The 54047-nt window shown below is 59.7% G+C and carries 61 protein-coding genes (2 of these 61 cut by a window edge); 29 read left to right on the top strand and 32 right to left on the bottom strand.

Annotated elements, in window-relative coordinates:
• The 3 genes from FPT12_RS17320 to FPT12_RS17310 form a co-directional block, all read right to left on the bottom strand.
• Window positions 1-119: the start of a thiol:disulfide interchange protein DsbA/DsbL gene (locus FPT12_RS17320; protein WP_123581783.1), read on the bottom strand. The gene continues 511 nt to the left of window position 1, outside the view; the window shows 119 of its 630 coding nt (coding positions 1-119); the start codon lies at window positions 117-119; the stop codon falls past the left edge of the window.
• 200 nt (window positions 120-319) lie between these two features.
• Window positions 320-925, bottom strand: a complete 606-nt coding sequence (locus tag FPT12_RS17315) for a cytochrome c (protein WP_019694484.1) — start codon at window positions 923-925, stop codon at window positions 320-322.
• Between the two features lie 46 nt (window positions 926-971).
• Window positions 972-1262, bottom strand: coding sequence for a cytochrome c5 family protein (locus FPT12_RS17310; RefSeq protein ID WP_019694483.1), 291 nt, complete (start codon window positions 1260-1262; stop codon window positions 972-974).
• A 191-nt stretch (window positions 1263-1453) separates the two neighbouring features.
• On the opposite strand from FPT12_RS17310, the gene yihA reads away from it, so the two are divergent.
• The gene (gene yihA, locus FPT12_RS17305) at window positions 1454-2098 is read left to right on the top strand and encodes a ribosome biogenesis GTP-binding protein YihA/YsxC (protein WP_145017773.1); all 645 of its coding nucleotides are present in this window, start codon (window positions 1454-1456) and stop codon (window positions 2096-2098) included.
• A gap of 427 nt (window positions 2099-2525) precedes the next feature.
• Here the strand turns inward: yihA and polA are convergent, their stop codons facing one another.
• Complete coding sequence (gene polA / locus FPT12_RS17300) at window positions 2526-5297, bottom strand: DNA polymerase I (protein ID WP_145017771.1); 2772 nt, start codon at window positions 5295-5297, stop codon at window positions 2526-2528.
• 74 nt (window positions 5298-5371) lie between these two features.
• Here polA and FPT12_RS17295 point away from each other — a divergent pair, with 74 nt between their 5' ends.
• Window positions 5372-5662, top strand: coding sequence for a DUF2782 domain-containing protein (locus FPT12_RS17295; RefSeq protein ID WP_054594946.1), 291 nt, complete (start codon window positions 5372-5374; stop codon window positions 5660-5662).
• 60 nt (window positions 5663-5722) lie between these two features.
• Window positions 5723-6673 (top strand): homoserine kinase, encoded by a 951-nt coding sequence (locus FPT12_RS17290; protein ID WP_145017769.1) that lies wholly within the window; start codon window positions 5723-5725, stop codon window positions 6671-6673.
• An 89-nt stretch (window positions 6674-6762) separates the two neighbouring features.
• Here the strand turns inward: FPT12_RS17290 and FPT12_RS17285 are convergent, their stop codons facing one another.
• Window positions 6763-7692 carry a zinc ABC transporter substrate-binding protein gene (locus FPT12_RS17285; RefSeq protein WP_145017767.1) on the bottom strand — a complete coding sequence of 310 codons (930 nt, stop codon included), beginning with the start codon at window positions 7690-7692 and terminating at the stop codon, window positions 6763-6765.
• 57 nt (window positions 7693-7749) lie between these two features.
• Here FPT12_RS17285 and FPT12_RS17280 point away from each other — a divergent pair, with 57 nt between their 5' ends.
• The 7 genes from FPT12_RS17280 to FPT12_RS17250 all read left to right on the top strand — a co-directional run bounded on the left by FPT12_RS17280 (window position 7750) and on the right by FPT12_RS17250 (window position 13274).
• The gene (locus tag FPT12_RS17280) at window positions 7750-8232 is read left to right on the top strand and encodes a Fur family transcriptional regulator (protein ID WP_145017765.1); all 483 of its coding nucleotides are present in this window, start codon (window positions 7750-7752) and stop codon (window positions 8230-8232) included.
• The gene (znuC, locus tag FPT12_RS17275) at window positions 8232-9017 is read left to right on the top strand and encodes a zinc ABC transporter ATP-binding protein ZnuC (RefSeq protein WP_145017763.1); all 786 of its coding nucleotides are present in this window, start codon (window positions 8232-8234) and stop codon (window positions 9015-9017) included. The genes FPT12_RS17280 and znuC overlap by 1 nt, the downstream gene beginning before the upstream one ends.
• Window positions 9010-9798, top strand: a complete 789-nt coding sequence (znuB, locus tag FPT12_RS17270; RefSeq protein ID WP_123581791.1) for a zinc ABC transporter permease subunit ZnuB — start codon at window positions 9010-9012, stop codon at window positions 9796-9798. The genes znuC and znuB overlap by 8 nt, the downstream gene beginning before the upstream one ends.
• A 37-nt stretch (window positions 9799-9835) precedes the next feature.
• Complete coding sequence (locus FPT12_RS17265; protein WP_145017761.1) at window positions 9836-10549, top strand: PA5502 family lipoprotein; 714 nt, start codon at window positions 9836-9838, stop codon at window positions 10547-10549.
• 208 nt (window positions 10550-10757) lie between these two features.
• Window positions 10758-11765 (top strand): methionine ABC transporter ATP-binding protein, encoded by a 1008-nt coding sequence (locus FPT12_RS17260; RefSeq protein ID WP_145017759.1) that lies wholly within the window; start codon window positions 10758-10760, stop codon window positions 11763-11765.
• Complete coding sequence (locus FPT12_RS17255) at window positions 11765-12439, top strand: methionine ABC transporter permease (RefSeq protein ID WP_145017757.1); 675 nt, start codon at window positions 11765-11767, stop codon at window positions 12437-12439. The genes FPT12_RS17260 and FPT12_RS17255 overlap by 1 nt, the downstream gene beginning before the upstream one ends.
• A 61-nt stretch (window positions 12440-12500) precedes the next feature.
• The gene (locus FPT12_RS17250) at window positions 12501-13274 is read left to right on the top strand and encodes a MetQ/NlpA family ABC transporter substrate-binding protein (protein WP_145017755.1); all 774 of its coding nucleotides are present in this window, start codon (window positions 12501-12503) and stop codon (window positions 13272-13274) included.
• Between the two features lie 173 nt (window positions 13275-13447).
• Here the strand turns inward: FPT12_RS17250 and FPT12_RS17245 are convergent, their stop codons facing one another.
• From FPT12_RS17245 to FPT12_RS17225, 5 genes are read right to left on the bottom strand one after another with little or no spacing between them, the layout of a single operon-like run.
• Window positions 13448-14083 carry an SCO family protein gene (locus FPT12_RS17245; protein ID WP_145017753.1) on the bottom strand — a complete coding sequence of 212 codons (636 nt, stop codon included), beginning with the start codon at window positions 14081-14083 and terminating at the stop codon, window positions 13448-13450.
• On the bottom strand, window positions 14080-14979 hold the full coding sequence (gene cyoE, locus FPT12_RS17240) for a heme o synthase (protein WP_145017751.1): 900 nt from the start codon (window positions 14977-14979) through the stop codon (window positions 14080-14082). Before cyoE ends, FPT12_RS17245 begins: the two co-directional genes overlap by 4 nt.
• Window positions 14967-16046, bottom strand: a complete 1080-nt coding sequence (locus tag FPT12_RS17235) for a heme A synthase (protein ID WP_103314899.1) — start codon at window positions 16044-16046, stop codon at window positions 14967-14969. Before FPT12_RS17235 ends, cyoE begins: the two co-directional genes overlap by 13 nt.
• Before the next feature lie 10 nt (window positions 16047-16056).
• Window positions 16057-16647 carry a hypothetical protein gene (locus tag FPT12_RS17230; RefSeq protein ID WP_145017749.1) on the bottom strand — a complete coding sequence of 197 codons (591 nt, stop codon included), beginning with the start codon at window positions 16645-16647 and terminating at the stop codon, window positions 16057-16059.
• A complete protein-coding gene (locus FPT12_RS17225) occupies window positions 16613-17353 on the bottom strand; it encodes an SURF1 family protein (protein WP_145017747.1) in 741 nt (246 codons plus the stop codon). The genes FPT12_RS17230 and FPT12_RS17225 overlap by 35 nt, the downstream gene beginning before the upstream one ends.
• A 69-nt stretch (window positions 17354-17422) precedes the next feature.
• Between FPT12_RS17225 and FPT12_RS17220 the strand changes: the two genes are divergently transcribed.
• Window positions 17423-17626: a twin transmembrane helix small protein gene (locus FPT12_RS17220; RefSeq protein WP_145017745.1), complete on the top strand. Its 204-nt coding sequence runs from the start codon at window positions 17423-17425 to the stop codon at window positions 17624-17626.
• An 8-nt stretch (window positions 17627-17634) separates the two neighbouring features.
• Here the strand turns inward: FPT12_RS17220 and FPT12_RS17215 are convergent, their stop codons facing one another.
• The 4 genes from FPT12_RS17215 to coxB all read right to left on the bottom strand — a co-directional run bounded on the left by FPT12_RS17215 (window position 17635) and on the right by coxB (window position 21947).
• Window positions 17635-18522 carry a cytochrome c oxidase subunit 3 gene (locus FPT12_RS17215; protein WP_145017743.1) on the bottom strand — a complete coding sequence of 296 codons (888 nt, stop codon included), beginning with the start codon at window positions 18520-18522 and terminating at the stop codon, window positions 17635-17637.
• A 34-nt stretch (window positions 18523-18556) separates the two neighbouring features.
• The gene (locus FPT12_RS17210) at window positions 18557-19114 is read right to left on the bottom strand and encodes a cytochrome c oxidase assembly protein (RefSeq protein WP_145017741.1); all 558 of its coding nucleotides are present in this window, start codon (window positions 19112-19114) and stop codon (window positions 18557-18559) included.
• Window positions 19115-19141: 27 nt separating this feature from the next.
• Window positions 19142-20737: a cytochrome c oxidase subunit I gene (ctaD, locus tag FPT12_RS17205; RefSeq protein ID WP_019694463.1), complete on the bottom strand. Its 1596-nt coding sequence runs from the start codon at window positions 20735-20737 to the stop codon at window positions 19142-19144.
• A gap of 82 nt (window positions 20738-20819) precedes the next feature.
• The gene (coxB, locus tag FPT12_RS17200; protein ID WP_145017739.1) at window positions 20820-21947 is read right to left on the bottom strand and encodes a cytochrome c oxidase subunit II; all 1128 of its coding nucleotides are present in this window, start codon (window positions 21945-21947) and stop codon (window positions 20820-20822) included.
• A 373-nt stretch (window positions 21948-22320) separates the two neighbouring features.
• On the opposite strand from coxB, the gene FPT12_RS17195 reads away from it, so the two are divergent.
• Window positions 22321-22971, top strand: coding sequence for a hypothetical protein (locus FPT12_RS17195; RefSeq protein WP_054594928.1), 651 nt, complete (start codon window positions 22321-22323; stop codon window positions 22969-22971).
• A gap of 58 nt (window positions 22972-23029) precedes the next feature.
• Here FPT12_RS17195 and FPT12_RS17190 read toward each other — a convergent pair whose 3' ends face one another.
• The 3 genes from FPT12_RS17190 to FPT12_RS17180 form a co-directional block, all read right to left on the bottom strand.
• Window positions 23030-24568, bottom strand: coding sequence for a SulP family inorganic anion transporter (locus FPT12_RS17190; protein WP_145017737.1), 1539 nt, complete (start codon window positions 24566-24568; stop codon window positions 23030-23032).
• Window positions 24569-24657: 89 nt separating this feature from the next.
• Window positions 24658-25389 carry a carbonic anhydrase gene (locus FPT12_RS17185; RefSeq protein WP_145017735.1) on the bottom strand — a complete coding sequence of 244 codons (732 nt, stop codon included), beginning with the start codon at window positions 25387-25389 and terminating at the stop codon, window positions 24658-24660.
• 244 nt (window positions 25390-25633) lie between these two features.
• Window positions 25634-26692 carry a PA0069 family radical SAM protein gene (locus tag FPT12_RS17180; RefSeq protein ID WP_145017733.1) on the bottom strand — a complete coding sequence of 353 codons (1059 nt, stop codon included), beginning with the start codon at window positions 26690-26692 and terminating at the stop codon, window positions 25634-25636.
• Window positions 26693-26936: 244 nt separating this feature from the next.
• Here FPT12_RS17180 and FPT12_RS17175 point away from each other — a divergent pair, with 244 nt between their 5' ends.
• Both FPT12_RS17175 and FPT12_RS17170 read left to right on the top strand, forming a co-directional pair.
• Complete coding sequence (locus FPT12_RS17175; RefSeq protein WP_145017731.1) at window positions 26937-27239, top strand: hypothetical protein; 303 nt, start codon at window positions 26937-26939, stop codon at window positions 27237-27239.
• Window positions 27240-27566: 327 nt separating this feature from the next.
• A complete protein-coding gene (locus FPT12_RS17170) occupies window positions 27567-28223 on the top strand; it encodes a dual specificity protein phosphatase family protein (RefSeq protein WP_145017729.1) in 657 nt (218 codons plus the stop codon).
• A gap of 138 nt (window positions 28224-28361) precedes the next feature.
• On the opposite strand, the gene FPT12_RS17165 is transcribed toward FPT12_RS17170, so the two are convergent.
• Both FPT12_RS17165 and prlC read right to left on the bottom strand, forming a co-directional pair.
• The gene (locus FPT12_RS17165) at window positions 28362-28652 is read right to left on the bottom strand and encodes a YheV family putative zinc ribbon protein (protein ID WP_145017727.1); all 291 of its coding nucleotides are present in this window, start codon (window positions 28650-28652) and stop codon (window positions 28362-28364) included.
• Window positions 28649-30727, bottom strand: coding sequence for an oligopeptidase A (gene prlC / locus FPT12_RS17160; protein ID WP_178098786.1), 2079 nt, complete (start codon window positions 30725-30727; stop codon window positions 28649-28651). The genes FPT12_RS17165 and prlC overlap by 4 nt, the downstream gene beginning before the upstream one ends.
• Window positions 30728-30789: 62 nt before the next feature.
• Between prlC and FPT12_RS17155 the strand changes: the two genes are divergently transcribed.
• Complete coding sequence (locus tag FPT12_RS17155) at window positions 30790-31335, top strand: gamma carbonic anhydrase family protein (protein ID WP_145017722.1); 546 nt, start codon at window positions 30790-30792, stop codon at window positions 31333-31335.
• 27 nt (window positions 31336-31362) lie between these two features.
• Window positions 31363-32013 (top strand): HAD family hydrolase, encoded by a 651-nt coding sequence (locus tag FPT12_RS17150; RefSeq protein ID WP_145017720.1) that lies wholly within the window; start codon window positions 31363-31365, stop codon window positions 32011-32013.
• A 55-nt stretch (window positions 32014-32068) separates the two neighbouring features.
• Here FPT12_RS17150 and FPT12_RS17145 read toward each other — a convergent pair whose 3' ends face one another.
• Window positions 32069-33145, bottom strand: coding sequence for an aminopeptidase (locus FPT12_RS17145; RefSeq protein ID WP_145017718.1), 1077 nt, complete (start codon window positions 33143-33145; stop codon window positions 32069-32071).
• Window positions 33146-33203: 58 nt separating this feature from the next.
• On the opposite strand from FPT12_RS17145, the gene FPT12_RS17140 reads away from it, so the two are divergent.
• Both FPT12_RS17140 and FPT12_RS17135 read left to right on the top strand, forming a co-directional pair.
• Window positions 33204-33620, top strand: coding sequence for a hypothetical protein (locus tag FPT12_RS17140; protein ID WP_145017716.1), 417 nt, complete (start codon window positions 33204-33206; stop codon window positions 33618-33620).
• A 40-nt stretch (window positions 33621-33660) separates the two neighbouring features.
• On the top strand, window positions 33661-34080 hold the full coding sequence (locus FPT12_RS17135; RefSeq protein WP_145017714.1) for a hypothetical protein: 420 nt from the start codon (window positions 33661-33663) through the stop codon (window positions 34078-34080).
• A 6-nt stretch (window positions 34081-34086) separates the two neighbouring features.
• Here FPT12_RS17135 and FPT12_RS17130 read toward each other — a convergent pair whose 3' ends face one another.
• Together FPT12_RS17130 and FPT12_RS17125 are read right to left on the bottom strand one after the other, a co-directional pair.
• On the bottom strand, window positions 34087-34320 hold the full coding sequence (locus FPT12_RS17130; protein WP_054594914.1) for a DUF1161 domain-containing protein: 234 nt from the start codon (window positions 34318-34320) through the stop codon (window positions 34087-34089).
• A 127-nt stretch (window positions 34321-34447) separates the two neighbouring features.
• Window positions 34448-34879, bottom strand: a complete 432-nt coding sequence (locus FPT12_RS17125; RefSeq protein ID WP_019694448.1) for an OsmC family protein — start codon at window positions 34877-34879, stop codon at window positions 34448-34450.
• A 240-nt stretch (window positions 34880-35119) separates the two neighbouring features.
• Between FPT12_RS17125 and FPT12_RS17120 the strand changes: the two genes are divergently transcribed.
• Window positions 35120-36121, top strand: a complete 1002-nt coding sequence (locus FPT12_RS17120) for an LLM class flavin-dependent oxidoreductase (protein WP_123581816.1) — start codon at window positions 35120-35122, stop codon at window positions 36119-36121.
• Window positions 36122-36188: 67 nt separating this feature from the next.
• Here the strand turns inward: FPT12_RS17120 and FPT12_RS17115 are convergent, their stop codons facing one another.
• Together FPT12_RS17115 and FPT12_RS17110 are read right to left on the bottom strand one after the other, a co-directional pair.
• Window positions 36189-36410: a DUF1161 domain-containing protein gene (locus FPT12_RS17115; protein WP_054594911.1), complete on the bottom strand. Its 222-nt coding sequence runs from the start codon at window positions 36408-36410 to the stop codon at window positions 36189-36191.
• Between the two features lie 132 nt (window positions 36411-36542).
• Window positions 36543-36758: a dodecin gene (locus tag FPT12_RS17110; RefSeq protein WP_123427033.1), complete on the bottom strand. Its 216-nt coding sequence runs from the start codon at window positions 36756-36758 to the stop codon at window positions 36543-36545.
• 142 nt (window positions 36759-36900) lie between these two features.
• On the opposite strand from FPT12_RS17110, the gene FPT12_RS17105 reads away from it, so the two are divergent.
• Window positions 36901-37227: a YqjD family protein gene (locus FPT12_RS17105; RefSeq protein WP_145017712.1), complete on the top strand. Its 327-nt coding sequence runs from the start codon at window positions 36901-36903 to the stop codon at window positions 37225-37227.
• Here the strand turns inward: FPT12_RS17105 and FPT12_RS17100 are convergent.
• On the bottom strand, window positions 37224-38114 hold the full coding sequence (locus tag FPT12_RS17100) for a LysR family transcriptional regulator (RefSeq protein WP_145017710.1): 891 nt from the start codon (window positions 38112-38114) through the stop codon (window positions 37224-37226). The genes FPT12_RS17105 and FPT12_RS17100 overlap by 4 nt on opposite strands.
• A 112-nt stretch (window positions 38115-38226) precedes the next feature.
• Here FPT12_RS17100 and trpB point away from each other — a divergent pair, with 112 nt between their 5' ends.
• The 3 genes from trpB to FPT12_RS17085 all read left to right on the top strand — a co-directional run bounded on the left by trpB (window position 38227) and on the right by FPT12_RS17085 (window position 40830).
• The gene (gene trpB, locus FPT12_RS17095) at window positions 38227-39462 is read left to right on the top strand and encodes a tryptophan synthase subunit beta (RefSeq protein WP_145017708.1); all 1236 of its coding nucleotides are present in this window, start codon (window positions 38227-38229) and stop codon (window positions 39460-39462) included.
• Window positions 39462-40274 (top strand): tryptophan synthase subunit alpha, encoded by an 813-nt coding sequence (gene trpA / locus FPT12_RS17090; protein WP_145017706.1) that lies wholly within the window; start codon window positions 39462-39464, stop codon window positions 40272-40274. Before trpB ends, trpA begins: the two co-directional genes overlap by 1 nt.
• 124 nt (window positions 40275-40398) lie before the next feature.
• Window positions 40399-40830 (top strand): anti-virulence regulator CigR family protein, encoded by a 432-nt coding sequence (locus FPT12_RS17085; RefSeq protein ID WP_145017704.1) that lies wholly within the window; start codon window positions 40399-40401, stop codon window positions 40828-40830.
• A 144-nt stretch (window positions 40831-40974) separates the two neighbouring features.
• Here FPT12_RS17085 and FPT12_RS17080 read toward each other — a convergent pair whose 3' ends face one another.
• Together FPT12_RS17080 and FPT12_RS17075 are read right to left on the bottom strand one after the other, a co-directional pair.
• Window positions 40975-41301: a DOPA 4,5-dioxygenase family protein gene (locus FPT12_RS17080; protein WP_145017702.1), complete on the bottom strand. Its 327-nt coding sequence runs from the start codon at window positions 41299-41301 to the stop codon at window positions 40975-40977.
• 40 nt (window positions 41302-41341) lie between these two features.
• Complete coding sequence (locus FPT12_RS17075; protein WP_145017700.1) at window positions 41342-42292, bottom strand: LysR family transcriptional regulator; 951 nt, start codon at window positions 42290-42292, stop codon at window positions 41342-41344.
• Window positions 42293-42406: 114 nt separating this feature from the next.
• On the opposite strand from FPT12_RS17075, the gene betC reads away from it, so the two are divergent.
• The 3 genes from betC to FPT12_RS17060 all read left to right on the top strand — a co-directional run bounded on the left by betC (window position 42407) and on the right by FPT12_RS17060 (window position 46604).
• On the top strand, window positions 42407-43921 hold the full coding sequence (gene betC / locus FPT12_RS17070) for a choline-sulfatase (RefSeq protein WP_145017698.1): 1515 nt from the start codon (window positions 42407-42409) through the stop codon (window positions 43919-43921).
• 15 nt (window positions 43922-43936) lie between these two features.
• Window positions 43937-44869, top strand: coding sequence for a choline ABC transporter substrate-binding protein (gene choX, locus FPT12_RS17065; RefSeq protein ID WP_145017696.1), 933 nt, complete (start codon window positions 43937-43939; stop codon window positions 44867-44869).
• A 166-nt stretch (window positions 44870-45035) separates the two neighbouring features.
• Window positions 45036-46604, top strand: coding sequence for a SulP family inorganic anion transporter (locus FPT12_RS17060; RefSeq protein WP_145017694.1), 1569 nt, complete (start codon window positions 45036-45038; stop codon window positions 46602-46604).
• A 118-nt stretch (window positions 46605-46722) separates the two neighbouring features.
• Here FPT12_RS17060 and aroE read toward each other — a convergent pair whose 3' ends face one another.
• Window positions 46723-47544, bottom strand: coding sequence for a shikimate dehydrogenase (aroE, locus tag FPT12_RS17055; RefSeq protein ID WP_145017691.1), 822 nt, complete (start codon window positions 47542-47544; stop codon window positions 46723-46725).
• Between the two features lie 13 nt (window positions 47545-47557).
• Window positions 47558-48472 (bottom strand): oxygen-dependent coproporphyrinogen oxidase, encoded by a 915-nt coding sequence (hemF, locus tag FPT12_RS17050; protein ID WP_145017689.1) that lies wholly within the window; start codon window positions 48470-48472, stop codon window positions 47558-47560.
• A gap of 156 nt (window positions 48473-48628) precedes the next feature.
• Here hemF and FPT12_RS17045 point away from each other — a divergent pair, with 156 nt between their 5' ends.
• Window positions 48629-49606, top strand: a complete 978-nt coding sequence (locus tag FPT12_RS17045) for an NADPH:quinone reductase (RefSeq protein ID WP_145017687.1) — start codon at window positions 48629-48631, stop codon at window positions 49604-49606.
• Window positions 49607-49729: 123 nt separating this feature from the next.
• Here the strand turns inward: FPT12_RS17045 and FPT12_RS17040 are convergent, their stop codons facing one another.
• From FPT12_RS17040 to FPT12_RS17030, 3 genes are all read right to left on the bottom strand, one after another.
• On the bottom strand, window positions 49730-50287 hold the full coding sequence (locus tag FPT12_RS17040; RefSeq protein ID WP_145017685.1) for an L-threonylcarbamoyladenylate synthase: 558 nt from the start codon (window positions 50285-50287) through the stop codon (window positions 49730-49732).
• A 51-nt stretch (window positions 50288-50338) separates the two neighbouring features.
• A complete protein-coding gene (gene dprA, locus FPT12_RS17035) occupies window positions 50339-51442 on the bottom strand; it encodes a DNA-processing protein DprA (protein ID WP_145017684.1) in 1104 nt (367 codons plus the stop codon).
• 80 nt (window positions 51443-51522) lie between these two features.
• Complete coding sequence (locus FPT12_RS17030) at window positions 51523-52548, bottom strand: LysM peptidoglycan-binding domain-containing protein (protein ID WP_145017682.1); 1026 nt, start codon at window positions 52546-52548, stop codon at window positions 51523-51525.
• 170 nt (window positions 52549-52718) lie between these two features.
• Between FPT12_RS17030 and def the strand changes: the two genes are divergently transcribed.
• Window positions 52719-53225, top strand: coding sequence for a peptide deformylase (def, locus tag FPT12_RS17025; protein WP_145017680.1), 507 nt, complete (start codon window positions 52719-52721; stop codon window positions 53223-53225).
• Window positions 53226-53291: 66 nt separating this feature from the next.
• Window positions 53292-54047: the 5' portion of a methionyl-tRNA formyltransferase gene (fmt, locus tag FPT12_RS17020; RefSeq protein ID WP_145017678.1), read on the top strand. 204 nt of this gene lie beyond the right edge of the window; only the first 756 of its 960 coding nucleotides appear in the window; its start codon is at window positions 53292-53294; its stop codon lies beyond the right edge, outside the window.

Here is a 54047-nt window from a genome sequence, read left to right as displayed (position 1 = left end):
GGAACGGCGCTGCCCAATTCGACATATTGTTTACCGGCTTCAAGCGGTTCGGCAGCTTGGGCGGTCATACCAAACAGGCTGGCAGTGACGAGTGCGGCGCTGAGAATCAGATTACGCATGCTTTACTCCTGAACAAATTGGGTCGCCTCGCGCGACCTGTTTTCTGGCAGATCATGGCGGGCATTAGTGCTCTAGTGTAACGGCAGCAGCCACAAAAAAGGGCAGCCTAAGCCACCCTTTTTATGTTTGCATCGAAGGATTAATCGAGCGTTAACATTGCGCGAGATCAACACCCCGCGCAACGCCCGCTCAACCGACCTTAGTGCAGGCCCTGAATGTAGCTGGACACCGCTTCGATGTCCTTGTTGCTCAATTTTGCAGCAATGCTCTGCATGATTTTCGTGTCGCCGTCGTTGGTACGGTTACCTTCACGGAAATCGGTCAGCTGCTTGGCGATGTATTGAGCGTGCTGGCCACCCAGATGCGGGAAGGCAGCAGCGGCGTTGCCCGCACCGTTAGGCGAGTGGCAACCGGTGCAAGACGGCATGCCCTGGTCCAGCTTGCCGCCACGGAACAACTCTTCACCGTGAGCCACGACTTTAGGATCTGCTGCGCCGACGCTGCCTTTCTGGCTGGCGAAGTAGGCAGCGAGGTCGGCGAGGTCCTGATCGCTCAGGTTGGTCAGCAGGCCGGTCATTTCCAGAACGGTGCGCTTGCCCGACTTGATGTCGTGCAGTTGCTTGTTCAGGTAACGCTCACCCTGACCCGCCAGTTTTGGAAAGTTTGGCGCCATGCTATTGCCGTCCGGGCCATGACAGGCGCCACATACTGCGGCTTTCGCCTGACCAGCAGTCGCATCGCCTGCAGCATGGGCTATGCCGGAGATCCCCAGGGTCAACAGCAGACTCACGATCAATTTGTTCATCAGCTAATCCAACTACGGCTAAGGGTTAAAGAGTTATGGACCGGGATCACTCGCTCATCCACTGGATGATTGCTCGGTAATCCTCGGCACTGCAGTCCATGCACAAACCACGCGGCGGCATCGCCTTGAAACCCTGGGTCACGTGTTGCACCAGCGTCTCCATACCTTGCGCCAGTCTTGGCGCCCAAGCTTCCTTATCGCCCTTTTGAGGCGCCGTTGGGAGTTGGCCGGAATGACAGGCTCCACAAACACGGTTGTACACAGCTTCCGGATCCTGTGTAGCCTGAGCGCTGTAAAGCGGCATCAAGACACCGGCAGCTAGCAGCCATTTCGTCATAAAACGACCTTTTCAGGGTTGAGAGCGTGCTGCGTTCTAGTGCGCAATCAAGGTCAATCGCTCTCGTGAACTTCATCCTACGCTGGGACAAAGCGCACACAAAATCTGCGGCATTATATACTGGCGTCACTGAAACGGAAACGACGCTGCTCTTTGCGACCAATCTCGGCACCGCCCACATCGGAAATCCCATGCAACTCAAGAACCCCATCCTCGGCCTGTGCCAACAGTCCACCTTCATGCTCAGCGCCGCCAAAGTCGACCAATGTCCCGACGACGAAGGCTTTGAAGTGGCCTTCGCCGGGCGTTCCAACGCCGGCAAATCCAGCGCCCTGAACACCTTGACTCACGCCAGCCTGGCGCGCACCTCGAAAACACCAGGCCGCACGCAACTCTTGAACTTCTTCAAGCTAGACGATGAACGCCGTCTGGTCGACCTGCCGGGTTACGGTTACGCAAAAGTACCCATCCCGCTGAAGCAACACTGGCAGCGCCACCTGGAAGCCTATCTGGGCAGCCGCGAGAGCCTGAAGGGGTTGATTCTGATGATGGACATCCGTCATCCAATGACCGATTTCGACCTGCTGATGCTCGACTGGGCCGTGGCCAGCGGCATGCCGATGCATATTCTGCTGACCAAGGCCGACAAACTGACCTATGGCGCAGCGAAGAACACCTTGCTCAAAGTTCAGGCGGAAATCCGTAAAGGCTGGGGCGAAACCGTGACCATCCAGCTGTTCTCGGCGCCAAAACGCCTGGGCCTCGAAGATGCCTACACTGTATTGGCAAACTGGATGGAACTGGCCGACAAGGGTGCCGAGACAGAAGCTCAATAAGCTTTTGTGGATATCCGAGATACGGAAAACTGTCTGTGGGACGATCAGGCAAGGCAAAAACACGGCTCGAAAGCGGAGTTTAGGGACCTAAATGAGCATTTCGAGCCGTGTTTTTAACGCAGCATGACCGTTCCACAGGCAGTTTTTGGGCAAAAAAAACCCCGAATTACGTATGGGGAGAGAGTAATTCGGGGTCTAAGTTCCGGACCGCTAGGGCGGGGTCCAGATATCTGCCAACACTTAACACAACATAGGAGCATCGAAGGGCTTCACCACCCATTCAGTAACTCTGAGTGGCGGTTCACGGATTTAGTTCCGGTTAATTTCAAAACCTATTGGGAATAACCCCAAGAATTTTCCGAACTAAGAGCCCTTCGCCAGCCATCTGCCGCGACACCAGGTCGCGGCAAGTTCGCCTCAAACCGGCTTAATGCGCCTCATCCCAGTTGTTTCCAACGCCGACTTCCACCAAAAGTGGTACATCCAGGGTCGCTGCGCCGCTCATGTGAGCGCGAATTTCCTCACGAACCCGATCGACCAGGTCTTCGCGAACCTCAAGTACCAATTCATCGTGCACCTGCAGAATCACTTTGGCGTCCAGACCTGACGCCGTCAGCCAGTTATCCACCGCCACCATGGCCTTCTTGATGATATCCGCCGCAGTGCCTTGCATTGGCGCGTTGATCGCCGTGCGCTCGGCGCCTTTGCGCAGGGCCGGGTTTTTCGCGTTGATGTCCGGCAGGTACAGGCGACGACCGAATATGGTTTCGACGAAACCCTGCTCGGCCGCCTGAGCGCGGGTGCGCTCCATGTACTCGAGCACGCCCGGATAGCGGGCGAAATAACGGTCGATATAGGCTTGGGACTGTTTACGGTCGACGCCGATCTGCTTGGCCAGGCCAAACGCGCTCATGCCGTAGATCAGGCCGAAGTTGATCGCCTTGGCGCTACGCCGCTGATCGGTGGTGACGTCCGCCAGTTCAACCCCGAACACCTCGGCAGCAGTGGCTTTGTGCACGTCGAGGTCGTTGCGGAACGCGTGCAACAGCCCTTCGTCCTTGGCCAGATGGGCCATGATCCGCAGTTCGATCTGCGAATAGTCCGCCGCCAACAGCTTGTAGCCTTTGGGCGCAACGAACGCCTGACGTATCCGTCGACCTTCGGCAGTACGAATCGGAATGTTCTGCAGGTTTGGATCACTGGAAGACAAGCGACCGGTCGCTGCCACCGCTTGATGGTAGGACGTATGAATCCGCCCGGTGCGAGGGTTGATCTGCTCGGGCAGACGGTCGGTGTAGGTGCTTTTCAGCTTGCTCAAGGAACGGTACTGCATCAGCACCTTGGGCAGCGGGTAATCCTGCTCGGCCAGTTCCGCCAGTACCGCTTCGGCGGTCGAAGCCTGACCCTTGGCAGTTTTGCTGAGAATCGGCAGCCCGAGTTTTTCGTACAGGATCACGCCCAATTGCTTCGGCGAACCGAGATTGAACTCTTCACCGGCAATGGCGAACGCCTCACGCTCCAGCTCAACCAGCTTGTCGCCCAGTTCAACGCTCTGGATGCCCAGCAGATTGGCATCGACCAACGCGCCCTGGCGCTCGATACGCGCCAACACCGGCACCAGCGGCATCTCGATTTCGCTGAGGACTTTGCTCAGGCTTGGAATGGCGTCGAGTTTTTCATGCAAGGTCTGATGCAGACGCAGCGTCACATCGGCGTCTTCGGCGGCGTATGGCCCGGCCAGCTCCAGCGAAATCTGATCGAAGGTCAGTTGCTTGACGCCCTTGCCCGCGATGTCCTGGAAGCTGGTGGTGGTGTAGCCCAAATACTTGAGCGCCAGGCTGTCCATGTCGTGACGGGTCGCGGTGGAATCCAGCACGTAGGACTCGAGCATGGTGTCGAAGGCGATGCCTTGCACCACGATGCCGCAGCTCTGATCACCACCAATGGCGCAGTTGGCCAGGATGTTCATGTCGAACTTGGCGTGCTGGCCGACCTTGAGTTTGCTCGGGTCTTCCAGAATCGGCTTCAGCGCGCGCAACACGGTGTCGCGATCCAGTTGATCCGGCACGCCCATGTAGGAATGGGTCAACGGAATGTAGGCTGCTTCGTTGGCCTGCACCGCGAACGACAGCCCGACAAGTTGCGCTTGCTGCGCGTCGACGCCCGTGGTTTCGGTATCGAAGGCGAACAGCGTGGCGTTTTGCAGCTTCTTCAGCCAGACGTCGAAATCTGCCTGGGTGAGGACCGTGGTGTACTGGGGCCCATCGTCGCCGGTCACGGCCTCTTCAACCGCCGCGACCACTTCCTGGCCCGCTCGCTTGGCATCACGCTGAACTTCCTCGAACCAGCTCTTGAACTCGAGCAGGGTATAGAGCTCGGCGAGCTTTTCACGGTCCGGCTCACGCAGGTGCAAGTCGTCGAGACCAATGTCCAGCGGCACATCGACCTTGATGGTTGCCAGTTGATAGGAAAGGAACGCCATTTCCTTGTGCTCTTCAAGCTTGGCCGGCAGCGTTTTAGCACCACGAATCGGCAACGTCGGCACGATATCGAGTTGCGCATAGAGCTCGGTCAGGCCACCGTTCACACCCACCAGCAGGCCAGACGCCGTCTTTGGGCCAATGCCCGGAACGCCTGGAATGTTGTCGGAGGAATCGCCCATCAATGCCAGGTAATCGATGATCTGCTCGGGAGCGACGCCGAATTTCTCCTTCACGCCAGCCACATCCATCGCGCTACCGGTCATGGTATTGACCAAGGTAATGTGCCCGTCGACCAACTGCGCCATGTCCTTGTCGCCTGTGGAGATCACCACCGGACGGTCAGCGGCCGCGCTGCTGCGGGCCAGCGTGCCGATCACGTCGTCGGCCTCAACGCCATCGACACACAGCAACGGAAAGCCCAGGGCGATCACGCTCGCATGCAATGGCTCGATCTGTACACGCATGTCATCGGGCATGCTGGGGCGGTTGGCTTTGTATTCGGCGTACAGGTCATCGCGAAATGTCCCGCCCTTGGCGTCGAATACCACGGCGAACGGGCTGTCCGGGTACTGCTTGCGCAGACTCTTGAGCATGTTCAGCACGCCCTTGACCGCGCCGGTCGGCAGGCCTTTGGACGTGGTCAACGGTGGTAGCGCGTGAAAGGCGCGGTACAGGTAAGAAGAACCGTCCACCAGGACGAGGGGGGCTTGGCTCATGAGCAGGATCAACCTTTTCGGCGGGTCCGGCGCTAGAATAGCGGGACCGTTGACGACAAAGGGACAAGGTTATCATGCGCTCACTCAATCGCCTGTTGCTGGCTGGCTTCTTTGCAATCACTCCACTGGCCGTCATGGCAGCCAATGATGCACCGACGCCGGAACCGGAAGTCACCATCCACACTGAAGGCGACAAAGTCATTCAGGAGTACCGCCAGAACGGCTTCGTGTACGCGATCAAGGTCACACCGAAGGGTGGAAAACCGTACTTTCTGATACGTGCGGACGGAACGGAGGCAAACTATATCCGCTCGGATCAGCCGAATATGCTGATTCCGGCGTGGGAAATTTTTACGTGGAAGTAGTTTCTTAACTTTAATCGGCGCTGGCTCAACCGCAGCGCCCGAACTGAGCAGTTTTTAACCATGTCTGTGTTCACCCCCCTGGCTCGGCCCGAGCTGGAAACCTTTCTCGCCCCTTATGGGCTCGGCCGCCTGCTTGATTTCCAGGGGATTGCCGCGGGTAGCGAAAACACCAATTTCTTCATCAGCCTGGAGCAGGGCGAGTTTGTCCTGACCCTGGTTGAGCGCGGCCCCGTGCAGGAGATGCCGTTCTTTATCGAGCTGCTCGACGTGCTGCACGACGCCAACTTGCCGGTGCCCTATGCGTTGCGCACCACCGACGGCATCGCCCTGCGCGAATTGGCCGGCAAGCCTGCACTGCTGCAGCCACGACTGGCTGGCAAGCACATCAAGGAAGCCAACGCACAGCATTGCGCGCAAGTCGGTGAGTTGCTGGGGCATCTGCATCTGGCAACCAAAGACAACCTGATCAAGCGCAAGACCGATCGCGGCCTCGACTGGATGCTCGAAGAAGGCACGCAGCTGCTGTCGCACCTGAATGCCGCGCAAAGCAATCTGCTGCAACGCGCCTTGAACGAAATTACTGAGCAAAAAACCAAAATTCTGGCGCTGCCTCGGGCCAACATCCACGCCGACCTGTTCCGCGACAACGCGATGTTCGAAGGCACGCACCTGACCGGGCTGATCGACTTCTACAACGCCTGCTCAGGCCCGATGCTCTACGACGTGGCGATTGCCCTGAATGACTGGTGCTCGGACGAAGACGGCTTGATTGACGGCCCGCGGGCGAGGGCATTGCTCGGGGCTTATGCCGCGCTGCGTCCGTTCACCGCCGCCGAAGCTGATCTGTGGCCGACCATGCTGCGGGTAGCCTGCGTGCGGTTCTGGCTGTCACGCTTGATCGCCGCCGAATCCTTTGCCGGGCAGGACGTGCTGATTCACGACCCGATGGAGTTCCAGCAGCGCCTGGCCCAGCGTCAGCACGTCAGCACGCCGTTGCCGTTCGCCCTTTAAAGCATCGCGAGCAAGCTCGCTCCCACATGGACAGCGAAAATCCCGTGGGAGCGAGCTTGCTCGCGATGGAGGCGACGCATATCCCGGAGTTAAAGCGACTCCAGACACCCCGCCAAATCATTCCCCAACTTCTCCAGCACCTGCTCATAGCCCCGAGCCGTCGCCGGCGTGTAGCCGCCCAACGCATCCAGCTCCGCCAGTTTCACCGGCAAACCGGCCACCAGCGTCTCGGCCAGGCGTGGGCGCAACGGTGGTTCACTGAACACGCAAGTCTTGCCGACATCCTGCAAGCGCGAGCGCATCGCCGCAACGTGTTGGGCGCCTGGCTGCACTTCTGCAGCCACGCTGAACACGCCGGTGTGCTTGAGGCCGTAAGCGTCTTCGAAGTAGTCGAACGCTTCATGGAACACGAAGTAAGGTTTGCCCGCGATACCGATCAGACGCGCTTTCAAGCGCAGGTCCAACGCGTCCAGGCGCTCATCGAACGCCTTGAGGTTGCTCCGATAGCGCGGCGCATTGGCCGGATCCGCAGCACTCAAGTCAGTGGCGATTTTTGCCGCGATCACCCGCGCATTGACCGGTGACAGCCAGAGGTGGGCATCGAGACTGCCAGGGCGGTGGTCGTGATCGTGCTCGTCGGCCTCTTCTGCGTGAGAGTGGCTGTCTTCGGCGAAGCGCCGCAGTTTCAGACCCGGCAGCTCCTGCACGGCAACCGACGGCAGGCTACGACCTTTGAGCACGCGCGGAAGGAAACCCTCCATGTCCGGGCCGATCCAGTAGAGCAGCTCCACCGACTGTACCTTCCGTACGTCGGAAGGACGCAAGGCGTAGTTATGCGGCGACGCACCCGGCGGCAGCAAGACCTCGGGAACCCCGACACCATCCTGTACCGCAGCAGCAATCAGCTGCAGGGGCTTGATGCTGGTCAGCACGTTCACCTCGGCATGAGCGGCGTTGATCGCGAATAAACTGGCAGTAAATGTGACAAAAATGGCAAAAAGTCTGGGCACGATGACCACTCAAAGAGGCGAGAACGGGTAACATAATAACGTCTCTCACAAAACGCGTCGCCGCTCATGCCTAAAACACCGCTAGCCAGCCGTCCCCACGACCACTCTCACTGCGTGCACAGCGCATTGTCCGAGGCCGATGTCATTTGCGCACGTCTAGGCTTGCGCCTGACCGCGTTGCGTCGGCGGGTGCTGGAACTGGTCTGGCAAAGCCACAAGCCGTTGGGCGCCTACGACATTCTGGCGGTACTCAGCGAGCAGGATGGCCGCCGCGCCGCGCCGCCGACGGTGTATCGCGCGCTGGATTTCCTGCTGGATAACGGCCTGGTCCACCGCATTTCCTCGCTCAACGCCTTCGTTGGCTGCAATCATCCGGGGCACGCCCACCAGGGCCAGTTCCTGATTTGCCGTGAATGCCATGCGGCCATCGAACTCGAGCAAAAATCCATCAGCGACACCATCATCCACAGCGCCGGCGAAGTCGGGTTTGTGGTCGAGGGCCAGACTGTCGAAGTGGTCGGTCTTTGCTCGGGTTGCCAGGGGGCTTGATGAGCACTGCGTTAATCCGCCTCAATCAGGTTGCGGTGACCTTCGCCGGGCAAAGCGTGCTGGACAACATCGAGCTGAGCGTCGAGCCGAGGCAGATCGTTACCCTGATCGGCCCCAACGGCGCCGGCAAGACCACGCTGGTCCGCGCCGTGCTTGGCCTGCTCAAGCCCGACAGCGGCAGCGTCTGGCGCAAGCCGAAACTGCGGGTCGGCTACATGCCGCAGAAACTGCATGTTGACCCGACCTTGCCGCTCTCGGTGCTGCGCTTCTTGCGCCTGGTGCCCGGCGTGGATCGTGCGCGCGCTTTGGCGGCGCTCAAGGAAGTCGGTGCCGAACAGGTGATCGACAGCCCGGTGCAGAGCGTTTCCGGCGGCGAAATGCAGCGCGTGCTGCTGGCCCGCGCCCTGTTGCGCGAGCCCGAACTGCTGGTGCTCGACGAGCCGGTGCAAGGCGTCGACGTGGCCGGACAAGCCGAACTCTACAGCCTGATCACCCGCCTGCGCGACCGCCACGGTTGCGGGGTATTGATGGTTTCCCACGATCTGCACCTGGTGATGAGCACCACCGACCAGGTGGTCTGCCTCAATCGCCACGTCTGCTGCTCCGGGCATCCCGAGCAGGTCAGCGGCGACCCGGCGTTCGTCGAGTTGTTCGGCAAGAACGCACAGAGCCTGGCGGTCTATCACCACCATCACGACCACGCCCACGACTTGCATGGCTCGGTCGTCAGCGCGGCACCGGCCGTTCACACCCACGTTCATGGAGATGGCTGCAAGCATGGCTGATTTTCTGTTGTACGCCCTGCTCGCAGGCCTGGCCCTGGCCGCCGTCGCAGGTCCGCTGGGATCGTTCGTGGTCTGGCGGCGCATGGCCTATTTCGGCGACACCCTGTCCCATGCAGCGCTACTCGGCGTGGCGCTGGGTTTTCTGCTGGATGTCAGCCCGACCATCGCGGTGACTGTCGGCTGCCTGTTGCTGGCCGTACTGCTGGTGACCTTGCAACAGCGCCAGCCCCTGGCCTCCGACACCTTGTTGGGGATTCTTGCGCCGAGCACGCTCTCTCTGGGCCTGGTGGTACTAAGCTTCATGCATGAAGTGCGGATCGACCTGATGGCCTATCTGTTCGGCGACCTGCTGGCAATCAGCCCGACCGATCTGGCATGGATCCTCGGCGGCAGCGCGGCGGTGATGCTGCTGTTGGTGGCGCTATGGCGGCCATTGCTGGCGATTACCGTGCATGAAGAACTGGCCACCGTCGAAGGCCTGCCCGTGGCGGCGTTGCGCCTGATCTTGATGCTGTTGATTGCGGTGGTGATTGCGGTAGCGATGAAAATCGTCGGCGTACTGCTGATTACTTCCTTGCTGATCATCCCGGCGGCTGCGGCACAACGTCACGCACGTTCTCCAGAGCAGATGGCCTTGGGCGCGAGTTTGCTCGGTATACTCGCGGTCTGCGGTGGCCTGGCGCTGTCGTGGTTCAAGGACACGCCGGCCGGCCCGTCGATTGTGGTGGCTGCCGCCGCGCTGTTTCTGCTGAGTTTTGTCCTGCCCCGTCGAGGGGTGTAGACTTGCTCGTTTTTTGCGCAATCAGAGAGTCGCAGGAATGAAGCCGTTCGCCTCCCGTTATCTGCTCCTTGTTGCATTTTCGCTGCTACTTGGCGCCTGCCAAAGCACGCCGCCAGCCCCTGAAGTTCCTGACGCACGGGCCACGGCGATCGCGCAACTGCAGCAAAGCCTGGCCAGCAGTGAACTGGCCACCGCCGAAGATCAATTGGCCGCCTTGCAGGCTGAATCACCCAACGACCCGTCGCTGGTGCAATATCAACGGCAACTCGCCGAAGCCTATTTGCAACGCAGCCAGAACGTTCTGCAAAAAGGTGACGTGAATGCCGCCGCCACGGCCCTGAGCCGGGCTCGTGCGTTGATGCCCAAAGCCCCGGCGCTGACCGGTGGCGTCAACAATGCCATCAGCCATGCGCGCAAAGCCGAACTGGACCAGGCAGAGGCCGCCCTCAAGGCCGCCGAAGCCAAGCGTGTCGCCAAGGTCATCGACCCAACGGCCGAGAGCACCACCGTTGCGCTGAACATCGCCGATAGCAAGCAATTGCGTCGGCAACTCGATGCGATTGCCAGCGATGTGGTGAGTTACCAGTGCGACGTCAGCATTCAGGCGCCGCGCACCGAAGATTACCCGTGGTTGGCCACGCTGCTGACCAAACGGGTGAAGAAGCTGGATGCCGACTTCGACCTGAAGATCGAGCGGCAGATTCTGCGCAATGTCCCGGCACAGATGGTTCTGACGCCGCATAAGCCTTAAAAGAAGAAGATCGCAGCCTCCGGCAGTGCCTACATCGGTCCGTAGGAGCTGCCGCAGGCTGCGATCTTTTGCATTTCCGGTTATCGCGTTATTTCCAAATGACTGGATGAATGCGAAATAAATGCTAAGAGCCTCTATACGGACAGGCTAAAATGCCCGCCCGGCTAACCGCTGATCCTTTTCTAACGCGCCCCACAAGGTTCGCTACGTGATCGAGTTTCAAAACGTCCATAAAACTTACCGCGTTGCCGGTAAGGATATTCCCGCGCTGCACCCTACCAATCTGTCGATTGAGAACGGTCAGGTATACGGCCTGATCGGTCATTCCGGTGCGGGAAAAAGTACCCTGTTGCGCCTGATCAACCGCCTGGAAGACTCCAGCGGCGGCAAGATCATCGTCGATGGCGAAGAAGTCACCGCACTGGACGCCAATGCGCTACGCCGCTTCCGCCAGCAAGTCGGGATGATCTTCCAGCACTTCAACCTGCTGGCCTCCAAGACCGTTGCCGACAACGTCGCGTTGCCGCTGACCCTGGCCGGTGAACTGTCGCGCAGCGAGATCGACCTACGAGTGGCGGAGTTGCTCGCTCGCGTCGGCCTGTCCGACCACGCAAAGAAATACCCAGCGCAGCTGTCCGGCGGCCAGAAGCAGCGCGTCGGCATTGCCCGCGCCCTGGCGACCAAGCCGAAAATCCTGCTGTGTGACGAAGCCACCAGCGCCCTCGATCCGCAAACCACCGCGTCGGTCCTGCAACTGTTGGCCGAGATCAACCGTGAGCTGAACCTGACCATTGTGCTGATCACCCATGAAATGGACGTGATTCGCCGGGTCTGCGACCAGGTCGCCGTGATGGACGCTGGCGTGATTGTCGAGCAAGGTCCGGTGGCCGACGTGTTCCTGCACCCGAAGCACCCGACCACCAAGCGTTTCGTGCAGGAGGACGAGCAAATCGACGAAAGCGAACAGCGCGACGACTTCGCTCACGTGCCGGGCCGTATCGTGCGCCTGACCTTCCAGGGCGACGCGACCTACGCGCCGTTGCTGGGCACCGTCGCCCGCGAAACGGGTGTGGACTACAGCATCCTCGCCGGTCGTATCGACCGCATCAAAGACGTCCCCTACGGACAATTGACCCTGGCGGTCACCGGCGGCGACATGGACGCGGCGTTTGCCCGCTTCACCGCAGCTGACGTCCACATGGAGGTGCTGCGTTAATGGAAGCCCTGATGAGTTTCTTCGCCAATATCGACTGGTTCGAAATCTGGCTGGCTACTGGCGACACCTTTCTGATGCTCGGTGGTTCGCTGTTGTTCACCGTACTGCTCGGCCTGCCGCTGGGCGTGTTGCTGTTCCTCTGCAGCCCGCGCCAGTTGCTCGAAGCCAAAGGCGTTTACGCGCTGCTGTCGCTGATCGTGAATATCCTGCGTTCGCTGCCGTTCATCATTCTGCTGATCGTGATGATTCCGTTCACCGTATTGATTACCGGCACCTCGCTGGGTGTCGGCGGGGCGATTCCGCCGCTGGTAGTCGGCGCTACGCCGTTCTTCGCCCGCCTGGTGGAAACTGCCCTGCGTGAAGTCGATCGCGGCATCATCGAAGCGACCCAGGCCATGGGCGCGACCACTCGCCAGATCATCACCAATGCCTTGCTGCCGGAAGCCCGCCCAGGCATTTTCGCAGCGATCACGGTGACTGCGATTACGCTGGTGTCCTACACCGCCATGGCTGGTGTGGTCGGCGCTGGTGGTTTGGGTGACTTGGCGATCCGCTTCGGTTACCAACGTTTTCAGACTGACGTGATGGTGGTGACCGTAGTGTTGCTGCTGGTGTTGGTCCAGGTTCTGCAAACCGTCGGCGATAAGCTGGTGGTGCACTTTTCCCGAAAATAAATGCAATCGCCGGCCACGGCTGGCAGACGCCCGAAAGGGCGCCTCACAAGGAGTTTGCTGAATGAAAAAACTACTCGTCGCGCTCGCTGCCGTTGCAGCGTTCTCCACTCAGGCCGCTGAAACCCTGACCGTCGCTGCCAGCCCGGTTCCGCACGCGGAAATCCTCGAGTTCGTGAAACCGGCACTGGCCAAAGAAGGCGTCGACCTCAAGGTCAAGGTGTTCACCGACTACGTGCAGCCGAACGTACAGGTTGCCGAGAAACGCCTGGACGCCAACTTCTTCCAGCACCAGCCATACCTCGATGAGTTCAACAAAGCCAAGGGCACACACCTGGTGAGCGTTGCCGGCGTGCACCTGGAGCCGCTGGGCGCGTACTCCAGCAAGTACAAGACCCTCGCTGAACTGCCAGGCGGCGCCAACGTGGTGATCCCGAACGATGCCACCAACGGCGGCCGTGCGCTGTTGCTGCTGGAGAAGGCTGGCCTGATCAAGTTGAAGGATTCGAAAAACATCCTGTCGACCGTCAAGGACATCACCGAGAACACCAAAGACCTGAAGTTCCGTGAACTGGAAGCCGCGACCATCCCGCGTGTGCTGACCCAGGTCGACCTGGCGCTGATCAACACCAACTACGCGCTGGAAGCCAAGCTCGATCCGTCCAAGGACGCGCTGGTAATCGAAGGCAAGGACTCGCCTTACGTGAACATCCTGGTCGCCCGCCCGGACGACAAGGACAGCGACGCGATGAAGAAACTGATTGCTGCCCTGCACAGCCCGGAAGTGAGGGCGTTCATTCTGGAGAAGTACAAAGGCGCGGTGTTGCCGGCGTTCTGATCTGCTGATGTAACGAAAAATGGGGCGCATTCATTGCGCCCCATTTTTTATGCCTGAAACACCACCCCTGTGGGAGCGAGCCTGCTCGCGATGGGGCCATCACTGCCAACATCGATCTTGAATGTCAGTCCGCTATCGCGAGCAGGCTCGCTCCCACATTGGGATTTGCGGTGTTATTGACGCTTGAGCATCACCGGCAACTGGGCCACCAGTTTCGTGTTGTTCAACGGTGCACGAATGAACCCGCGCTGGGTGCCGTCAGGCCCGATCACCGCCAGGTTGCCGCTGTGGTCGACGGTGTAGTTGGGTTTGCTGGTGTCCGCCGGGATGAACGGAATGCTCACCGCATTGGCGACTTTCTGCAGGTCTTCGACCGAAGCCGGTGTCAGGCCGACAAACTGCGGATCGAAGTAACCCAGGTACTGCTTGAGCTGCTTGGGGGTGTCGCGGTTCGGGTCGACGCTGACCAGAATGATCTGCAACTTGTCGACCGCGTCCGCTGGCAGCTCGCTCTTGATCTGCCGTAGTTGTGCCAGGGTGGTCGGGCAGATGTCCGGGCAGAAGGTGTAACCAAAGAACAGCAGGCTCCACTTACCTTTCAATGCATTGACCGTGACCGGTTGGCCGTCCTGATTGGTCATCTGCACGTCCGGCAAGTTGCGGCTTTGCGGCAACAGGATAATCCCGGCGTCGATCAGTGCAGTCGTATCGCCCTGGCCTTTGCCGGACAGTACTTTGTTGACGGTAAGCCCCAGGACCAGCGCGATCAGGGCAACAAGAATGAAGACGGTTTTCTGGGTTCGGGTCATAGGTTCAACAATAAGTAGTGGTCTACGAGCAGGGCGATAAACAGCAGGAACAAGTAGTAAATAGAGTACTTGAAGGTGTTGATCGCCGCGTGCGGCTGAGTGCCACGGTACAGCACCACGGCCCATTGCAGAAACCTCGCGCCCAGTCCCAGAGCGCAAACCAGGTACAGCAAGCCGCTCATGTGAATGACATAGGGCATCAAGCTCACGGCCAGCAGGGCAAAGGTGTAAAGCAGGATGTGGATCTTGGTGTAATGCTCACCATGGGTCACCGGCAGCATGGGAATATCGGCCTTGGCGTACTCCTCCTTGCGGTGAATCGCCAGCGCCCAGAAGTGTGGCGGGGTCCAGGCAAAGATAATCAGCACCAGCAGCAGCGGTTCGGCGCTGACATGCCCGGTGGCGGCGACCCAACCCAACAGTGGCGGTGCAGCGCCGGCCAGTCCGCCGATAACGATGTTCTGCGGCGTCGCCCGCTTGAGAAACCCGGTGTAGACCACCGCATAGCCCAGCAGCGAGGCGAGGGTCAGCCACGCCGTCAGCGGGTTGGTAAAGGCCAGTAACAAGGTTTGCCCGGCCACCGCCAGCAACAGCGCGAAGGTCAATGCGGCGGTCGGTGAAACCCGGCCTTCGGCCAGTGGCCGCTTGTGCGTGCGCGCCATCACCGCGTCAATCCGCCGGTCCACCACATGGTTGACCGCCGCCGCGCCACCCGCGCACAGACCAATCCCCAGATTGCCGAACACCAGCACCGTCCACGGCACCCCGGCACGCGTGGCGAGGAACATACCGACCAGCGAAGTGATCAGCATCAACACCACGACTTTCGGTTTGGTCAGCTCCAGATAGTCACGCCAGATCGCTTGGCGCCGTCGTTCGCCGATCAGAGTCGCCATGGCATTTCTCCTTTTATTGTTATCGGCCCGGCCGTGTGTTTACGCGGGCTGAAGCGCCAGCGCCCGGGCGTCTGCTGCCTGACTCGAACCAGGCTGGTTCGTGCGTGATAGTTGACCAGCACCATCGTCAGCAACAGCGCCGCGCCGCCCGCGTTATGGGCAACGGCCACCGGCAACGGCAGGTGAAACAGCACATTGCTGATGCCCAGGGTGATCTGCACCGCCAATGCCCCCAGCACCAACCCGGCGAGTCGGGTCATACCAACGACTTTGAGCTGCCAGGCCAGCCCCAGCAGCACCAGCGTGACCAGCAACGCGCCAATGCGGTGAGTCAGGTGGATCGCCGTGCGCGCATCGCTGTCGAGCTGCCCGCCGAGGTAATTGGGGCCGATGTGTTGGGTCAGGTGAAAGCCGTTGGCGAAATCAGCCGGTGGCAACCATTGCCCGTGACAAGTGGGGAAGTCGATACAGGCCACCGCCGCGTAGTTGGCACTGACCCAGCCGCCGAGAGCGATCTGCCCGATCACCAACAACAACCCGGCCGTCGCCCAGTACTGCAAACGTCGCGGCACGATCAGCGCCGGCAATACACCGGACAAGCGCAAGGTCAGCAGAAACAGCAGGCTCAAGGTCGCAAAGCCACCCAGCAAATGTCCCGTCACCACCTGCGGCCAGAGCTTGAGGGTGACCGTCCACATGCCAAAGGCCGCTTGGGCAAACACCACCGCCAGCAAGAACAACGGCAGCTTCAGGGGTTGGTCCAGATGATGGCGATGAGTCCAGGAACGCGCCGCCAGCAACACAATCAGCAAGCCAAGGGTGCCGGCGAAATAGCGGTGAATCATCTCGTTCCAGCCCTTGTGGGCAACCACCGGCGTGTCTGGAAAATGCAGCTCGGCATGGGCCAGTTGGGCTTCACTCTTCGGCACGCTGATAAACCCGTAGCAACCTGGCCAGTCCGGGCAACCAAGGCCAGCGTGGGTCAGCCGGGTATAGGCCCCCAGCAAGACGACAATCAGTGCCAGCAAGGTGGCAAACAGCGCGAGGCGAAATCCAGGTTTGGCCATGACGATGCCCTTATCCGATGTTCGACAGTTTCAGCAGGTGGCGCAGGTCGTTGAGCAGGTCCTTGCCTTTGACGGTGGGGTCGAAGCGCAGCACCAGATTGCCGTGCGGATCGATGATCCAGAGCTGCGCCGAGCCTTTGCCCTGAACATTTTTAGTGTAGGTCGAAAGGTCCAGTGGATAACGCTGCAACTGCGGGTATTCGCGCTTGAGCTTGTCCTCATAGTCCGCGCTCAAGGGTTGGGCCACGGCCAATGCATGGCTGGCACGTGAGGCATCACGACCCAAAGCGACCTGAATCTGCCGGGCCAGGTACACCAACTGCTGACAATCGACCGAGCAGTCCTGCGGTGCGGTCACCAGCATCTGCCAGCGGTCTTCGTCCGCCTGCACCCCCAGTTCGGCGCGACTCTGACCGTTGCCGATCAGTTCACCGTGATAGCTGCGACCGTCCGGCACCCAGAACTGCAACTTGTACATGCCGGTGGCGAGGATCATCGGACCAATCACCATCAGCAGGATCAGCACCAGCTGCCAACGCCCACGACGACGGCGTGGCGTCTGCGCTTCAGACATGTTGGGTGGATTCATGGCCGCTCCCATGCTGTTTCTCCTTTGCGTTGTGCCATCCGAGATAGAGATAAAGACCGAACAGCGCGAGCGCCATGGCGAACCACTGCACGGCATAACCGAGGTGTTTTTCCGGCCCCATGGCCACGACCGGCCAATCGGCCTCGTAGGACGCCGGACCGGCTTCTTCACGTAATTCGTAAGCAAACCCGGTTCGGCCCAGCTCGCTCCAGAGCTTGGCCGGATCGATCGCCGTCACCAGCCGTGGCCAGTTGGCGTTCGCTGGATCGGCGTGCAGTTGAAAGGTCGCGCCCGGGGGGACATACACCCAGGCGTCGAGACTCAACGATTGCTCGGGGGTGGTGAACACCGGCGGTGTGCGCCGGTTCGGCCACGGCAGCCAGCCGCGATTGAGCAATAACCAGAGACCGCTCGCCTGGTCATGGAAGGGTTGCAGCAGCTCAACCCCTGGCCGGCCATTGCGGGTGCGGTTGTCCAGCAGGTAACTGTGGGCCGCATCGAACTGGCCATGCAGGCGAACGCGTCGGAATGCCGGGTCTTGTGTGCTCGACAGTTGTTCGCTGGCCATCGGCTCAGCCACGCGGCGTTCGGCGTAGCTCTCCAGCAACACGCGTTTCTGCTCGCCCCGGCTCAATTGCCAAAACCCCAGAAAGACCAGCAACGGCAGCAGCGCGAGCACCACCAGGGTCGGTGCGATACCTGGCCGAAAGCGCTTCATGGCGCCGCCGAAAAGTTGATAAACAGGGTAGCTATACTCAAGTACATCGCATTCCCCCGGAGTCTCACCATGCTCAAAGCAGTCATCGTCCTGATGCTGATTGCCACGGTTGTCAGCCTGTTCAGCGGCCTGTTTTTTCTGGTCAAGGACGACAGCAGCTCAAAACGCCTGGTCACCGCCCTGAGTGTTCGGGTCGGCCTGGCTGCCCTCACCGTCGGCTTGATTGCCTGGGGATTCTTCAGCGGCCAGCTGGTGTCCAGCGCGCCCTGGTAAGTGCCGCCTCAAAGCACGTAAACGAAGACAAACAGGCCAATCCACACCACATCGACGAAGTGCCAATACCAACTGGCCGCCTCGAAGCCGAACTGGTGATCGCCATCGAAATGCCCACGCATGATCCGCATCAGCATCACGAACAGGATGATCGTGCCGATGGTCACGTGAGCGCCGTGGAAACCGGTCAGCATGAAGAAGGTCGCGCCATACACGCCTGAGCCCAGGGTCAGTCCCAGCTCGTGATAGGCGTGGATGTATTCCTTGGCCTGGAAGCTGAGGAACGCACAGCCCAGCAGTACCGTCAGCGCCAGCCAGAGCTTCAGTGCGCCGCGATGGCCCTTTTTCAAGGCATGGTGGGCGATGGTCACCGTGACGCTGGAGCTCACCAGCAACACCGTGTTCAGCAGCGGCAAACCCCAGGGACTAATGACTTCCTTGGGCGGCGGGAAGAGTGTCGGGTCAGGGGTGTGCAGCAGCGGCCAGGCAAACTGGAAGTTCGGCCAGAGCATGTGCGCGATGCCCTTGCCGCCCTCACCACCGAGCCACGGCCCGGACAGGTTGCGCACGTAGAACAGCGCACCGAAGAAGGCGATGAAGAACATTACCTCGGAGAAAATGAACCAGCTCATGCCCCAACGAAACGAGCGATCGAGCTGCGAGCTATACAACCCCGCGCGGCTTTCCTTGATCACCGTGCCGAACCAGCCGAACAGCATGTAGGCCAGCAACAGACCGCCAACGAAGAAGATCAGCGGGCCGTGGGATTCCGGGCGCGCTGCCTTGAGGTCGTTGAACCAGGTCGCCAGGCCAAACACGGTGACGAACATGCCGAGCGTGGCAATGATCGGCCATTTGCTCTGGGCGGGAACGTAATAATGCTCATGACTTGCCATTTATTGTTCTCCTTATCGGGCACGCTTGAACGCCTCAAGGACCGGCATTGGTGTTGGCCACGACCGGTGGATGACGTGCGGTGATATCGAACAGCGTGTAAGCCAGCGTCAGGTGCTTCACATCCTTGGAAATCTCACGGTCAACGATGAAACGTACGGGCATTTCGATTCGTTCGCCGGGTTGCAGCACCTGCTGGGTGAAGCAGAAGCACTCGGTCTTGTGGAAATACACCGCTGAGTCGCCCGGAGAAATGCTTGGTATCGCCTGCGCGCTCATCGGGTGATCGGTCGGGTTGCGGGCAACGAAGATCATCTCGTTCACCGCCCCCGGATTGATCACCATGTCGTCGGCCTTGGGATAAAACTCCCAGACCATGTCCACGGCGTTGGTCGACAGAAACTGCACGCGAATTTGCCGCGACGTGTCGACCACTTGCTCGCCTTCGTACTGCCCGGCGGTTTTGCCGTTGATGCCGAATGCCTTGCACATCACGTCGTAAATCGGCACAAGTGCAAACCCGAAGACAAACATGCTGGCCACCACCAACAGCAGCCGGGTGACCAGCTTTTTCATGGAAATAGAGTCAGCCATGGGCGTGGGCCTCAGCGGCTATAACGTTCATTTCACTTCCGGTGGCGTGACGAAGGTGTGGTACGGCGCCGGCGACGGCACGCTCCACTCCAGGCCTTCCGCTCCTTCCCAAGGTTTCGCCGGGGCCGCCGGGCCGCCGCGAATGGTCTTGATTACGATGAACAGGAAGAAGATCTGGGTTGCCCCGAAGGTGAATGCGCCAATCGACGACACCATGTTGAAGTCGGCGAATTGCAGGTTGTAGTCCGGAATCCGCCGCGGCATGCCCGCCAACCCGACGAAGTGCATCGGGAAGAAGGCCATGTTCATGCCGATGAACGACAGCCAGAAGTGCAGCTTGCCGAGGGTTTCGTCGTACATGTGGCCGGTCCATTTCGGCATCCAGTAGTAGGCCGAAGCGAAGATCCCGAAGATCGCCCCCGGCACCAGCACGTAGTGGAAGTGCGCGACCACAAAGTAAGTGTCCTGGTACTGGAAGTCCGCCGGGGCGATGGCCAGCATCAACCCGGAGAACCCGCCAATCGAGAACAGAATCACGAATGCCACGGCAAACAGCATCGGTGTCTCGAAGGTCAGCGAGCCCTGCCACATGGTGCTGACCCAGTTGAACACCTTGACCCCGGTGGGCACCGCGATCAGCAGTGTCGCGTACATGAAGAACAGCTCGCCCACCAGCGGGATGCCGACCACGAACATGTGGTGCGCCCAGACGATGAACGACAGGAAGGCAATACTCGCCGTGGCGTAGACCATCGAGGTGTAGCCAAACAGTGGCTTGCGAGCGAAGGTCGGAATGATCGAGCTGACGGCACCGAACGCCGGCAGGATCATGATGTACACCTCGGGGTGGCCGAAGAACCAGAACACGTGCTGGAACAGCACCGGATCACCGCCACCGGCAGCGCTGAAGAAGCTGGTGCCGAAGTGGATGTCCATCAGCATCATGGTCACGCAACCCGCCAGCACCGGCATCACCGCGATCAACAGGAACGCGGTGATCAGCCAGGTCCAGACGAACAGCGGCATTTTCATCAGGGTCATGCCCGGGGCACGCAGGTTGAGGATGGTGGCGATCACGTTAATCGCGCCCATGATCGAGCTGATACCCATCAAGTGGATGGCAAAGATGAAGAAGGTCACGCTTTCCGGGGCGTAGGTCGTCGATAGCGGGGCGTAGAAGGTCCAGCCGAAGTTCGGCCCACCGCCCGGCATGAACAGCGTCGACACCAGCAGCAGGAACGCTGCCGGCAACAGCCAGAAGCTGAAGTTGTTCATCCGCGGCAGGGCCATGTCCGGCGCGCCGATCATCAGCGGGATCATCCAGTTGGCGAGGCCGACAAACGCCGGCATCACCGCACCGAAGACCATCACCAGGCCGTGCATGGTGGTCATCTGATTGAAGAACGCCGGTTCGACGATCTGCAACCCAGGCTGGAACAACTCGGCGCGAATCACCATGGCGAACGAACCGCCGAGCAGGAACATCATGAAGCTGAACCACAGGTACAGTGTACCGATGTCTTTATGGTTGGTGGTCAGCACCCAGCGCATCAGGCCCTTGGCCGGACCGTGGACGTGGTTGTCGACGATTGCGTGACCGTGGTCATCGTTCACAGCATTCATGGTCTGTCTCCTGCAAACGGCTGGGCTGGGCGGCTCGGGGCGCTTAGCCCCAAGCGTTCAAGGGAACACGCAATAGACCGGGTCATTTGCTTGCCGCCTGTTTGAGGGCCAGTACGTCTTTAGGGGTAACCATGTCGCCTTTGTTGTTGCCCCAGGCATTGCGTTCGTAGGTCACGACGGCCGCGATATCGACTTCCGACAGCTGCTTGCCGAACGCCGCCATGGCGGTGCCGGGTTTGCCGAAGAACACACGATGCAGATGGTCTTCTATTGGCCCGGTCGCAATGGGCGAACCTTTGAGTGCCGGGAACAGCGGCGGCATACCCTGGCCTTCTGGCTGGTGACAGGCAGCACAGGTGGTGTGATAAATCTTGTCGCCGCGTTCCTTCAGCTCGTCGAGGGTCCACTCTTTACTGGTCAGCTCCTTGAGCTTGGCGGCGTCGGCTTTGCGCTCAGTCAGCCAGGTGTCGTAGTCGGCCTGGGTTTTGACGTCGACCACAATCGGCATGAAGCCATGGTCCTTGCCGCACAGTTCGGCGCACTGGCCACGGTAGATGCCGGGCTTGTCGACGCGGGTCCAGGCTTCGTTGACGAACCCTGGAATCGCATCGCGCTTGACCGCAAACGCCGGCACCCACCACGAGTGGATGACGTCGGCAGAGGTCACCAGAAAGCGCACCTTGGCACCGATCGGCAGCACCAGCGGCTGATCGACTTCCAACAGGTAATTTTCGCCTTTGGCAGTTTTGTTGTGGATTTGCTCTTGCGGTGTGGCCAGGTTGCTGAAGAACTCGACGTCCTGACCCAGGTATTTGTAGTGCCACTTCCACTGATAACCGGTGATCTGGATATCGATATCCGGCTCACTGGTGTCGTACATCTTGATCAGGGTCGCGGTCGCCGGAACGGCCATGGCCACCAGAATGATGAAAGGCACCACGGTCCAGAGGATCTCGACCGTCGTACTTTCATGGAACTTGGCGGCCACCTGCCCGGTGGAGCGCCGATGCACCATCATCGACCAGAACATGGCGCCGAAAACGATGATGCCGATCACCACACAGATCCAGAAAATGGTCATGTGCAGGTCGAATACTGCGTGACTGACTTCAGTCGCTCCAGGCGCCATATTCACAGTCCAGGCCGCTTGCGCCTGACCGAAAATCGACCACAACAGGAGGCCCATCCAGACATGTGGATGTCGCATCATTGCGGGTTCCCCTTATCGTTCTTGTTATCCCGCCGGCTAACACCGACGGCAAGGGAGCGGCTTTTTCAGACTACGAACTTGAATCGCCGGGCCTTGCTGCCTACGCAGTCGGGCGTCATCAGCTAACTCCATTCAGATCCGAGTATAGACAGCGAGGACGACCCCGCAACGCGATGGCGTAAATGAGCTGAAACACCTGACACTTGCGTCGCAGGCCACGGATGGAGAAGGATGTGAGATCGGTGATGGCAAATCGATATAACGCAGTGGCATCAAAGGTGAAATAATTATGACAAATACGTCTTAGCCACTTTTATAAGCAGGCTAACTTATGTCTTCCCCTATTTCCTTGCCTTCGTTTCCTGGAGTTTTCATGAACACCGCCGCATTGCGCGAGCAGATTCAACGTGCACAACAACATGAAGCCGAAACCGGTCAGCTGACCCGTCAGCTGGAAGTCCAATTGCCGCACCTGCATTCATCCATTCAATTGCCAGACATCGACGCCAAGGGCGTGATGACCCGTTTTGTCACTGCTTATATAGAACAAGTGCCGGACTTGCTCGACGCTGCCAACGACGTAGCGCGCGAAGCGGGGATCGAGTCGCAGATCAAACCGGTGCTGACAATCGCCGAGCAGTTCTTCCTCCAGCCTCCGGCGATCATGGCCGGTCACGAAGGCCTGGATGGTCTGCTGGACGAAGCCTACCTGGCACATCGCCTGGTAGAAGAGGTTAACGACCTCTACATCAAACATTTCGGCCAGCCACTGATCCCATTGGACATGACTGTCGCCAACCTGATTGCCCACCAACTGATCGGCGAAGACTTCGCCAATCAACTGGACGAGGCTGTGCATCACGCCGTTGATGAGATGCTGAACGAAGAAAGCTTTGCGCTGGAGTCCGTCGAAGCCTACCGGGAAAAACTCAACAGCCCGGACACCGGCGCTGCCTGGAAGCGCTGGCCATGCCTGTCGCGCCAGCTGGGCGTAGGCCTGGAACTGGATCAGCCTGCGGCTTGATCTAACGGTAAAAACCGAACACCTGTGGGAGCGGGCTTACCCGCTCCCACACTGTTATCTATCCGGCGGAACCCATTCCTACGGTCGTCCGCAATCGCCCCTCCAACCTTCGCTTCAACCCGCGCGCCTCAATCAGCAGTTTCGAGCCTTTGCTGGCATTGGCCCGTCCCCATTCCTCAAGCAATTCCAGGCATGAGTGGTCGATATAACTCAGGTTATTCAGCGGCACATGCACCGTCGCGCCCGCCGGAATAGCCCCCAGCACCCGGGTCAACGCCGGCACCTTGAGAAAGGTCGCAGCCCCCATCAATCGCAACTCCATTTCGCCCTCTGCCGGAAGGTCGATCAGGCTGATTTTCAGCCGCGAAGCCTTCCAGGCCAGCTTCGCCAGGGTCAAGCCAAAACCGACCAGCACTCCGGTCAGCAAGTCGCTGAAGATAATCGCCAGCGCGGTCACCGCATAGGTAATCATCGGCATCCGGCCGTACCGTCCCAGTCCGCGAAACGCCTTCAAATCCACCAGTTTCACCCCGGTATACACCAGCACGCCCGCCAGGCTGGCGACCGGAATGCTTTGCAGCACGCTGGACAGCAGCAACACAAATGCCAGCAGCCAGACACCGTGGAAAATCGCCGACAACCGCGTCTTGGCGCCGGCCTGTACGTTGGCTGAACTGCGCACGATCACGCCCGTCATCGGCAGCGCACCGACCAGACCGCAGAGCATGTTGCCGATGCCTTGGGCGGACAGTTCGCGGTCGAAATCCGAACGCTCGCCGCTGTGCATGCGATCGACCGCGGCGGCCGAGAGCAGAGTTTCGGCGCTGGCAATGAAAGCCACGGCGAACGCGGCGATCAGCAGGTTGGGGTCGGCCAGATTCAACAGGTCGGCCGGCCTCAGCCAGTCAATTGCCTCGGCGAGATTAGCCGGGACTTCGACCCGTTTGACGTTCAACGCCAGCGCCAGACTGGCAAGGGTCGCCAAACCAACGCCGAGCAAGGCGCCGGGAATAAAGCGCAGTGCTTGTGGACGAAACTTCTCCCACACACCCATCACCAGAATCGTCGACAGCCCGAGCAACCCGGCCTGCCAACCCAACCCGCCACCCAGCGTCGGCAAGGCTTGGGCAACGGCCGCCGGAAACCCGCTGAGGTTGTCCAGGCCTGAGGGTTTAGGAACTCCGTCAAGCATCACATGCACCTGCGACAGCACGATCAGTACCCCAATGCCCGCCAGCATGCCGTAAACCACCGCCGGCGCCGTCACGCGGAACCAGCAGCCCAGGCGCAAACGCCCGGCCACCAGTTGCAGAAACCCGGCCAGTAGCAGAATTGGCCCGAGCATCGCCACACCATGCTGGCGCACCAGTTCAAAGACCAATACCGCCAGTCCTGCGGCCGGACCGCTGACTTGCAGCGGCGAACCCGCCAGCCAACCGACCACCAGGCCACCGATAATCCCAGTGATCAGGCCCTTGGCCGGCGGCATGCCGGAAGCGATTGCAATGCCCATGCACAAGGGCAGGGCGACCAGAAACACCACCACCGAAGCCAGCAGCTCCCGTGGCAAAACAGCTTTCAATTGCGCAGCACGCATGAGCGTTCTCCTGAGATTCTTCAGGCGTGGCGAAGCCCGACCGCTTTTTCAGCAGTCCTGGCCAGACCAGACAAGGTGTTTAGGAGGATTTAGAAACGCGCTTTGGGCGTCGCCATCGGAATCGGATGACTCCCATCCAGTGGCAGGAAACAGCCCTGATCCGCGTCGTAGGCTTTGATATCGCTGGTTTCGATGCTGTAGACCCAGCCATGGATAAACAGCTGACCGTTGGCCATGCGCGAGGCCACGGAGGGGTGAGTGCGCAAATGCTGCAGCTGGGCGATGACGTTTTCTTCGGTCAGCACCTGCATGCTTTCGTTTTCGTCAGCGCAATGGCAGTTTTCCTGGACCATGGTTTTAGCCACTTCGGCGTGACGCAGCCAGGCTTTGACCGTGGGCATTTTTTCCAGGCTTTGCGGATTGAGTACCGCACGCATGGCGCCGCAATCGGAATGCCCACAAATGATGATGTGCTGCACGCCAAGAGCCAGCACTGCATATTCGATGGCCGTGGAAACCCCGCCGTTCATCTGGCCATAGGGCGGCACTACGTTGCCAACGTTGCGGGTGACAAACAGATCGCCAGGAGCGCTTTGGGTAATCAATTCGGGAACGATGCGAGAGTCCGCGCACGCAATGAACATCGCTCTGGGCCGCTGAGCCGTGGCGAGTTTCTTGAAGAGTTCTTCCTGTTGCGGGAAGACCTCGTGGTGGAAATGTAAAAAACCGTCAACGATATGCTGCAGCGCTGCATCGGCGCTTTCGGCCTCGGGCAGGGCGGAAGCCGACGCAGCCAACGGCTGTTTATCCTTGTCACTCATGATTCATCCTCTTTGACGGAGTAGGGAAATTTTCCCGATTTACCTGGGATAAAGCCAGCGACTGGTAAGGAAACATCCAGATCGCCGATCAGTGACCATCCAGTCACTCAATGAACAAGGTAACCACCGAAACTTAACTCAAACTGAATCAACCGCTCTAGAACGTACGTTCCAGGTTGAAAAAAACGTGACCAGAGTACCAACACCCAGCATTTTCCACTACTCAACCATAGGCCAATTGTTGCTAAAGCAACGACATTTGAGCACCGGGCGGACAAAAGGCTGTGCAGTCCAGGTTGAAGCCTTCACGTTGATTGAGCCCAAGACGTTTTATTGTTTTGGCGAAGCGTTGCGCCAACAGATCGGCGAACGGTCCTTCGCCGCGCATGCGAGCGCCAAAGCGGCTGTCATACAGTTCACCGCCGCGGCTTTGACGGATCAAGCTCAATACATGGGCTGCACGCTGCGGATAGTGGGCCGCCAGCCACTCCTCGAACAACGGTGCCACTTCCAGCGGCAGGCGCAGCATCATGTACGCCGCACTCTGCGCGCCGGCCGCATGAGCTTCGGTCAGCAGGCTTTCCAGTTCACTGTCGTTGATCATCGGGATCATCGGTGAACACAAAACGCCCACCGGAATCCCGGCCTCACGCATGACCCGAATCGCCCGCAACCGCGCCTTCGGGGCGGCCGTTCGCGGTTCAAGGATGCGCTTGAGTTCGTCGTCGAGGCTGGTCAGGCTGATCATCACCGCCACCAGCCGCTGTTCGGCAAGCTCACCGAGCAGATCCAGATCACGAAGAATCATCGAGCCCTTGGTAATGATCGTCACCGGATGCCGGTAACGCAGCAGCACCTGGAGAATTCGCCGGGTGATTTTGTGTTCGCGCTCGATCGGTTGATAGGGATCGGTGTTGGAGCCCAGGTTGATCGGCGCACACTGATAACCACGCTTGGAAAGCTGCTGCTCCAACACGTCGGCAGCGTTGCTTTTGGCGATCAGCTTCGTTTCGAAATCCAGCCCGGGCGACAGGTCCCAATAGGCATGACTGGGTCGTGCATAACAGTAAATGCAGCCGTGCTCGCAACCTCGATAGGGATTGATCGAGCGATCGAAGGGCAGGTCGGGCGAGTTGTTGCGGGTGATGATGGTTTTCGCCGTCTCGATACGCACCTCGGTGCCCTGGGTCAGCGGTGCTTCCTGGTACCAGCCATCGTCTTCGGCGACCGAACGGTTCGGTGCAAAGCGATTGTGCGGGTTGCTGGCGGTCCCGCGTCCGCGAGGTGGCAAGGGCGTGAACATTGGGAAAACCCTCATGACTGTATGCATGTACAGTATATGAAGATCCGGTGTGAGACCAGTGCCGTTCGGCAGCATCAGAGAAGGCGCCAAGTTAAATCGCTATCCGGTTTATATAACTACTTGTTAAATAATCAATAAGCGTAAGAACGAGAAACATATAACCATTGGTCATCCGATAAAAGTTACCCGTATTATCCTTGGCACACGCAATACCACACTGGGTAACCATTAAAAGGATTTAACAATGTCTTTCTTTAATCAACGCGGTATTTTTCTACAACTAATGAAACCTGGCCCTTCGGAACCCAACACTCTCGTCTCACTGCAACTTGCCCGTAAAGAACTGGGTTGGGACCCGGAAAACGGAGTTGAAACCGAAGCCCTGGTCGATTCGATTTTCATGACCGCAGTTTCCAGCGACGGCGGGCGCTCCTTCACTATCGGGACCCTGCGCAAAGATGTCGACGGTGATGGCGATATTGACGCCGATGACAAAGCCAAGCTGCTGGCGTTGGCCAAAGCTTATGCAAGTATTGTCAATCCATAATTGGACCTGATTCGACACTTGATAATACAGACAGAGATTCAGAAACTAACGCCTGCGAAAATAGTTTCGCAGGTGTTAGTTATCTCAACTAAAAACCATTAATCATATTTAATTAATCACCCAAAATCGTTCAACAATTTTTTACCGCCAAAGCTCACCCCATCCACCACTTCTGATCCGACAAACACCCAGTAAATGCCGTCCTCGTAAAAGTCGACGCGCCTTCAGGCTTAACGATTCTTTGACAAGCCCCTCACAGAGCTTTGACTGCTCAGGGTTCAGGCTGGGATTTAGTCACCCATTCCTTCATCCACGGCTCCCTGACCCATGTCGAAAAACCACCTCTTGCTCGCACTGTGCCTGTCGCTCATGGCGTTATTTGCGTTCGATCAGGTTCAAGCCGAGCAAACCCAATCCATCCGTCCCGGCGAATGGGCCCAGCCCGTCGAAGCGCAGTACGGCCTTTACCAGATGTCACCGACCCTCTATCGCAGCACACTTCCCGATCACGGAGCGCTGCCACTGCTGGAAAAACTCCAGATCACGACGGTGATCAATTTTCTGCCCGAGCCCGACACAAGTTGGTTATCGACCCCCGGCATCAACCTGGTGCAATTGCCATACAAGACCAGCCATGTCGATGACAGCGAGGTGCTCAGTGCATTGCGGGCCATTCAAACCGGTCAAAGCAAAGGCCCGGTGTTGATCCATTGCAAACGCGGATCGGATCGCACTGGCCTGATGGCTGCGATGTACCGCGTGGTGGTACAAGGCTGGAGCAAGGAAGACGCCCTCAACGAAATGACCCAGGGCGGTTTCGACGACAATACCCACTTCAAGAACGGCATTCGCTACATGATGAAGGCAGATATCGACAAACTGCGTACCGCACTGGCCAACGGCGATTGCAGTACCAGTGTGTTTGCGACCTGCTCGATGAAAAGCTGGTTGAAAACGGTCAATAGCGAAAAACCGAAGATCTGAGGGGCGCGCCCCAACCAGACCCTGCCCCAAACAGGCAAGGAGGGGGTCGTGAACATACAATCGAGGAGTGTGGCGTCAGTCGATAAATACCGCCCTTGAGCACTCAGGCTCAAAGGCGGATTTCAAAGCGCGGGATGATCAGGAATGATCGTCGGGCTTTTTCTTCAGCTTCGGATTGGGAAAGAACTGCACAGCCTGGACCTTGGCGTCCGGGACCTTCACCGCGGTGGTGTTGACCCGCGTACCCAATTCCTTGGGCACTGACAGACCTTGCTCGTTCAGCGTGTCGGAATAACCACAGGCCACGCATTCGCGGTGCGGCACCTCGTCTTCGCTCCACATCATCAACTTGTCCGGCTCGCTGCACGCCGGGCAGACTGCCCCGGCGATAAAGCGTTTCTTGGTTTTGCTCACTGGCGCGTCACTCATGCTGCCGCGTCCTCGTCGAGGCCGCTATGGCGCAAGAGTGCGTCAATCGACGGCGCACGTCCGCGGAAATCGACGAACAGCACCATCGGCTCCTGAGAGCCGCCGCGCGCCAGGATCGCCTCGCGGAATGCACGACCGGTGGCCGCATTGAGCACGCCGTCTTCCTCGAATTTCGAGAAGGCATCGGCCGACAGCACTTCAGCCCATTTGTAGCTGTAGTAACCCGCCGCGTAACCGCCAGCGAAGATATGCGCGAAGCTGTTAGGGAAACGGTTGTAGGCCGGCGGACACATTACCGAAACCTCGTCGCGCACGCCTTCAAGCACTTGCAGTACGCTGCGACCGTCGCCATGGGTAGCGTGCAGCTCGAAGTCGAACAGCGAGAATTCCAGCTGGCGAACCATCATCAGTCCGGACTGGAAGTTCTTCGCGGCGAGCATTTTTTGCAGCAGGTCCTGCGGCAGCGGCTCGCCGGTTTCGTAATGACCGGAGATCAACGCCAGGCCTTCGGGCTCCCAGCACCAGTTTTCCATGAACTGACTTGGCAGCTCGACCGCATCCCACGCCACGCCGTTGATCCCGGACACGCCAGAATATTCGACGCGGGTCAGCAGGTGATGCAGGCCGTGACCGAATTCGTGGAACAGCGTGGTGACCTCATCATGGGTCAGCAGGGCAGGTTTGCCGCTGTCGGCCGGGGTGAAGTTGCACACCAGGTTGGCTACAGGGCTTTGCAATACACCTTCAGCGGTGCGGCGACGGTCGCGGGCGCCGTCCATCCAGGCACCGCCGCGCTTGTTGGCACGGGCATACAGGTCGAAGAAGAAGCGCCCGACGTGCTCGCCGTTCTCCTTGATTTCAAACAGGCGAACGTCCGGGTGCCAGGTGTCGAAACCTTTCAGCTCGGCGATTTCGATGCCATACAGACGCTGAACGATGGCGAACAGACCGCTCAGGACTTTATCGATCGGGAAGTACGCACGCAGCGCTTCCTGGGCAACGCTGTAACGCTGTTCACGGAGTTTTTCGCCGTAGAAACCGCTGTCCCAGCTTTGCAGATCAGGGCAGCCCTGTTCGGCAGCATAGGCTTTGAGTTGCTCCAGATCCTGCGCGGCGAACGGTTTGCTGCGCTTGGCCAGATCGCGCAGGAAGCTCAGCACCTGATCGCTGGACTCGGCCATTTTGGTCGCCAGGCTCAGCTCCGAGAAACTGGCGAACCCCAGCAGCTTGGCCAGCTCCTGACGCAGGTCGAGGATCTCTTCCATCACTGGGCTGTTATCGTTCTGACCGGCGTTCGGGCCTTGGTCCGACGCACGGGTGCAGTAAGCGGCGTAGACTTCTTCGCGTAGCGCGCGGTCTTGGGCGTAGGTCATCACCGCGTAGTAGCTCGGGAATTCCAGGTTGATCAGCCAGCCTTGCAGATCTTTGGCTTGGGCCGCAGCAGCCATTTGCGCCTTGGCCGAATCGGTCAGGCCGGCGAGGGCGGCCTCATCGGTGATGTGTTTGGTCCAGGCCTGGGTGGCATCGAGCAATTGGTTGGAGAAATGGCTGCCCAGCTCGGACAACTTGCTCTGCACCTCGGCGTAACGCTTTTGCTCAGCCGCAGGCAGATCGATACCCGACAGACGGAAGTCACGCAGTGCGTGTTCAAGAATGGTTTTTTGCGCGACATCGAAACCGGCTGCTTCCGGGCTATTGACCAGCGCTTCATAGGCCTGGAACAGTTCGCGGTTCTGGCCCATTTCAGTAGCGTAGGCACTCAGCGCCGGCAGGCAGGACTCGTAAGCCTCACGCAGTTCGGCACTGTTGCACACCGCGTTCAGGTGACTGACCGGGCTCCAGGCTGCGCCCAGACGATCGTTCAGTTCGTCCATCGCCAGCACCAGACCCGCCCAGGTAGGCTGTTTGCCCTGGCTTTTGAGGATCTCGGCGATGGCGGCGCGGTTGTCCGCGAGGATCTGTTCGATGGCCGGTTGTACGTGCTCGGCGCGGATCGCCGAGAACGGCGGCAGGTCGTAGGACTGCAAAAGAGGATTGTTCACGCTCACGGTTGGCACCTTGGCTGGAAGAAACATGCGGCCATCTTAATTACAATCGACGCCAACCGCAGCTATCAACAACAGAGAGAGAGCCTATCGTGTCCCTTCGCAAGTACCAGAACCACACCCCCATGCTCGGTAAAGGCGCCTTTGTCGACAGCTCGGCGGTGGTGATCGGCGACGTCGAAATAGGCGAAGACAGCTCGGTCTGGCCGCTGACCGTGATCCGCGGCGACATGCACCGCATCCGCATTGGCCAACGCACCAGCGTGCAGGATGGTTGCGTGCTGCACATCACCCACGCCGGGCCCTTCAACCCCGACGGTTTCCCGCTGTTGATCGGTGACGACGTGACCATCGCCCACAAAGTCATGCTGCATGGCTGCTCCGTCGGCAACCGGATCCTGATCGGCATGGGCAGCATCGTCATGGACGGCGCGGTGGTCGAAGACGAGGTGATCATTGGCGCTGGCAGCCTGGTACCACCGGGCAAACGCCTGGAAAGCGGTTTCCTCTATGTCGGCAGCCCGGTGAAACAGATCCGTCCACTGACTGACAAGGAACGGGCGTTTTTCACCTACAGCGCGGCGAATTACGTGAAGCTCAAAGACCTGCATCTGGCCGAAGGCTACGACCAGCTCTGACACCGGCAGACTTACTCAGGAATGTTCATGCATTACCAAACCGTTTTGTTCGACCTCGATGGCACCCTGACCGATCCGCGTGAGGGTATCACTCGCTCGATCCAGTTCGCCTTGAGCAAACTGGGGATCGATGAGCCTGACCTGACCAAGCTCGAACACTTCATCGGCCCGCCGTTACTGCAAGCCTTCATGCAGTTCTACGACTTTGATGAGCCCAAGGCCTGGGAGGCAGTGAATTTCTATCGCGAACGCTTCAAGGTCACCGGCCTGTATGAAAACCGCGTGTTCGACGGCGTCATGCCACTGCTGGAAACCCTTGATGGGCAAGGGCGGCAGTTGTATATCGCAACGTCGAAGCCGTGGGTTTTCGCCCGGGAAATCGCCCGACACTTCGGTTTCGATCGGCACTTCAAAGTGATCTATGGCAGTGAACTGGATGGCACCCGCACCGATAAGGTCGAGCTGATTGCCCATTTGATGGCCGAAGAAGACCTGGACCCGGCCACCACGCTGATGATCGGCGACCGCAAACACGACCTGATCGGCGCCAGGCGCAACGGATTGGACGCGGCAGCAGTGGGTTATGGCTTCGGCAGCCACGAAGAATTGAGCGCCGAACAGCCGGCGTATCACTTCGAGTCGCTGGCCGAGTTGCATCAGGCGTTTTTGCAGGGTTAGTTGTACCGCCATCGCGAGCAAGCTCGCGATGGCGTCAGTTCACCCAACACCAATCTCAAAGGGCAACCAACGCCTTCAACGCTGCCTTGCGTTGTTCTAAGGGTAACGCCCCCAACTTCTCCACCGCAGCATAAAACCTCAGCCAATCCCCACCCGACTGTTTGAACACCTCGGAAAACGCCGACACCCATTGGTCATAGAGCCCGAATGGCAGCAACTTGGCGTTGTTCATCGGGGCATTGATCCAGGCATCAAAGCGCTTGTCACCGGCCCATTGGCTGTCGCGCAGGGTTCGATAATCGCTGCGCAAACGTTCGAACTCGGCGGCTTTACGCTGGCGCATCTGTTCGGTCGCCAAGGGCAATGCATAGAGTTTTTCGAGTCGCGTACGGGTGCCCAGAATCAGCCGGGTAAATTGATCACGCTGCTGCTCTTGAGCCTTGCCGGCCGGCGGTAAACGGCACGCCGCGCGCCATTGGCGGGTGCCTTCCTGTTCGACGAAGGTGGCGAAAGACTCGTTGAACTCCGTGTCGTCCTTCACATAAAACCGTTGATGCGCCAACTCGTGAAAAATCAGCGTCGCCAGGCGCTCGTCGCCCCAACTCATCATCGAACTGATGATCGGGTCGTTGAACCAGCCCAGAGTCGAATAGGCTTCAACGCCACTGATCGACACGTCCATGCCTTGCAGACGCTGCAGCGCAGCGTCACCTCGTGCGGCGCTCTGGCTGTAGTACCCGCGATAGGCCACGCACCCGGCAATCGGAAAGCAATGATTCTGCGGCTTGAGGGAAAACTCCGGCGTGGCGAACACATTCCACACCACATACGGTCGGCCGATGTCGGCATAGAGGCGATAACTTTTGTTGTCTGGCAAGTGCAACCGCTGGCTGGCGAACTCTCGGGCCTTTTGCGACTGAGCCAGGCGCGCGCGCAGTTTCGCGTCACGCGCAGGGTCGGCAATGACCTCGCTCACCGGCTCACGCGCGCGCAGCAAGTGCCATTGACCACCGGCCAACTGGCTGTAGTAACTGACGCTCGTGCAACCGTTGAGCAGTAAAAGCAGCGTGGCCGGAAACAAAACGCGCAAAACGCGATCAAGTAACCGATGACCTGGAAGCGGTCTGATCACATCGAGTCATCCTTGGGGAGTCTGCCCGCAAGACTATCTCGCCTACTGGAGCTTCGCTATGCGCGCGTTAATGCTGACTGCAAACCTGTTGATGCTGGCTGGCTGTGTTGGACTGCCCCAACCCGACCCCACGCAAGCCTGGATCGACCTCGGCCCCCATCAACATGACACCGTGCTGCAGGCGCTGGAAGTCGATGCCAAGCCCTCCGCCGATAAACGCTATTTCGAAGTTCCACCAGGCAGCCATGAGCTGAAGGTGCGTTATCAGTTCGCGGTAGCACCGACAAATATCGGCCCCGACGCCGAACCGTTGTGGCGTGACTGTCGGTTGAGTGTGAAATTCAACGACTTCAACGCCGGCCAGCGCTATCAGCTGCAAGCAGGGAATATCGGTTTCCGGCCGTGGGCCAAGCTCTACGATCAGCAGCGAAAAGTCGTTGGCCAAGCGCATCTGGCGGGCTGCCAGCGCACCTGATCGGCGCTATGCTTAATACCCGACCACCCGGAATTTCATCATGCGCAGGACTCTGCTTTTTCTCGCCATCAGCTCGCTGGCCGGCTGTATGAGCCCGATACCAGCCGCGAACCCGAACATGGCCTGGGTCGATTTCGCCATGCCGACGCCCGGGGGCAAAGTCCTCATGGCCGAGAGCCTGGACAATAAGCGCCTGAAAGACGGGCGATTCTTCCAGGTCACGCCCGGCAGCCATGAATTGAAGGTTCGCTTCGACTTCGAGCAGTTTTACGGAGGTTTTGGCATGGACTTCGACTCGCCAAACCGACTGTGCTATTTGACCGTGCGCTACGATCATTTCGAAGCCGGACAACGTTACCTGCTCGAAGCTCGCTCGCTGACCACCACGCCCAGCGCCCGACTGTATAACGCCAAGCGCGAACTCGTCGCCGAAGAGAGCCAGACTTTTTGCCTGCCGTAAGGCGAATTATCTGTCGTTCTTCTGATAGATAATTTTCTTCGTTCCGCCTTCACACGTGCCGACCACCATGTTCTGGTCGTGCACTTCGTCATTGGTGACGATCTCCAGCGTGTAGGACGATACGTTATTGGCCTGGATCTTGGATTCGATCTCGGCCTTGAGTTCTTCGCAGGATTTGGTTGCCGCCAGGGCCGATGTGGCCAGCACACTGCAGATAACCGCCAAGGCAAAACGTTTCATGTTTGAAGCTCCCTTGAGGCAGCGCGCACAGTCATGCGCTGAAGCTGCTGTCACTTATTCGACCACAGTTTCAGTTCACGAGTTCTGATTTGTAGCAGCTGGCATGCCAGCTGCTACCAGGGAGCGATCAGCCCACGAGTGTCGCATCAAGCGTGATTTTGGCGTTCAACACCTTGGAAACCGGGCAGCCTTCCTTGGCCTTTTTGCTCAACTCTTCGAATTGCTGCTGGCTGGCACCTGGGATTTTCGCTTTGAGCGTCAGGTGCACGGCGGTGATCGCAAAACCACCGTCGACCTGATCCAGCGTCACCTCGGCCTGGGTGTCGATCGTGTCGGCCTTGAGGCCAGCCTCACCAAGAATCATTGAAAATGCCATGGAGAAACAACCCGCGTGAGCGGCGCCGATCAGCTCTTCCGGGTTGGTGCCCGGGCCGCCTTCGAAACGCGCCTTGAAACCATAAGGTGCGTTTTTCAGGACCCCGGTTTCGGTCGAGATAGAACCAAGGCCGGTCTTCAGATCACCGACCCAATGCGCCGATGCTTTCTTTTTGATACTCATCTGTGCCTCCTCAAAATCCGGCGCGAGGGTCGCGCCTTCATGGTTTTCGGTTGCCTGGGTTCTGAGGATAGAAGGCTGGGCAAAGTTCATCGTGTCGGATCAAACCGCTTATCTGGTAGGTAAATTCATGTCTGCTATTGAAACTCGGGTATATGCCCACATTGCATAGAACACGCTCATGCATTCGGCAGGTTTTCGTTGGTGAGAAAAGCCTGCGTCCCCCATTGGAGAAGCCGGCTTATGAAACAACTGTCCGATATCAAGTTCTCGACGCTGGACCTGGTGCCCGTTCGCGAGAACGGCAGCCCCGCGCAATCGCTGCGCAACTCGCTGGACCTGGCGCAACACGTGGAGAAGTGGGGTTATAACCGCTTCTGGGTCGCCGAACACCACAACATGGATGGCATCGCCAGTTCTGCGACTTCCGTACTGCTTGGCTATCTGGCCGGCGGGACGTCGAGCATTCGTGTCGGTTCCGGTGGCGTTATGCTGCCCAATCACGCGCCGCTGGTGATCGCCGAACAATTCGGCACTCTCGAAAGTCTCTATCCGGGGCGAATCGACCTCGGCCTGGGTCGCGCACCGGGCTCCGATCAGATGACTGCCCGCGCCTTGCGCCGTGAACGCTCCGGCAGCGCCGACGATTTCCCCGAAGACGTCGCCGAACTGGTGCGCTACCTGGGCCCACGCACTCCAGACCAGCGAATTATCGCGATGCCCGGCACCGGCACCAATGTGCCAGTCTGGCTGCTGGGCTCCAGCCTGTTCAGTGCACAACTGGCCGGCGAGCGCGGCTTGCCTTACGCCTTCGCCTCGCATTTCGCACCGCGTTATATGCATGAAGCGATTCGGGTTTACCGCAATCACTTCAAGCCTTCAGCTGTACTGGATAAACCCTACGTGATGCTGGGCGTACCGCTGGTAGCCGCCGACACCGACGAACGCGCCGATTATCTGGCAACCTCGGTCTACCAACGGATTCTGGCGCTGATGCGCGGCCAAAGCCTGGTTCAGCGGCCACCGGTAAAAACCATGGACGGCCTGTGGTTGCCCCATGAGAGGGAAGCCGTCGGTGATTTCCTCGGCCTGGCCATGGTCGGCAGTCCGGCGAAAATTCGCGGCAAACTTGAAGTGCTGATCGAGCAGACTCAAGCCGACGAGCTGATCTTCACCTGTGACCTGTACGAACACGCTGATCGCCTGCATTCCTACGAACTGCTGGCGCAAGTGATGAAGGGCTAAATCTCGGACAACGCTTACAAAAAAGCCGACGCCATGGCGTCGGCTTTACATAAACCGCTGACTCAACTTACTTCTTGTAGACGATGACCTTCTTGCCCGCCTCGCACTTGCCGACCACCTTGCCACCCGCGGCCGCGCCTTTATCGACGATTTCCAGCGAATAGTTTTTGGAGCCCTTGGCGTCGATTTTTGCCGCTATTTCGCTTTTCAACTCTTCGCACGGCTTGCCCGCCGCAAAGGTTGTTCCTGCAATGCTCAACAAACCCACCGCCAATATAAATTTCTTCATCAGTCACATTCCCTGGTCGGATCAAAAGGGGTAAGCGTTAACACTCGGGCGCCTGACGCCCAAGACGAAGTAGCGCTTTGCCATTCCCTATGGCAATCGGCCAGCGCACAAGTTCAGAAGCCTAGCTCAACCTCAGCTATTGGCAATCCGGAACCCGACTTTGAGCGTGACCTGAAAATGCGCCGCCTGGCCGTCCTTGATGTGCCCGCGGGTTTCGGTGACCTCGAACCATTCCATGTGCTTGATGCTTTTGCTGGCCTCGGCCAGGGCATTGTTGATGGCTTCTTCAATGCTGGTGGGGGACGAGCCAACCAGTTCGACTTTCTTGTAAGTGTGGTGGTCAGTCATGGCACTCTCCTTGAATAGTCATTAGAGCCTAGCAGCGATTTTTGGTATTTCTTCTGTCGGTGACCCTTCAGATTGACTGCACTTTCCCGAACCGCTGGAGTCCCAACCAACACACGCACTCAATCAATGAAGGAGAGTCACCATGGCCAACACCTCGTTGCGTAAAGCCTCATTGCAAAGCATGGAAGCCGAGATCGAGAGTCTGCTCAAATCGTTGGAAAGCCTGAAGAGCGATGCCTCGGACGAGTCGCTGAAAACCCTCAAGGCCCTCAAAAGCAACGCCGAAAACGCCCTGAAGCACTCGCGTCACCTGCTCAGCGACGCGTACGAAGAAGTCAAAGTCAAAACCCGCGAAACCGGGATCGCCACCCGCGAATACGCCCAGGAACACCCATGGACCACGACCAGCGTCGCGGTCGGTGCCTTGGGTTTGCTGGCGGCGTATCTGCTATACAAACGCGGCCATTAAGGCTGGCCCAGCTCGTTTTTCAACCACTGCGCCAACTGACGAGCACGCCCGTCTGCGGCGCGCTTGGGTAGCCACAACGCCAGTTGCGCCGGGGTTTCACTAAACCCCCACGGCGCAACCAGGCGACCGGCCCTCAAGTCCTCGGCCACCAGCGGCTCAGGGGCAATTGCCACGCCCAGCCCGGCCACCGCCGCCTCCAGCAAATAATACAAATGCTCGAAACCCTGCCCGAACTTCAGCGCTTTGGCGTCGAGGTCGTTGCGCTGCGCCCAACTGGGCCAGGCTTGCGGGCGTGAAGTGGTGTGCAACAAGGCTTCGTTGAGCAGCGCAGCGGCCGGCGCCTGGCGCAGGCTGTCGTAACCGGCAAAGCGAGGGCTCAACACCGGACCTATGCGCTCGCTGGCCAATTCATAAACCTGCATGTCCGCAGGCCACGGCGGCTCGGCAAACACCAGCAAGGCATCGAGCCCCGGCCGCCGTGGGTCAAGATCGCCTTCACCCGCCGACAGGTGCAAACGCAAGTCCGGCAGGTCGGCATTCAACCGGCCCAGACGTGGAATGAACCAGCGCGCCAGCAAGCTGCCAGAGCAGCCGAGCACGAACGGCGCGTCGGCGTGACCTTGCGTCAGTTCACCGCAAACGGTGCGTAAACGCTCGAAGGCCTCGCTGCTGGCATCGCGTAAACGCACGCCGGCATCTGTGAGTTTCAGGCCGCGCCCATCCTTGACGAACAGGCTCACCCCGAGATGTTCCTCCAGCACTTTCAACTGTCGACTGACCGCACCGTGAGTCACGTGCAGTTGCTCCGCAGCCTGACTGACGCTGTTCAAGCGGGCAGTGGCCTCGAAGGCGCGCAGGGCGTTCAGCGGGGGAAGGTCGTGGCTCATGGGATCTGTGAGTTTTCCTGACAGGTTATGGCGATCTTATCGGTTTTCAGCCCGGGACGTCAGGGGTAGAGTGAACGCCATTGCCACTTCACGAATTCAACTGGAGCGCCCCATGACCCAGACTAATCTGCGCAACGGCCCTGATGCCAACGGCCTGTTTGGCGCGTTCGGCGGCCGCTACGTTGCCGAAACCCTGATGCCGTTGATCCTCGACCTGGCCCGTGAATACGAAGCGGCCAAGGATGATCCGGCGTTCAAGGAAGAACTGGCCTACTTCCAGCGCGACTACGTCGGCCGTCCAAGCCCGCTGTACTTCGCCGAGCGCCTGACCGAGTTCTGCGGCGGCGCGAAGATCTACCTCAAGCGCGAGGAGCTGAACCACACCGGCGCGCACAAGATCAACAACTGCATCGGCCAGATCCTGCTGGCGCGGCGCATGGGCAAAAAACGCATCATCGCCGAGACCGGCGCCGGCATGCACGGCGTGGCGACTGCCACCGTGGCCGCGCGCTTTGGCCTCGATTGCGTGATCTACATGGGCACCACCGACATCGAGCGCCAACAGGCCAACGTGTTCCGCATGAAACTGCTGGGCGCCGAAGTGATCCCCGTGGTTGCCGGCACCGGCACCCTGAAAGACGCGATGAACGAAGCCCTGCGTGACTGGGTGACCAACGTCGACAGCACCTTCTACCTGATCGGCACCGTGGCCGGCCCGCACCCTTATCCGGCGATGGTCCGCGACTTCCAGGCGGTGATCGGCAAGGAAACCCGCGAACAACTGCAAACCAAGGAAGGTCGCTTGCCGGACAGCCTGGTGGCGTGCATCGGTGGTGGTTCCAACGCCATGGGCCTGTTCCACCCGTTCCTCGATGACAAAAGCGTCGAAATCATCGGCGTTGAAGCGGCGGGTCATGGCATCGAAACCGGCAAACATGCGGCCAGCCTGAACGGCGGTGTACCGGGCGTGCTGCACGGCAACCGGACCTTCCTGCTGCAGGACGACGATGGCCAGATCATCGATGCTCACTCGATCTCCGCCGGCCTCGACTATCCGGGTATCGGTCCGGAACACGCCTGGTTGCATGACATCGGCCGCGTTCAGTACACCTCGGTGACTGACCACGAAGCCCTCGATGCCTTCCACAAATGCTGCCGCCTGGAAGGGATTATTCCTGCACTTGAAAGCGCCCACGCCCTGGCCGAAGTGTTCAAACGCGCACCGACCCTGCCGAAAGATCACCTGATGGTGGTCAACCTGTCCGGCCGTGGCGACAAAGACATGCAGACCGTTATGCACCACATGGAGCAATCTCAACAAGAGCACTCCCAGCAGGAGAAACACTGATGAGCCGCCTGCAAACGCGCTTCGCCGAACTCAAAGAACAGAACCGCGCCGCCCTGGTGACCTTCGTCACTGCCGGCGACCCGAGCTATGACACCTCGCTGGCGATCCTCAAAGGTTTGCCAGCGGCGGGTGCCGACGTGATCGAACTGGGCATGCCCTTCACCGATCCGATGGCCGACGGCCCGGCGATCCAGCTCGCCAACATCCGCGCCTTGGGCGCTAAGCAGAACCTGGCGAAAACCCTGCAAATGGTTCGCGAGTTCCGCAAAGACAACAGCGACACGCCACTGGTGCTGATGGGTTACTTCAACCCGATTCATTACTACGGCGTACCGCGTTTCATCAGCGATGCCAAGGAAGCCGGTGTCGATGGCCTGATCGTGGTCGACATGCCGCCAGAACATAACGCCGAGCTGTGCGACCCGGCGCAAGCGGCAGGCATCGACTTCATCCGCCTGACCACTCCAACCACCGACGACGTGCGTCTGCCGACGGTGCTCAATGGCAGTTCCGGTTTTGTGTACTACGTATCGGTGGCCGGTGTGACCGGTGCTGGCGCAGCGACCCTGGAACACGTCGAAGAAGCCGTGGCCCGCTTGCGTCGCCACACCGACCTGCCGATCAGCATCGGGTTCGGCATCCGCACACCGGAGCAGGCGGCCTCCATCGCCCGTCTGGCAGACGGTGTGGTGGTGGGTTCGGCACTGATCGACCACATCGCCAACGCGACCACACCTGAGCAGGCCATCGACGGCGTACTCGGCCTGTGCTCGGCGTTGTCCGAAGGTGTGCGTAAAGCCCGCGTCAGCTAAGAGTAAAGTTCCTGATACAGAGGAATTAAGTGCCCGGCACCGCAGACTAAATAGCAAGACCCAGGGGTTTGGAACCGAGTTCTGAGCCCCTTTTTTTGCTGTGGATGCTCTGAGGAAGACCCAAATGAAAATGCCCAAACGCTTGATCGCCAGCCTGGGTGTATTGATGCTCGGTGCCACGCCCTTGCTCCACGTAAGCGCCGATGAACGCGACGATCATGATCGCGGCGGCCCGCGGTATGAGCATCGCGGCGATGAACACCGCGAGCATGGCCCTGAATTCAGAGGGCCACCTCGGGACTTCGGTCCGGTGCGTGAAGTGATCCGCGTCAACCACGGGTATTTCGTCCGCGGTGCACCACCACCGCCAGGCGTTCGCTGGGTCAGAGGCCAACCCTTGCCGCGCGGCTACTACGGTGAGCGCCTGGACAGCCGAGCCCTCGAACACTTGCCGTACTACCCAGGTTACGAATGGCGACGCATGGGCGGTGACATCGTGCTGATCGCCATAGGCACCGGGGTGGTTTACGAAGTGCTGGAAGGGGTTTTGTACTAAATAACACACACTGATCGTTCCCACGCTCCCGCGTGGGAATGCATCAATGGACGCTCTGCGTCCGCTTGTGGATGTGACGCGGAGCGTCACGGGCTGCATTCCCACGCGGAGCGTGGGAACGATCAACCCAGCTCTCAAACCTGCTTAAAAAATCGACAAATCCAATGGCCGGATCGCACCCATCCAGATCGCATGGTCGGTGTGGTCCGCCAGGTCGTCGCCCGTATCCGGGTGCACAAACACCACCAAACCTTTGCGATTAAGCGCCAGCCACGGCAGCACTTCGCCGAGCAGCTCCGGTGCGAAGGCCAATTGGCAGCTCCAGTCCGGGTGCGGGCCGACCAGCCGTTCGTGCACCCGGCCCATCTTCAGCGGGAACAACTGCGCAGCCTGCTCACACAGGGCCCGCGCCTGATCGATGGTGTTCGCGTCAAAGTACACATGGGCGTGATAGCCCTTGATCCGTTGCATAGCGTTCTCGTGTCTCGGGATTCATTCCTCACCCGCAACGCTACACCGCAATAGACGGCAGCGCCAAACCTGTCAGCGACTCCGCGCTGCTGGCCTGTTCGGTCATCAGCCAGCCGACGAACTGCTGGATCAGCGCGCTGCGGCGTTTGCGTTGGGGCAGGACCACGTAATAGCCGAAGCTCGATATCGCCGTCTCGGCAATCGGTCGGCACAACAAGCCTTGCGCCAGCAAGTTATCCACAAGGTGCCGCCAACCAATCGCCACGCCCTGACCGCCAATCGCCGCTTGAATCAACAGTGTGTAGTTGTCGAAACGCAATTGCCCCGGCGCGGGCGGTGTGGCGATGCCTAAAGTGCGGAACACACCGCTCCAGTCGAACCAGTGGCTGCTGTTTTCGCCACGTAAATGCAGCAACGGCAACTCTTGCAGAACGTGGGCGGGCAGGGGCATCGCGCGGTCTTTGAGCAGCAGCGGGCTGCACACCGGGAATACTTCTTCACTGAACAGCCAATGGCTTTCGCCCTGCTTGAAACGCCCATCACCAAACAGCACGGCCACGTCGATGTCAGTGCGCAGCATGTTGTGGCTGCGTTCGCTGGTGACCAGGCTGACGTCCACCTGTGGATTGGCTTGGTGGAAGCGGTGCAAACGCGGCATCAGCCAATAGGCAGCGAAGGCGAAGTCGGTGGCCACCTGCAACACCTCGTGCTGATGCTGGGTGCTGATCGCGTTCAGCCCGGCGTCGATGCTCTGCAAACCGGCCTGCACCTGCTCGAACAGAATCGCTCCGGCCTCGGTCAGCTCGATGCCTCGGTAGATGCGGTCGAACAACCGCGTGCCGAGTTGCTCCTCCAACCGTTTGAGCTGCTGGCTGACGGCGGGCTGCGTGGTGCCGAGCTCCACCGCCGCAGCGGTAAAGCTGCGGTGACGCGCAGCGGCCTCAAAGGCGCGGAACAGGTCCAGGGACAAATCACCAAGAGCGTCATACATAAGCTGTGCTTATCCTAGTCATTGCCGGGCGTGGGCTTTACCGCGAAGTGCGTGGGCTACATCCTCGATCACAGCACTTTCGCATAACTGCTCACTATGGAATGCCGCGACCTCATGAAGCGCAAGAACATTCTTTTCATCATGGCCGATCAAATGGCCGCGCCCCTGTTACCGTTCTACGGTTCATCGCCGATCAAGCTGCCCAACCTGAGCCGCCTCGCCGCGCAAGGCGTGGTGTTCGACGCCGCGTATTGCAACAGCCCGTTGTGTGCCCCTTCGCGTTTCACCCTGGTCAGCGGCCAGTTGCCGAGCAAGATCGGCTCCTACGACAACGCGGCAGATTTTCCGGCGGACGTGCCGACCTATGCCCACTACCTGCGACGCCTCGGCTACCGCACTGCGCTGTCCGGCAAGATGCATTTCTGTGGTCCGGATCAGTTACATGGATACGAAGAACGCCTGACCAGCGACATCTACCCGGCTGACTACGGTTGGGCAGTGAACTGGGATGAACCGGACGTGCGCCCGAGCTGGTATCACAACATGTCCTCGGTGCTACAGGCCGGGCCCTGCGTGCGCACCAATCAGCTGGATTTCGACGAAGAGGTGGTGTTCAAGGCCCGGCAGTACCTGTTCGATCACATCCGCGAAGACGGTGATCAGCCGTTTTGCCTGACCGTGTCGATGACTCACCCACACGATCCGTACACCATTCCCAAGGCCTTTTGGGACCTGTACGACGACCAAGACATCCCGTTGCCGGAAACCCCGGCGCAAACCGATCTCGATCCGCATTCCCGGCGCCTGCTCAAGGTTTACGACCTGTGGGACAAGCCGCTGCCTGTGGATAAGATTCGCGATGCGCGGCGCGCCTATTTCGGTGCATGCAGCTATATCGACAGCAACGTCGGCAAACTTCTGCAAACCCTCGAGGATACGGGGCTGATCGACGACACCATCATTGTCTTCTCCGGTGACCACGGCGACATGCTCGGTGAGCGTGGGCTCTGGTACAAAATGCACTGGTTCGAGATGGCCGCCCGCGTGCCGCTGCTGGTCAGCGCACCGGGGCAGTTCGCCGCCAGACGAGTCAGTGCCGCAGTGTCCACCGCCGACCTGCTGCCGACCCTGGTGGAACTCGCCGGTGGCACATTGGAACCCGGCTTGCCACTGGACGGCCGTTCGCTGGTGCCGCACCTGCAAGGGCAGGTCGGACACGACGAAGTGTTTGGTGAATACATGGCCGAAGGCACTATCAGTCCGCTGATGATGATCCGCCGTGGCGCGTACAAATTCATCTACAGCGAAGACGATCCGTGCCTGCTCTTCGACGTGCACAACGATCCGCACGAACAGGAAGAACTCAGCCAATCCGTGCAACATCGCCAGTTGTTCGACGACTTTCTTGCCGAGTCTCGGGCCAAATGGAACATCCCGGCGATACACCAACAGGTGCTCGCCAGCCAGCGTCGACGACGTTTCGTCGCCCAGGCGCTGACCCTCGGCAAGCTGAAGAGCTGGGACCACCAGCCGCTGGTCGACGCCAGTCAGCAGTACATGCGCAACCACATCGACCTCGATGATCTGGAGCGCAAAGCACGTTATCCACAACCCTGCCAAAACCAATAACGTAAGGGGAAGAACATGCAAAGGTTATCCACAGTACTGACGGCGGGGCTGCTGGCCTTGAGCAGCGTTTCGGCCTACGCCGAGCAAAGTTGCGACACGGTGAAAATGGCGGACCCAGGCTGGAGCGACATTGCCGCGACCAACGCCATCACCGGTTTCCTGCTGGACGGCATGGGCTACAAGGCCAAGGTCGACACCTTGGCGGTGCCGATCACCTTTGGCGGGCTCAAGGACGGCCAGGTCGATGTGTTCCTGGGTAACTGGATGCCGGCGCAGCAGGGCTTCTACGACAAATTCGTGGCCAATGGCGATGTCACCCAGCTGTCGAAGAACCTCGACGGCACCGAGTTCACCCTGGCAGTGCCAGACTATGTGTGGGATGCCGGTGTGCATACCTTTGCCGACCTGAACAAGTACGCCGAACAGCACCCAAAAGAAGTCGACAAAAAGATCTATGGCATCGGCTCCGGCGCGCCGGCGAATATCTCGTTGCAAGAGATCATCAAGAAGAACGATTTCGACCTCGGCCAGTGGAAGCTGATCGAGTCCAGCGAACAGGCGATGCTCGCCGAAGTGTCCCGCGCGGTGAAAAAGCAGAAGTTCGTGACCTTCCTCGGCTGGACCCCGCACCCGATGAACGTGCAGCTGAAAATGCATTACCTGAAGGGCGGCGAGAAATACTTCGGCGACACCGGCAGTGTCCACACCCTGACCCGCAAAGGTTATGCACAGGCCTGCCCGAACGTTGGCAAGCTGCTGACCAACCTGAGCTTCACCCAGGAGATGGAGAACAGCATCATGGCCGAGGTGGTGAACAAGAAGCTCAGCAACGCCGACGCGGCGAAGGCGTGGATCAAGGCCAATCCGGCGGTGCTGGACAAGTGGCTGGATGGCGTGAAGACCGTGGACGGGAAGGACGCGTTGCCGATCGTGAAAGCAAAACTCTGAGCTCGATGATAGTTCCCACGTTCCCGCGTGGGAATGCATCCCGTGACGCTCCGCGTCACTTCTAGCAGCGGACGCGGAGCGTCCATGGCGGCATTCCCACGCAGAGCATGGGAACGATCACCTCAGCCCTGATACTCTTTCGCCAAAACCCCAATCAAGAGGCCCCATGGCAATCTCCAGACGCCATAAGCTCTTCCCCTTTCTCAGTTGGCTACCCCGGCAAACCCGCGCCAGTGTCGGCCGCGATCTTGTCGTTGGCCTAAGCGGGGCAATTCTTGCGTTGCCGCAATCCATTGCCTACGCCCTGATCGCCGGGTTGCCCGCCGAATACGGCTTGTACGCCGCGATCATTCCGGTGTTGATCGCCTGCCTCTGGGGGTCCTCCTGGCATTTGATCTGTGGCCCGACGGCGGCGATCTCTATCGTTCTTTACGCCAGCGTCAGTCCCTTGGCCGTGCCTGGCTCCCAGGACTACATCACGCTGATTCTGCTGCTAACCTTCCTCGCCGGTATTTTCCAGTGGCTGCTGGGCATGCTGCGCTTTGGTGCGTTGGTGAACTTCGTCTCGCACTCGGTGGTGCTGGGCTTCACCCTCGGTGCCGCGGTGGTGATCGCCCTCGGGCAGTTGCCGAATCTGTTGGGGCTGGACCTGCCGAATCAGGCCACGGCGCTGAACAGCCTGCTGTCCTTGATCGGCGACATCGGTGCGCTGGATAAACCGTCGCTGGCGCTGGGCCTCGGCACGCTGGCGGTGGGCATTGCGCTGAAACTGCTGCTGCCACGCTGGCCGAGCCTGCTGATCAGCCTGATCTTCAGCGGCCTGCTGGTGTGGCTATGGCCCTCGATGTTTGGCCATGTGAAGCTGGTCAGCTCATTCGTCGGCCGGCTGCCGCCATTCAGCCCGTTGCCGCTGGATCTGGACCTGGTGTTGCGCCTGCTGCCCAGTGCGGTGGCCGTCGGCATGCTCGGGCTGGTGACCAGCCTGTCGATTGCCCGCTCCTTGTCGCAACGCTCGCAGCAGTTACTCGATGCGAATCAGGAAGTCCGTGCGCAGGGGCTTTCGAACATCGTCGGCAGTTTTTTTGCAGGCTCGCTGTCGGCCGGTTCCTTTACCCGTTCGGGATTGAGTTATGAGGCGGGTGCCTGCTCGCCATTGGCCGGGGTGTTCTCGGCGTTATGGGTGGCGTTGTTTGCGCTGATCGGCGCGACGCTGATAGCGCATATCCCGATTCCAGCGATGGCCGGGAGCATTCTGCTGATTTGCTGGGGATTGGTGGACCATCGCGGCATTCGCGCGTTGTTCCGGGTCAGCCATGCCGAATTCGCGGTGATGGCGCTGACGTGCGTCGCCACATTACTGCTGGAGCTACAAACGGCGATCTACGCCGGGGTGTTGGTCTCGCTGTTTTTCTACCTCAAACGCACCTCGCAACCCCGCGTGCAGCAATGGAGCGAAGGCGATGAAGAGATTCTGCGGGTCGGCGGCTCGATCTTCTTCGGCGCCAGCCACTACCTGCAAGTCCGTCTGCAACGCACTCAAGGGTTGAAGGTGGTGATCGAAGGGCAGTACATCAACTTCATCGACTATTCCGGTGTAGAGATGCTGCACCAGGAAGCGCGACGACTGCTCAGACAAGGCCGCTGCCTGATCCTGCGCCGGGCGCGGGGGCATGTGGTCGAGGAGCTGTTGAGGCTGGAAGGGCCGGAGAAATGCCCGATCCGGTTTGAAGAGTGATGCGATGTCGCAGAGCTCTCCCCCGTGGGAGCGAGCCTGCTCGCGATGACGGCGGCAACATCCAGCACTGATGTGACTGACCGATCGCTATCGCGAGCAGGCTCGCTCCCACAGAAAGCTAAGCGGCCAGCTGGCGGCGGAGCTCGGCCAGCACCGGTGCAGTGTCCGGGCGTACGCCGCGCCACAGGAAGAACGCTTCGGCTGCCTGTTCGGCGAGCATCCCCAAGCCATCCATCGACACCGCGGCGCCGTGTTCACTGGCCCAGCGGCAGAACGAGGTCGGTTCCTTGCCGTACATCATGTCGTAGCAAACGGTCTTGCCCGGCTCGATCAAGCTGCTGGCAATCGGCGGTACATCGCCTGACAGGCTGGCTGATGTGGCGTTGATAATCAGGTCCACCGGCTCATGCAACCAGTCGAAACCGCTGGCGGACACCGGGCCGAGATCGGCGAACAGTTCGGCCAGCAACTCGGCTTTTTCCAGCGTGCGGTTGGCGATGATCACTGACGCCGGCTGCTCGGCCAGCAATGGCTCCAGCGCGCCACGCACCGCACCGCCAGCGCCTAGCAGCAGAATGCGTTTACCGCGCAGGCTGAACCCGGCGTTGACCGTCAAATCCCGCACCAGCCCGGCGCCATCGGTGTTGTCGCCCAACAGGCTGCCATCCGCCAGTTTGCTCAAGGTGTTGACCGCTCCCGCTCGCTGCGCCCGTTCCGTCAGGCTGTTGGCCAGACGATAGGCCTCTTCCTTGAACGGCACCGTGACGTTGGCGCCACGACCTTCGCGGAAAAACTCCGTGGCACAACCGGAAAAGTCATCCAGCGGCGCCAGCAAGGTGCTGTAGTCCAGTTGCTGAGCGGTCTGCTCGGCAAACAGGCGATGGATCAACGGCGATTTGCTGTGGCCAATCGGGTTACCGAATACGACGTAATGGTCCATCAGGAGTCCTCGTTCAGGCGTTGGCCAGCCAATCGCGGTCTTGCAGGAAATACTCGGTCAGGCGTGCTTCTTCGCTGCCAGGCTCGGGCTTCCAGTCGTAACCCCAGCGCACTTGCGGCGGCAGCGACATGAGAATCGACTCGGTACGCCCGCCCGATTGCAGGCCGAACAGAGTCCCACGGTCGTACACCAGGTTGAATTCGACGTAGCGCCCACGGCGAAACTCCTGGAATTCGCGCTGTTTCGCGGTGAAGGCTTGTGCCTTGCGACGCTGAACAATCGGCAGGTAAGCGTCGATGTAAGCATCGCCGATAGCGCGCATGAAGGCGAAGCAGGTGTCGAAGTCCCACTCGTTCAGGTCATCGAAGAACAGGCCGCCGATACCTCGGGGTTCGTTGCGATGCTTGATGTGGAAGTAGCTGTCGCACCACGTCTTGTAACGACTGTAGACATCTGGCCCAAAGGGCTCGCAGGCCTTCGCGGCCACCCGGTGCCAATGCACGCAATCTTCTTCATTGCCGTAGTAAGGGGTCAGGTCGAAACCGCCGCCGAACCACCAGACCGGCTCTTCACCTTCTTTCTCGGCGATGAAAAAGCGCACGTTGGCGTGGGACGTCGGCACATGCGGGTTGTGCGGGTGAATCACCAGCGACACGCCAAGGGCCTCGAAGCCGCGCCCGGCCAGTTCCGGCCGATGGGCGCTGGCGGACGGCGGAAGACCGCTGCCAAAGACGTGGGAAAAGTTGACACCACCCTTCTCGATAACCGCACCGTTTTCGATCACCCGCGTGCGACCGCCACCACCGGCAGGCCGGGTCCAGGCATCTTCGACGAAACGAGTGCCACCGTCTTCGGCTTCCAGCGCAGCACAAATGCGGTCTTGCAGGTCGAGCAGGTAGGCTTTTACGGCCTCGGTGCGGGTCGTCATGTCATCACCTTGAATCGGGCAAAGCTGCGCGGCGTACGAATGGCCGGCGGCAAATTGCTGCGTAGGATAACACCGCACCTTGCTGCGTCGCAGTTGACGAAGATCAAGCTTAGGAGTCCGATAGGGCGCTTGGCAAATGACCTAAGGAGAGTTCTGATGGCAAAGCGTATCCAGTTCCGCGCCCATGGCGGCCCCGAAGTGCTTGAGTATGTGGACTATCAGCCTGCCGAGCCTGGCCCGCAGCAGGTGCGCGTCAGCAACAAGGCCATCGGCCTGAATTTCATCGACACCTATTACCGCAGCGGCCTCTACGCACCCCCCGCCCTGCCATCGGGCCTGGGCGCGGAAGGCGCGGGCGTGGTCGACGCGGTGGGCAGCGGCGTCACTCGCTTCAAGGTCGGTGACCGCGTGGCCTACGGCAGTGGCCCGCTGGGTGCTTACAGCGAGTTGCATGTGTTGCCGCAAGACAATCTGGTGCATCTGCCAGACGCCATCAGTTTCGAACAGGCCGCGGGTGTCATGCTCAAGGGCCTGACCGTGCAGTACCTGTTGCGTCAGACCTATGAACTCAAGGGCGGCGAAACCATTCTGTTCCACGCCGCTGCCGGTGGTGTCGGTTCGCTGGCCTGCCAATGGGCCAAGGCCTTGGGCGTGAAGTTGATCGGTACCGTCAGTTCGCCGGAAAAAGCCGCACTGGCAAAATCCCTCGGCGCTTGGGCAACCATCGACTACAGCAAGGAAAACGTCGTACAGCGTGTGCTGGAACTGACTGACGGCAAAAAGGTGCCGGTGGTCTACGACGGCGTTGGCAAGGATACCTGGCTGACCTCGCTCGACAGCGTGGCGCCACGCGGGCTGGTGGTGAGCTTCGGCAATGCATCGGGTGCGGTGGACGGTGTCAACCTGGGGATTCTCGCGGCAAAAGGCTCGCTGTACGTGACCCGGCCAACGCTGGGGACTTACGCCAACAACGCTGAAAACCTGCAAGCCATGGCCGATGAGCTGTTCGCAATGATCGTCAGCGGCAAGTTGAAAGTGGACATCAACCAGCGTTACCCACTGGCTGAAGCGGCGAAAGCGCAGATTGAGCTGTCGGCGCGGCGTACTACCGGGTCGACGGTGCTTTTGCCCTGAACCCACGATCGTTCCCACGCTCTGCGTGGGAACGCAGCCCGTGACGCTCCGCGTCACATGTCGAAGCGGACGCAGAGCGTCCAATGAGGCATTCCCACGCGGGAGCGTGGGAACGATCATCGACTAAGCCGGGCGCACCACGTTGCCGGTCGCCAGATCGCGAATCAGGCTGGGGTTTTTCCGTCCGCCCAGATTACCGCCCAGCACCAGGTCGATCTGCCCGCGGAAATACTGCTCGACGCGAATTCGCGAACGCGCTGCCGGGCGGCCTTGCGGGTTGGCTGAAGTCGACACCAGCGGGCCGACCAACGCACACAATTCCCGCACCTGTGGGTGATCGCTAACCCGCAGCGCCACGGTCTCGTGGACCCCGGTGATCCATTGCGGCAGCATGTTTTGATGAGGCACCAGCCAGGTGTTCGGCCCCGGCCAGGTGCTGGCCATGCGATCCATCCACAGCTCCGGGAAGTCTTCGAACAGGAAGTCGAACTGGCGAATGTTGTCGGCAACCAGAATCAGGCCCTTTTCCACCGAGCGGCCCTTGATCGCCAGCAAGCGATACACCGCCTCTTCATCCCACGGGTCGCAACCCAGGCCCCAGACTGCTTCGGTTGGATAGGCAATCACCGCCCCTGCGCGAATCGCTTGTGCGGCTTGCTGCACACGCCAACTATTGACCATTCCCGACTCTCCAAAATAAGGCTGTGCGCAGTTTACCGATCTTTCATGACGCTAGCTTACGCGCGCAAACCAGCGTCCGCCTTCGCTCACCGCCCGACCCTCCATTTCAAGCTCCGTCAGCGCCGCCAATACCTTCGGCAACGCCCATCCCGCCGCGTCGGCCAGGGCCTCGCTGGTATGCGGGGCGGCAAACAGCAGGCACAGCAACGGATGATCGATGGGCGCCGCAGTTTCTGTGGATAACGGCAGATTCTGCCAACCGCGCAGGCCTTCGAGGATATGTTCGATGGTTTCCACCAATACTGCGCCATCGCGGATCAACTGGTGGCAACCACGGGCTCCGGGATGATGGATGGAGCCTGGAATGGCATACACCTCGCGACCCTGTTCCGCCGCCAGCCGTGCAGTGATCAGCGAACCGCTGGCGACACTGGCCTCGACCACCAGCACGCCGAGGGATAAACCGCTGATGATCCGATTGCGCCGCGGGAAGTTGCTGGCCTGCGGTCCGGCGTCCAGCGGGAACTCGGAAACCACCGCACTGCCTTGCGCAATCATCGCGTCGGCAATCCGCCGATTGCGCTGTGGATAAAAATTTTCCAGGCCGGTGCCGAGCACTCCGACGGTCTGCCCTCCGACGTCCAGCGCGGCTTGATGCGCTGCCGCATCGATTCCCAATGCCAAGCCGCTGGTGATGACAAAACCGGCGCCTGCCAGGCTGCGGGAAAAAGCCGTGGCGGTGTCCATCCCCGGCCTCGATGCGCGTCGGCTACCGACCATCGCCAGCTGCGGTTTTTCCAGAATGCCCGGATCGCCCGCGACAAATAACAGCGGTGGCGGGTCACTGATTTCTGCCAACAGCGCCGGATAGCCCGGCTGGTCAACCATCAGTAAATACTGGCCTTCGCGCTCTAGCCAGGCTAATGCGTGGTAGGCGCCATCACGAATAAGCGGGCTACGTCGAGCGTCGGCGCACGCCGCTGGCAACCCCAAGGCGCGCCAGGCAGAGGCTGGTGCGCTGATGGCTTTTGAGGCCGAGCCAAAAGCTTCGAGCAGCTTTTTAAAACGTCGGGGGCCGAGCTCCGGAAGACGATGCAAACGCAAACGCGCTTCCAGTTCCGCCGGTGAAACCTGCGTAGGTGCAAACAGCGGCATAAGATCATCCTTGATCGTTATTGGTCGTATTGAATCAGCAACAAGCTGTGGATAAGTCTGTTGGTAACGTGTTGAGTCTTTTACGGATTACGCACCTTGTCCATCACCGCGAGGGAGCGCGAAGCATTGAGCACCAAGCCATAGCTGAGCTTTTCATAGGTGCGGAAGATCATCAGCAAACCGGCGCGTTCATCCGGTATTTTCACCTGTTCGCCCGTGACCCGGTCACGCACGGTTTCACCGGTTTTCATGACCACCAGCACGTTGCCTTCGGCCAAGCCGTCGCGCTGGCCCTTGTTCAAAGTGACCACATCCAGCACACCGATCTGCGTAACACCGCGTGGCACGTCGATGATCAAGCCGTGAATATCGGCTTTTGGCGCGCTGGGCATGAAGGTTGAGTTGATCGCCCGTTCTTCGCCGCTGAACAAGCGGTCGCCGAGTCGAACCTCTTGAGTGGTGCGTTGCAAGGCGAGGGTGGCGACATCGCCTTCAGTGGCGATGATCTCGCCGCCGCCGATGTCGTCGGCGTTGATCCCCAGAAACTCTTTGCTTTGCGGGTCGCTGTAGACCTTGCCCTGACGGAAAATGCCGTACACCGACTGCTCCGGGTCGAACTTGCCGCGTGCGTAGATGCGATCGCCCATGCCACTGAGCACCCGTTCGGCGTCGCCGGCAACGATGTACGGCGCCTTGTTGAAATCTTCGACGTTGTCGATGATGCGGTTGCTCAGCAGGAAGCTGTTGATCGAACGCAGCGGAATACTCGGAATGGCGTCGGCCATCGGCGTGCTGCGCACTTGTGGCGAAAGCTTGATGGTGCCGCGTGAAGCCCCTCGATTGAGGGTCAGGCGCGGTTGCCCGTTGATATAGACCAGTGACAGCGAGTCACCGGGATAGATCAGGTTGGGGTTTTCGATTTGCGGGTTGGCCTGCCAGAGTTCGGGCCATTTCCAGGGCTCGCGGAGGTATTTCCCGGAGATGTCCCAAAGTGTGTCGCCCGCCACCACGGTGTAATGCTGTGGAAAACCTTCCTTGAGTTGCACTTGTCCGTGTGCGAAACCGGCCGAGGCCAGAAGCAGCAAGGCGAGTAGTGATTTCCTCATGCGGTGAATCCCTTTATTATGTGCATTCGAGTAGAACGCCAGAGCCCTCGTGGCCCGCTCCCCCTTGTTAATGAAAAGAAGGGAGCTACGTTTTACAACGGTAGCCTGCATCTTCGGACCCGCCAGGCCATCGGCCCAGACTTTACTTCACACGTGCAGCAATTACGCTTATGGCTATTTTGAACATCCTCGAATTTCCCGACCCGCGCCTGCGTACTATCGCCAAACCAGTGGCCGTAGTGGACGACGAAGTGCGGCAGTTGGTCGATGACATGTTTGAAACAATGTATGAAGCTCCGGGTATCGGCCTCGCGGCGACCCAGGTCAACGTGCACAAACGCATCGTGGTCATGGACCTTTCCGAAGACCGCAGCGAACCTCGGGTGTTCATCAACCCCGAGTTCGAAGTCCTGACCGACGAAATGGGTCAGTACCAGGAAGGCTGCCTTTCGGTACCGGGCTTCTACGAAAACGTCGACCGCCCACAACGCGTGAAGATCAACGCACTGGATCGTGACGGCAAGCCTTTTGAGCTGATCGCCGAAGAGCTGCTGGCGGTGTGCATTCAGCACGAATGCGACCACCTCAACGGCAAGTTGTTCGTCGATTACCTGTCCACGCTCAAACGCGACCGGATCAAGAAGAAGCTGGAAAAGCTCCATCGCCAGAACGCTTGATGCCCTTCCAAAGGCTTGCTGCGGCAAGCCTTTTTCTTTTCCGCGTGTTTCCAACCGAGAATTCCCATGACTGAGCCACTGCGCATCGTCTTTGCCGGCACCCCCGAATTTGCCGCCGAACACCTCAAGGCCCTGCTCGACAGCCCTTATGAGATCGTTGCGGTCTACACCCAACCGGATCGCCCGGCGGGTCGTGGGCAAAAGCTGATGCCGAGCCCGGTCAAGCAGTTGGCTCTGGAGCACAACATCCAGGTGTTGCAACCGCCAACCCTGCGCAACGCCGACGCCCAGGCCGATCTGGCCGCACTCAAGCCGGACCTGATGGTCGTCGTGGCCTACGGTCTGATCCTGCCGCAAGTGGTGCTGGATATTCCGCGTCTGGGCTGCATCAACAGCCACGCCTCGTTGCTGCCACGCTGGCGCGGTGCGGCGCCGATCCAGCGCGCCGTCGAAGCGGGCGACGCTGAAAGCGGCGTGACCGTGATGCGCATGGAGGCCGGCCTCGACACCGGGCCGATGCTGCTCAAGGTCACCACGCCAATCAGCGCTGATGACACCGGTGGCAGCCTGCATGACCGTCTCGCCGAGATGGGCCCGCCAGCAGTGGTTCAGGCGATTGCCGGGCTGGCCGCCGGTACGCTGGAAGGCGAAGTGCAGGACGACAGCCTCGCCACCTATGCGCACAAATTGAACAAAGACGAAGCGCGCATCGACTGGAGCCGCCCTGCGGTCGAGTTGGAACGTCTGGTTCGCGCATTCAATCCGTGGCCGATCTGCCACAGCACGCTCAATGGCGAAGCCTTGAAAGTGCTCGCTGCCAGC

Source organism: Pseudomonas sp. H3(2019) (genome assembly GCF_007713465.1).
Classification (GTDB): domain Bacteria; phylum Pseudomonadota; class Gammaproteobacteria; order Pseudomonadales; family Pseudomonadaceae; genus Aquipseudomonas.
Note: the sequence above shows the minus strand (reverse complement) of the source record. Positions and strands in the feature narration are given on the sequence as shown.

Coding starts and splice junctions, on each gene's coding strand:
- polA (WP_145017771.1), bottom strand. CDS start 5,297: ATGAGCCAAGCCCCCCTCGTCCTGGTGGACGGTTCTTCTTACCTGTAC.
- trpA (WP_145017706.1), top strand. CDS start 39,462: ATGAGCCGCCTGCAAACGCGCTTCGCCGAACTCAAAGAACAGAACCGC.
- FPT12_RS17295 (WP_054594946.1), top strand. CDS start 5,372: ATGCGCTCACTCAATCGCCTGTTGCTGGCTGGCTTCTTTGCAATCACT.
- FPT12_RS17130 (WP_054594914.1), bottom strand. CDS start 34,320: ATGAAACGTTTTGCCTTGGCGGTTATCTGCAGTGTGCTGGCCACATCG.
- FPT12_RS17230 (WP_145017749.1), bottom strand. CDS start 16,647: ATGGGAGCGGCCATGAATCCACCCAACATGTCTGAAGCGCAGACGCCA.
- FPT12_RS17190 (WP_145017737.1), bottom strand. CDS start 24,568: ATGCGTGCTGCGCAATTGAAAGCTGTTTTGCCACGGGAGCTGCTGGCT.
- FPT12_RS17255 (WP_145017757.1), top strand. CDS start 11,765: ATGGAAGCCCTGATGAGTTTCTTCGCCAATATCGACTGGTTCGAAATC.
- FPT12_RS17225 (WP_145017747.1), bottom strand. CDS start 17,353: ATGAAGCGCTTTCGGCCAGGTATCGCACCGACCCTGGTGGTGCTCGCG.
- FPT12_RS17100 (WP_145017710.1), bottom strand. CDS start 38,114: ATGAGCCACGACCTTCCCCCGCTGAACGCCCTGCGCGCCTTCGAGGCC.
- FPT12_RS17140 (WP_145017716.1), top strand. CDS start 33,204: ATGCGCGCGTTAATGCTGACTGCAAACCTGTTGATGCTGGCTGGCTGT.
- FPT12_RS17245 (WP_145017753.1), bottom strand. CDS start 14,083: ATGACCCGAACCCAGAAAACCGTCTTCATTCTTGTTGCCCTGATCGCG.
- FPT12_RS17170 (WP_145017729.1), top strand. CDS start 27,567: ATGTCGAAAAACCACCTCTTGCTCGCACTGTGCCTGTCGCTCATGGCG.
- trpB (WP_145017708.1), top strand. CDS start 38,227: ATGACCCAGACTAATCTGCGCAACGGCCCTGATGCCAACGGCCTGTTT.
- coxB (WP_145017739.1), bottom strand. CDS start 21,947: ATGATGCGACATCCACATGTCTGGATGGGCCTCCTGTTGTGGTCGATT.
- cyoE (WP_145017751.1), bottom strand. CDS start 14,979: ATGGCGACTCTGATCGGCGAACGACGGCGCCAAGCGATCTGGCGTGAC.
- FPT12_RS17040 (WP_145017685.1), bottom strand. CDS start 50,287: ATGGTCAATAGTTGGCGTGTGCAGCAAGCCGCACAAGCGATTCGCGCA.
- FPT12_RS17085 (WP_145017704.1), top strand. CDS start 40,399: ATGAAAATGCCCAAACGCTTGATCGCCAGCCTGGGTGTATTGATGCTC.
- znuC (WP_145017763.1), top strand. CDS start 8,232: ATGAGCACTGCGTTAATCCGCCTCAATCAGGTTGCGGTGACCTTCGCC.
- FPT12_RS17165 (WP_145017727.1), bottom strand. CDS start 28,652: ATGAGTGACGCGCCAGTGAGCAAAACCAAGAAACGCTTTATCGCCGGG.
- FPT12_RS17105 (WP_145017712.1), top strand. CDS start 36,901: ATGGCCAACACCTCGTTGCGTAAAGCCTCATTGCAAAGCATGGAAGCC.
- FPT12_RS17280 (WP_145017765.1), top strand. CDS start 7,750: ATGCCTAAAACACCGCTAGCCAGCCGTCCCCACGACCACTCTCACTGC.
- FPT12_RS17175 (WP_145017731.1), top strand. CDS start 26,937: ATGTCTTTCTTTAATCAACGCGGTATTTTTCTACAACTAATGAAACCT.
- FPT12_RS17185 (WP_145017735.1), bottom strand. CDS start 25,389: ATGAGTGACAAGGATAAACAGCCGTTGGCTGCGTCGGCTTCCGCCCTG.
- FPT12_RS17060 (WP_145017694.1), top strand. CDS start 45,036: ATGGCAATCTCCAGACGCCATAAGCTCTTCCCCTTTCTCAGTTGGCTA.
- FPT12_RS17125 (WP_019694448.1), bottom strand. CDS start 34,879: ATGAGTATCAAAAAGAAAGCATCGGCGCATTGGGTCGGTGATCTGAAG.
- FPT12_RS17120 (WP_123581816.1), top strand. CDS start 35,120: ATGAAACAACTGTCCGATATCAAGTTCTCGACGCTGGACCTGGTGCCC.
- FPT12_RS17195 (WP_054594928.1), top strand. CDS start 22,321: ATGAACACCGCCGCATTGCGCGAGCAGATTCAACGTGCACAACAACAT.
- FPT12_RS17250 (WP_145017755.1), top strand. CDS start 12,501: ATGAAAAAACTACTCGTCGCGCTCGCTGCCGTTGCAGCGTTCTCCACT.
- FPT12_RS17235 (WP_103314899.1), bottom strand. CDS start 16,046: ATGGCCAAACCTGGATTTCGCCTCGCGCTGTTTGCCACCTTGCTGGCA.
- FPT12_RS17215 (WP_145017743.1), bottom strand. CDS start 18,522: ATGGCAAGTCATGAGCATTATTACGTTCCCGCCCAGAGCAAATGGCCG.
- FPT12_RS17210 (WP_145017741.1), bottom strand. CDS start 19,114: ATGGCTGACTCTATTTCCATGAAAAAGCTGGTCACCCGGCTGCTGTTG.
- def (WP_145017680.1), top strand. CDS start 52,719: ATGGCTATTTTGAACATCCTCGAATTTCCCGACCCGCGCCTGCGTACT.
- FPT12_RS17115 (WP_054594911.1), bottom strand. CDS start 36,410: ATGAAGAAATTTATATTGGCGGTGGGTTTGTTGAGCATTGCAGGAACA.
- FPT12_RS17315 (WP_019694484.1), bottom strand. CDS start 925: ATGAACAAATTGATCGTGAGTCTGCTGTTGACCCTGGGGATCTCCGGC.
- yihA (WP_145017773.1), top strand. CDS start 1,454: ATGCAACTCAAGAACCCCATCCTCGGCCTGTGCCAACAGTCCACCTTC.
- FPT12_RS17075 (WP_145017700.1), bottom strand. CDS start 42,292: ATGTATGACGCTCTTGGTGATTTGTCCCTGGACCTGTTCCGCGCCTTT.
- FPT12_RS17135 (WP_145017714.1), top strand. CDS start 33,661: ATGCGCAGGACTCTGCTTTTTCTCGCCATCAGCTCGCTGGCCGGCTGT.
- FPT12_RS17110 (WP_123427033.1), bottom strand. CDS start 36,758: ATGACTGACCACCACACTTACAAGAAAGTCGAACTGGTTGGCTCGTCC.
- znuB (WP_123581791.1), top strand. CDS start 9,010: ATGGCTGATTTTCTGTTGTACGCCCTGCTCGCAGGCCTGGCCCTGGCC.
- dprA (WP_145017684.1), bottom strand. CDS start 51,442: ATGCCGCTGTTTGCACCTACGCAGGTTTCACCGGCGGAACTGGAAGCG.
- hemF (WP_145017689.1), bottom strand. CDS start 48,472: ATGACGACCCGCACCGAGGCCGTAAAAGCCTACCTGCTCGACCTGCAA.
- FPT12_RS17290 (WP_145017769.1), top strand. CDS start 5,723: ATGTCTGTGTTCACCCCCCTGGCTCGGCCCGAGCTGGAAACCTTTCTC.
- FPT12_RS17080 (WP_145017702.1), bottom strand. CDS start 41,301: ATGCAACGGATCAAGGGCTATCACGCCCATGTGTACTTTGACGCGAAC.
- FPT12_RS17030 (WP_145017682.1), bottom strand. CDS start 52,548: ATGAGGAAATCACTACTCGCCTTGCTGCTTCTGGCCTCGGCCGGTTTC.
- FPT12_RS17150 (WP_145017720.1), top strand. CDS start 31,363: ATGCATTACCAAACCGTTTTGTTCGACCTCGATGGCACCCTGACCGAT.
- ctaD (WP_019694463.1), bottom strand. CDS start 20,737: ATGAATGCTGTGAACGATGACCACGGTCACGCAATCGTCGACAACCAC.
- FPT12_RS17220 (WP_145017745.1), top strand. CDS start 17,423: ATGCTCAAAGCAGTCATCGTCCTGATGCTGATTGCCACGGTTGTCAGC.
- choX (WP_145017696.1), top strand. CDS start 43,937: ATGCAAAGGTTATCCACAGTACTGACGGCGGGGCTGCTGGCCTTGAGC.
- FPT12_RS17045 (WP_145017687.1), top strand. CDS start 48,629: ATGGCAAAGCGTATCCAGTTCCGCGCCCATGGCGGCCCCGAAGTGCTT.
- betC (WP_145017698.1), top strand. CDS start 42,407: ATGAAGCGCAAGAACATTCTTTTCATCATGGCCGATCAAATGGCCGCG.
- aroE (WP_145017691.1), bottom strand. CDS start 47,544: ATGGACCATTACGTCGTATTCGGTAACCCGATTGGCCACAGCAAATCG.
- prlC (WP_178098786.1), bottom strand. CDS start 30,727: ATGTTTCTTCCAGCCAAGGTGCCAACCGTGAGCGTGAACAATCCTCTT.
- FPT12_RS17310 (WP_019694483.1), bottom strand. CDS start 1,262: ATGACGAAATGGCTGCTAGCTGCCGGTGTCTTGATGCCGCTTTACAGC.
- FPT12_RS17265 (WP_145017761.1), top strand. CDS start 9,836: ATGAAGCCGTTCGCCTCCCGTTATCTGCTCCTTGTTGCATTTTCGCTG.
- FPT12_RS17180 (WP_145017733.1), bottom strand. CDS start 26,692: ATGTTCACGCCCTTGCCACCTCGCGGACGCGGGACCGCCAGCAACCCG.